The following is a 56,011-nucleotide window of genomic DNA, read 5'->3' as shown; positions in this document are numbered from 1 at the left end:
CGCGGGTCGCCGAGGTCGGGGTTGACCATGAAGTGGAGGTTGGCGTCCTTGGCGTGGCCGAACGTCACGGCGTCGTCGTAGCCGTACCGGGCGAGCAGACCCTCCAGGGCACGCACCGTGTCGGTGAGGGCGGGCCCGGGGACGACGACGTCCTCGAGCATGGCCGTCGTGCCGGTCGGGCGGGCGCCGGCGACGGCCGCGTACAGGCCCTTGCGCACCTGCCACATCGCCGCCCGCGCGCGGGGGTCGGTGGTGAGCGGCGTCGCCGCGGCCGGGGACAGGCCGGCGAGCAGCGGCTCGGCGCCGGCGGCGAGCTCGGCGAGGCCGTCCGCCGTCGCGTGCTGGAGCTCGACGAGCAGGGCGGTGTGCCGGTCGACGGCGAGCTCACGCAGGACGGGGTCGGCGCGAGGGTCGCGCTGGGCCACCCGCAGCGCCGCGGCGTCCATGAGCTCGACGGAGACGGCGGAGGTCGCGATGACCGTCGGCAGCGCGGCGGTCGCGGCGCCGATGGAGTCGAGCACGAGCAGCGCCGTCGCCGCGTGCGGCAGGACGGGCACGGTGCGCAGGGTGACCTCGGCGAGGTAGGCGAGGGTGCCCTCCGAGCCGACGAGCAGGTGGGCGAGGATGTCGACGGCGGAGTCGTGGTCGAGCAGCGCGTTGATCCCGTAGCCCATGGTGTTCTTCATCGAGAACTGGTGCTCGACGGCGCGGCGCAGGTCGGGCCGCGAGCGCACGTGGTCGCGCAGGCGGAGCAGGCCGGCGTGCAGCTCGGGCTCGCGCGCGGCGAGCAGCGCGTCGGCGGCCGGGGCGGCGGTGTCCACGACCGTGCCGCTGGGCAGCGCGAGGACCACCGAGTCCAGCGTGCGGTAGGCCGTCGCGGCGGTGCCCGAGGTCATCCCCGAGGAGTTGTTGGCGACCACCCCGCCGACGGTGCAGGCGATCTCGCTCGCCGGGTCGGGGCCCAGGCGCCGGCCGTGGCGGGCGAGGGCGGCGTTGACCCGCCGCAGGACCGCGCCCGGGCGGCAGCGCACGCGGGCGCCGTCGTCGAGCACCTCGACGTCCTGCTGGTGGCGGCGGACGTCGACGAGGACGCCGTCCGTGACGGCCTGGCCGGACAGGCTCGTGCCGCCCGCGCGGAAGGTGAGCGGCACGGGCGGGGTCGCCCGGCCGGCGGCGGCCATGACGGCCGCGACCTGCTCGACCGACGTCGCGGTGACGACGGCCTGCGGGCGCAGGAGGTAGTGGGAGGCGTCGTGGGCGAGGCGCGCGCGGTCGACCTCCCGGGTGCTCAGCCCGCCCGCGCCGGCGGCCGCGGCGAGCGGGGCGAGGTGCGGCGTCTTCGTCACGGCGTCAGTCTCTCGTAGCGGCCCGCGCAGAACCCCGCTCTCGCGCGGAAGTCGGCTGTCGCGCGGAAGTCGGCTGTCGCGGGAGGGGGCCAGGGGGCGGTCCGCTGGGGTCGGGGGCGGGCAGGGTGTGGGTGTGGTGTGTGGGGCGGGCAGGGTGTGGGTGTGTGGGGCGGGCCCGGGCCGGGTCGGCCCGGGCCCGCCTCTGCTCACAGGCGGTCGCGCAGGCGGTCGACCCGCTGAAGCAGGTCGGCGCCTGCCTCCTCGGTCACCGTGTCGCGGCGGCTCGGGCTCTGGAGGTGGCGGACGAACCGGTCGAGGGCCTGCTCGGCCTGCCGGGTCTTGCCGGACGCGAGGTGCCGCTCGGCCTGGTCCAGGGCCTGGGTGAGCTGGCCGACGACCGGCCCGGCCACCGCGCCGGCGGCGACGTGCCGGTCGAGCGCGGAGCGGATGCCGTCGACGGACACCTCGTAGAGGCGGTAGTCGTCGGCGAGCGCGTCGAAGGCCGCGAGCTCCTCGGCCCAGCCGGCGATGATCTCGTCGGGGTCGACGCCCGCCTCGAGCTGGAGACGCACGTCCTTGTCACCGGTGAGCCGGTCGATCCAGCACGTGTCGGCCTCGGTCTCGCAGCGCTGGTTGGGGTAGATCGTCCCCTCGCGCCAGTCGACCTCGGGGGTGTCGTAGAACGCCTGGAGGACGTGCAGGCCGGTGCGCACCGGGACGTAGGAGGCCGGGTCCGTGATGTGGACCTCGACGCCGCCGGAGAGACGCCCGCCCTGTTTCTGCCCGGCGGCCGGGTTGGCGAACATCGGCCGGAAGTGGACGCCCTCGAGGCCGCGGGAGTTGAGGTCCTCGGCGAGCGCGTACGCCTCGACCTCGTCCAGGTCCCCGTGCCCGATCCACAGGAACGGCTTGGTCGTGCCGCGACCCTCCGAGGCGTCGAGCGACTCGATGAGGCCGGTGCCGGCGTAGGCCCACGCCGTCTCGAGCGTGGGGATGTTCGGGGAGGGCAGCACCCACTCCAGGCCGTAGCCGTCGACGAAGTCGTCGGGGTCGTAGCCCTCCATCTGCACGACGTGGAAGTTCTCCACCGGCTCCTCGAGGAACTCGCCGTTGAACAGGGCGGCGAGCTCACCGACGGTGAGGCCGTGCTGCATGGGGATCTCGCGCAGCCCGACGAAGGAGGAGACCGACGGGTCGAGGACCGGCCCGTCCATCCGGTCGCCGAGGGGGTTCGGCCGGTCGAGGACGACGAAGTCCTTGCCGAACTCCGCCGCGGCGTCCATCGCGTAGTACATCGTCCAGATGTAGGTGTAGAAGCGGGCGCCGATGTCCTGGATGTCGAAGAGCAGGACGTCGACGTCCGCGAGCATCTCGGCGGTGGGCCGCTGGGTGGCGCCGTAGAGGGACCACACGGTGAGGCCGGTGCGCGGGTCCTCGTAGTTGGGGACCTGGGCGCCGGCGGGTGCGCCGCCGAGGATGCCGTGCTCCGGCGCGTAGAGGGCGGTGAGCTCGTAGCCGCCCTCCTCCTGGTGCTCGACGAGGAGGTCCATCGTGTGGGTGAGCTCGCTGTCCACGCCGGTGGGGTTGGTGATGAGACCGACGCGCTTGCCCTCGAGCAGGTCGAGCTGGTCCTCGAGGAGGACCTCGACGCCGAGCTCGACGGTCGGTCCGTCGGGTTCCGGGGAGTCACCGTGGCCGGGTCCGCCCGGTCCGCGGTCGGCTCCGGTGGTGCTGCCGACGCCGAGCGTCAGCGCCCCGGACAGGGCGATCGCGAGGGCGACGCCGGCCCGGGAGGGCTTTCGTAGGGTCATGACCTTCACTCCTTCGTTGGGGTGGGTAGGACAGGCGCCGAGGCGGCGGCGGGCGTGAGTCCCGCGAGCAGGAGCCCGGCGGCGGCTGTCGTGGCCAGTCGGCGGCGTGTGCGCATACGGATGATCCCCTCCATCACTCCGGCGTGGCGTGGGTCACGCTAGGGCTGCCGCGCAGGTGGTGTCAATCCTTACCCCGTAGCGCCAGCTGTACAGAACTCCTTTACACACACCCTTCATGGGCCGGCGAGGACTTCCCCTGGTCCGTCCCGCGAAAAGGTCAGCGGAGAGTCAGGATCAGCCGGTACGCTTTACCGGATCCGATCCCAGGAGGATGCATGTCCCGCCGGGCGCACGCCTGCGCCGTCGCGGCCGCCGCGCTGGCGTTCGCCATGGCGGGATGCGGCGAGCCGCCGGGGGAGGACTCCGCCCACCTCGCCTCCGCGGGCCTGTCGACCGTGACGTTCCGGCTGTGGGACGAGGCCGCCGCGGACGCCTACCGCGAGTCCTTCGACGCGTTCAACGCCATCCACCCCGGCGTCCACGTCGACGTCGAGGTCGTCCCCCACGACGCCTACGCCGAGGCCGCCGCCTCCGACCTCGCGGCGGGCACGATGGCCGACATCTTCTGGACGACGAGCGAGGACGTCGCCGCCGAGGCCGGCTCCGGTCACCTCCTGCCCCTCGGCGAGGTGATCGGCGAGGACCAGGAGACGTGGGCCCCGGAGCTGGCCGAGCCCTACGCGGCGGACGGGGAGCTGTGGGCGGTGCCCCAGCTGTGGGACGCGACCGTCCTGTTCTACAACACCGAGCTCGTCGAGCGGTCGGGCGTGGACCCGGCGGCGCTCACCTGGGACCCGGCCGCCGTCGAGGAGGACGTCCTCGTCGCGACCTCCGCCCCCGCGTCCAGCTCCGAGCCCGCGCCGGAGACGGCGCAGGAGACCGCCCCCACGGACGACACGCTGCGCGCGGCGGTGCGCGCACTGACCCGCGACTCCTCCGGCCGGAGCGCGACGGAGGAGGGCTTCGACCCCGCCGCCGTCGCCGAGTACGGCTACAACACCGACCTCACCTCCCCGGCCGTCTGGCTGCCGTTCCTCGCCCAGCTCGGGGCCCGTTCGGAGGGGCCGCAGGACCTCGTGCTCGACGGCCCCGCGGGCCGGGCGACGTTCTCCTACCTCGCCGCACTGCCCGACGAGGGCGCCCGGGCGGCGGACGTCACCGCCCGCCAGCTCTTCACCGGCGGGCGACTCGCGCTGTACCAGTCGACCTCCGCAGACCTGCCCCACCTGCAGAGCCACGCCCAGGCCGAGTGGGGCCTCGCCCCGGTCCCTGCCGGACCCGAGGGCGCGGCCACCGTCGTCGACGGCGTCGGGGCCGCGGCCAACGCGGCGAGCGAGCAGCCGGAGGCCACCGCCCAGGTGCTGCAGTGGCTCGCCTCGAGCAACGGGCAGTCCGCCCTCGCCGGCCACGGCGTGGGCATCCCGGCCGCCGCAGGGGCGCAGGACCTGTACCGGGAGGCTTGGGCGCTGCGGGGCGTGGACGTCTCCGCCGCGCTCGACGTCCCCGCCGTCAGCGCGCCCACCGGCCCACGGGTGGCCGACGCCCTCGAGGCCGTCCGTCCACTCCTCGCCCGCCTGTTCCGCGGCGAGATCCCCACGCAGGAGGCCCTCACGGCCGCCCAGACCACCGCCCTGGCGATCCTCAGCCCCTGAGGAGAAAACCCGGTGACACCCCCGCCGCCCGGGCGTACCGTCGTCGGTACACGTGGAAGGAGGTGGTCCAGAAGATGAGCAACGCATGGACACGTGAGGTGGCTGTCCGCTAGCCGTCCGACGGACGGACCTGTCGGTCCCACCGCCGAACGGCGGCGAGATCCCGGCAGTCACCGGCACCCGCGGGAGCCGTGGCATCGTCCACCACGGCACCCTGGCCAAGACCAGGAGCCCGCGGGTGCTCCCACGCCCTGGCAGGCTAGGGGCATGGACCTTCGCATCTTCGTCGAGCCCCAGCAGGGGGCCACCTACGGTGACCAGCTCGCCCTCGCGCAGCGCGCCGAGCAGCTCGGCTTCTCCGGCTTCTTCCGCTCCGACCACTACCTGCGCATGGGCGCCGGTGACCCGCTGCCCGGCCCCACCGACGCGTGGACCACGCTCGCCGGCCTCGCCCGCGAGACCTCGACGATCCGCCTCGGCACCCTCGTCTCCTCCGCGACCTTCCGCCTGCCTGGCGTGCTCGCCATCCAGGTGGCCCAGGTCGACGAGATGTCCGGCGGGCGGGTCGAGCTCGGCCTGGGCGCCGGGTGGTTCGCCGAGGAGCACGCCGCCTACGGCATCCCCTTCCCCGACAAGCGCTTCGGCCTGCTCACCGAGCAGCTCGAGATCGTCACCGGGCTGTGGGCCACCCCGGTCGGGGAGACCTTCAGCCACTCCGGTGAGCACTACCAGCTCACCGACTCCCCCGCCCTGCCCAAGCCGGTGCAGAGCCCGCTGCCCGTCGTCGTCGGCGGCAACGGACCCCGCCGGACGCCGCGCCTGGCCGCCCGGTTCGCGGCCGAGTACAACCAGTCCTTCCCGGAGAAGGCCGCCGTCGCCGCCCAGCGCGACCGGGTCCGCGCCGCCTGCGAGGAGGTCGGCCGCGACCCCGACGAGCTCGTCTACTCCGCCGCGTTCGTCGCGTGCGTGGGCCGTGACGACGCCGAGGTCGCCCGCCGGGCCGCCGTCATCGGCCGCGACCCCGAGGAGCTGCGCCGCAACGGCCTGGCCGGCACGCCCCAGGAGGTCCTCGACGGTCTCGCCGCGCTCCGCGAGCAGGGCATCACCCGCGTCTACCTCCAGTGCCTGGACCTCGGCGACCTCGAGCACCTCGACCTCGTCGCGAGCGAGGTCATGGCCCACCTCCCCGCCTCGGCATGACGGACGACGACGGCGCGCGCCGACCCCTGCGCACCGGCCTGCACCTGGGCTACTGGTCCGCCGGGCCGCCGGAGGGGGCGGCGCGCGCCGTCGAGCTCGCCGACGCGGCGGGCGTGGACTCGGTGTGGACCGCCGAGGCCTACGGGTCCGACGCGCTCACGCCGCTCGCGTGGTGGGGCGCCCGGACCTCCCGGGTACGCCTCGGCACCGGCATCGCCCAGATCTCGGCACGCACGCCCACGGCGACGGCGATGGCCGCCCTCACCCTCGACCACCTCTCCGGCGGGCGCTTCGTGCTCGGGCTCGGCGCCTCCGGCCCGCAGGTCGTCGAGGGCTGGTACGGCCGGCCCTACCCGCGGCCGCTGGAGCGCACCCGCGAGTACGTCGACGTCGTGCGCCAGGTGCTCCGGCGCGAGGCGCCCGTGCACCTCGAGGGCCGTCAGGTGCGCCTCCCGCTCACCGGGGAGGGGACGACCGGGGAGGGCAAGGCGCTGCGCCCCACGGTCCACCCGCTGCGCGCGGACCTGCCCATCCACCTCGCGGCCCAAGGGCCGAGGAACGTCGCGCTGGCCGCGGAGATCGCCGACGGCTGGCTGCCCGCGTTCCTCTCCCCCCGGCTCGACGGCTGGGCGCGCGAGCAGCTCGCCGCGGGCTTCGCCCGACGCGACCCCCGGCTCGCGCCGGCCGACCGGTTCGAGGTCAACGTCAGCCTGCCGCTGGCGGTGGGCGCCGACGTCGAGGCGGCGGCGGACCTGCTGCGCCCGCACCTCGCGCTGTACGTCGGCGGGATGGGCTCGGAGCGCTCGAACTTCCACCGCGAGGCGGTCGAGCGGCTCGGTCACGACGCCGCGTGCGCGCAGATCGCCCGGCTGTGGGCCGCCGGGGACCGGGAGGGAGCGGCACGCGCGGTGCCGACCGAGCTCGTCCTCGACGTCGCCCTGGCGGGGCGGCCCGACCAGGTCCGCGCCCAGCTGCGCGCCTGGGAGGGGACGGTGGCCACCGGTGTCCTCCTCCAGCTGCCGCCCGCGGCCGTCCCCGCGGCCCTGGAGGCGCTGCGGCCCTGAGTCCCGCGTCCTCGCGTCACGGACCGCTTATGCTCAGCGCGAGCGTAAGGGTGTAGGGTGACGCGGTCCGCCTCCCACGGCGAAAGAGAGCACCTCGATGGCCGAGCACACCCAGACCGCCTCGCTCACCCGGGCCCAGCGCCTGGACCGGCTTCCCTTCACCCGCCCGCACCGCCGGCTCCTCGGCGGCTCCGGCATCGGCTGGGCGCTGGACGCCATGGACGTCGGTCTCATCTCCTTCGTCATCGCGGCGCTGGGCGTGGAGTGGGGCCTCAGCGACGGTCAGCGGTCGTGGATCGTCTCGGCGGGCTTCGTCGGCATGGCGATCGGTGCGAGCGTCGGCGGGCTGCTCGCCGACCGCATCGGCCGCCGGCAGGTCTTCGCCCTCACCCTCCTCGTCTACGGCCTGGCCACCGGCGCGTCGGCCCTCGCCACCGGGCTGGTCGCGCTCATCGTCCTGCGCTTCGTCGTCGGCCTGGGGCTGGGCGCCGAGCTGCCCGTCGCCTCGACGCTCGTCAGCGAGTACGCCCCGAAGAGCATCCGCGGCCGGGTCGTCGTCATCCTCGAGGCCTTCTGGGCGGTCGGGTGGATCGCCGCGGCCCTCATCGGCTACTTCGTCGTGCCCGGTGAGAACGGGTGGCGCTGGGCGTTCGTCATCGGCATGGTCCCGGCGTTCTACGCGCTCTACGTGCGGCTGCACCTGCCGGAGTCCGTGCGCTTCCTCGAGCGCAAGGGCCGTGTCGAGGAGGCCGAGGCCGCGGTCCGGACCTACGAGGAGGCCGCCGGGATCGAGCCCGTGCCCTCCCCCGGCGTCGTCGAGGAGTCCGCCCCGCCGCGCTGGCGCACGCTGTGGGCACCGCGCTTCCGCCGGCGCACCGCGGCCCTGTGGGTCGTGTGGTTCGGGGTGAACTTCGCCTACTACGGCGCGTTCATCTGGCTGCCGTCCCTGCTCGTCGCCCAGGGCTTCTCCCTGGTCAAGTCCTTCGAGTACACACTGATCATCACCCTCGCCCAGCTCCCCGGCTACGCCCTCGCGGCGTTCCTCATCGAGAAGTGGGGCCGCCGGGCGACCCTCGCCGCCTTCCTCGCCGGCTCGGCGGTGGCGGCGCTGCTCTTCGGCCAGGCGACCACCGTCCCGGCGATCATCGCCGCCGGCATGGCACTGTCCGCGTTCAACCTCGGGGCGTGGGGGGCGCTGTACGCGGTGAGCCCGGAGGTCTACCCGACGGCGCTGCGGGGAACCGGCTCCGGCTCCGCCGCCGCCTTCGGCCGGCTCGCCTCGATCATCGCGCCGCTCGCCGTGCCGTGGCTCGTCGGCCGCGGCGGCAGCTCGGTCGCCTTCCTCGCCTTCGGGATCGCGTTCGTCGTCGCCATGGTCGGTGCCCTCTTCCTGCCCGAGCTCAAGGGCGCCGCCCTCGAGGAGGAGTAGGGGTCGCCCGCTACTCTCCCGCCAGCTGCGCCTGCGCGGCGGCCCGGTGCTCCTCACGGCCCGTCGTCAACGCGAACAGGCCGTAGCCCACCGGACCGGCCGCCATGAGCGCAGCGCACCGCTCCTCCAGCCGCGGCCAGTCCCGGCCGCCCGCCTCCGCGTAGGCGGCGACGGTCGCGGCGAACGCCTCGGGCGGCGCGAAGGCGTGCTGGTACATGAAGTCCCGCGCCGGGTCGTCCACCCGGGCCGTCGTCCAGTCCAGGACGCCCGAGACGGCGTCGTCGTCCTCGATGAGAACGTGTGCCGGGTAGAGCTCGCCATGGGTGAAGACGGTCTCCTCGGGCCACAGCCCGTCGTCCTCGAGCCAGGCATCCAGCCGACGACGCAGCTCGAGGTGGACCTCGAACTCAGCCGCGACCCTGTCGATGTCCTCGGCCCAGCGTTCGCGGACCTCCGCCGGGCTGCGGACCTCCACACCCACCCCCTCCGCCTCGTCCACCGGGGCGGCGTGCAGCGCGGCGAGCAGGCGGCCGAGCTCGGCGGCGTACTGCTCGGATCCCGGGTCGAGGTGCCACACGACGTCCTCACCCTGGATCGTCAGGCCGGGCCGGCCGGGCAGCAGCGGGTAGGCGACGAGGTCGGGGGCCACGACGTGCCAGTCGGGCACGGCCACGGGCAGGTGGCGCGAGGCGAAGGCGAGGATCGCCTGCTCCTGCTCGACGGCCGCCTGGACGTCCGGGCGACGCGGAACCCGCAGCACCCACTCCCGCCCGTGGACGTCGTGGGCGTAGGCCACGTGGAAGTCGAGGCCGGCGTCGTTGTGCCGCAGGGTGCGCGGCCGCAGCTGCAGGCCGTGGGCCGCGGCCCGGGCGAGTAGGTCGGCGTCACCCGTCATGGAGAAGACTCTCCCAGGGGGCAGGTCGTACCGCACCCGTTGCCGGTCGTGCCACTTCCTCTCACCGGCGCGTCCGTGCCCGGAGCGCGGCGCTCACCCCGCGCCGGCGGACTCCGCGAGAGGGCCGCTGAGCCACGCGGTGACCTCGCGGGGCGACCTGAGGCGGACGACGGGCAGGTGCGGGAGCTGCTGGGCGGCCGCCGTGACCCGTGCCCGGTTCCCTGCCCTGTGCGTGACTGCCCATCGCACGACGTGCTCCCGGTCGGTGAGAACGGTGTGCAGCGGCGGCTCGACGTTCCCGTTCCACAGCACCTCGCGCCTCACCCGCCGGCGCACCGTGCGGCGCACGAGCCGCGGCAGCGTCACCGTGGCGAACGGCAGGTCGAGCCAGACGAGGAGGTCGGCACGCTCGAGGAGCAGCGGGCGGGCGGCCGCGTACTGCCACTCGGTGGTCCACGTCTCGCGCGCCGCCAGCGCGCGGACCTCGTCGCAGAACTCCGCCCGCGGCACCCAGCCGGGACCGTGGAACAGGGAGTCCAGCTCGGTGTGGGGCGCGTCGAGCACCGCGGCCACGTCGCGGGCGACGGTCGTCTTGCCCGAGCCGGAGACGCCCGCGACGAGCACCCGCTGCGGCCGCCCGGGCAGCCGTGCGTCGAAGGGGAGCACGGCGGCATGCTACGCGCCGGCACCCGGCCACGACGCAGCCCGCGTCGCCCCCGGGCGGGTCCGGCGCGGTGGAGGCAGCCGCGCCGGACCGGCCGGTCAGTGGGCCGTGTCCCCCGCCATGAGCTCGGCGAAGTACTTCCCGACCCGCTCGTCGGCCCAGCTCCAGGCGTCCTCACCGCGCATGACGACGTCGGAACCGCCGTCGCAGTAGATCGTCTGGCCCGCGCAGTGGGAGTTCTCCACCGAGGTGAGCCAGATGCACAGGTTGGCGATGGACTCCGGCGGCTGGTGGTAGTTCAGCGGCATCGGGACGACGGCGTCGAGGAAGGCGACGGACTCCGGGGTCGCGCGCAGCTCCTCGGTCATCGGGGTCTTGACGATGCCCGGCGCCACGGCGTTGAGCGCGATGCCCGCGCCCGCCCACTCCGCAGTCACGGACTGGGCGCGGACCCAGCGGGAGATCGCCCGCTTGGACGACGCGTAGATGAGGCCGCCGGCCCGCGGGTCGGCAGCGAGCTGCTCGGCCATCGCCCGGGCAGTCGCCTCGTCACCCTCGAGCATCGCCTGGACGAGCGGCGGGTAGTTGGGCTGCAGCGAGGACATCGAGCTGACGACGGCGACGCGCGGCGCGGCGGACCGGGCCAGCGTCGGGCGGATCCCCTCGAGGAACTCGGTGACGCCGTAGTAGTTCACCGAGACGGTGAGCGGGCTGACGGCCGAGACACCGGCCGAGGCGATGACGGCGTCGACCGTCCCGCCGGCCGCCTCGACGGCGTCGGCCACGCCCTGGCGACGGCCCTCGGGGGTCGACAGGTCGGCCGTGACCTCGGTCCCCCGGAGGTCCACGCCGACGACGGTCGCGCCTGCCTCACGCAGCAGCCGTGCCGCGGCGGCGCCGATCCCCGATCCTGCTCCGGTGATGACGTAAATACGGGACATGGGACCCTCCTTCGTTGGTGACCCAACTCTTCTCCTGCCGCACCCCGGGAGGTGGGCCCAAGGTCCCGTTCGGAGTCAGGCGCCGACGACAGGGCTGCGCCGCTCGAGCAGCACGATGTCGCGCCAGCTCCCGGCGAACGGCCCGCGCTCCATCCGGGCGATCCGCCGGCGGATGCCGACCTCACGGAAGCCGGCGCCCAGGTGCAGCGCGAGGCTCGGCAGGTTCTCCGGGAACACGGAGGACTGGAGCGTCCAGATCCCCGCCTCCTCCGTCGAGCGGACGAGGGCGTCGAGGAGGAGGCGGCCCACGCCCCGCCCGCGCGCGGCGCCGGCGACGTACACCGAGTCCTCCACCACGCCCGCGTAGGCGGCACGTGTGGAGACCGCGCTCACCGTGGCCCACCCGAGGACGGCGTCGTCGTCGAGGCACACGAACCGGTGGGCGCGCAGCCGGCCCTGGTCGAAGGCCTCCCAGCTCGGGGTGGCCGCCTCGAAGGTGGCCTGGCCGCCGGCGATGCCCTCGGCGTAGATCGCCTCGACCGCCGGCCAGTGCCGGGCGTCCATGGACACCACCCGCAGCGGGGCGGTGTGCATGGTCGGCTCCGGCACCGGGCCGTCGGTCGGGTCGCTCAGAAGTCCCAGTCCTCGTCCTCGGTGTCCACGGCCTTGCCGATGACGTAGCTCGAGCCGGAGCCGGAGAAGAAGTCGTGGTTCTCGTCGGCGTTGGGGCTCAGCGCGGACAGGATCGCCGGGTTGACGTCGGTCTGGTCCTTGGGGAACAGCCCCTCGTAACCGAGGTTCATCAGCGCCTTGTTGGCGTTGTAGCGCAGGAAGGCGTTGACGTCCTGGGTGAGCCCGAGGGGACCGTAGAGGTCCTCGGTGTACTGCTCCTCGTTCTCGTAGAGCTCCAGGAGCAGGTCGAAGGTGTAGTCCTTGAGCTCCTGGCGCCGCTGCGGGGACGCCTTCTCCACGGCCCGCTGGAACTTGTAGCCGATGTAGTACCCGTGGACGGCCTCGTCGCGGATGATGAGGCGGATGAGGTCCGCGGTGTTGGTGAGCTTGGCCCGCGAGGACCAGTACATCGGGGCGTAGAAGCCGGAGTAGAAGAGGAACGACTCGAGCATCGTCGAGGCGACCTTGCGCTTCTCCGGGTCATCACCGCGGTAGTACTCCATGACGATCGCGGCCTTGCGCTGGAGGTTCTCGTTCTCCTCCGACCACGCGAACGCGGCGTCGATCTCCCGGGTGGAGATGAGGGTGGAGAAGATCGAGGAGTAGCTCTTCGCGTGGACCGACTCCATGAAGGCGATGTTCGTGTACACCGCCTCCTCGTGGGGCGTCACGGCGTCGGGGATGAGGCTCACGGCCCCGACGGTGCCCTGGATCGTGTCGAGCAGGGTGAGGCCGGTGAACACCCGGGTCGTCATGGTCTGCTCGGCGGGGCTGAGCGTGTTCCACGACTGGATGTCGTTGGACAGCGGCACCTTCTCCGGCAGCCAGAAGTTGCCGGTGAGGCGGTCCCAGACCTCGACGTCCTTCTCGTCCTCGACCCGGTTCCAGTTGATCGCCTGGACCCGGTCGACGAGCTTGAGCTTCTCCACGGTGTTTCTCGTTCTCTCTTCTGGTGCGACGGGGGTCAGCGGACGCTCAGAGCGTGCAGCTGACGCAGCCCTCGACCTCGGTGCCGGTGAGCGCCATCTGGCGCAGGCGGATGTAGTAGAGCGTCTTGATGCCCTTGCGCCACGCGTAGATCTGCGCCTTGTTGAGGTCGCGGGTGGTCACGGTGTCCTTGAAGAACAGCGTGAGCGACAGGCCCTGGTCCACGTGCTGGGTGGCCGCCGCGTAGGTGTCGATGATCTTCTCGTAGCCGATCTCGTACGCGTCCTCGTAGTACTCGAGGTTGTCGTTCGACATGTAGGGCGCCGGGTAGTAGACGCGCCCGAGCTTGCCCTCCTTGCGGATCTCGATCTTCGACACGATCGGGTGGATCGAGGACGTCGAGTGGTTGATGTAGGAGATCGAGCCGGTGGGCGGCACGGCCTGGAGGTTCTGGTTGTACAGGCCGTGCTCCATGACGGAGGCGGCCAGCGCGCGCCAGTCGTCCTGGGTGGGGATGCGGGTGCCGGAGCTCTCGAAGAGCTCACGCACGCGCTCCGTGCGGGGCTTCCACTCCTGCTCGACGTACTTGGTGAAGAACTCCCCCGTGGCGTACGTCGAGCTCTCGAAGCCGGCGAAGCTGCGGCCGCGCTCGATGGCGATCTTGTTCGACTCGGTGATCGCGTGGAACGCCACCGTGTAGAAGTAGATGTTGGTGAAGTCCACGCCCTCCTCGGACCCGTAGTAGATCCGCTCGCGGGCGAGGAAGCCGTGGAGGTTCATCTGGCCCAGACCGATGGCGTGGGACTCGTTGTTGCCCTTCTCCACCGAGGGGACCGACCGGATGTGGGTCTGGTCGGAGACCGCGGTCAGCGCGCGGACGGCGGTGCCGACCGTGCGGCCGAGGTCCGGGGAGTCCATCGCCCGGGCGATGTTCAGCGAGCCGAGGTTGCAGGAGATGTCCTTGCCGACCTCCTCGTAGGAGAGGTCGTCGTTGAACGTCGACGGCGTGGAGACCTGGAGGATCTCCGAGCACAGGTTGGACATGCTGATCCGGCCGTCGATCGGGTTCGCGGCGTTCACCGTGTCCTCGAACATGACGTACGGGTAGCCGGACTCGAACTGGATCTCGGCGATCGTCTGGAAGAAGTCGCGCGCCTTGATCGACGTCTTCTTGATGCGGTCGTCGGCGACCATCTCGTCGTACTTCTCCGTCACGCTGATCTCGGAGAAGGGCACCCCGTAGACGCGCTCGACGTCGTAGGGGGAGAACAGGTACATGTCCTCGTTGCGCTTGGCGAGCTCGAAGGTGATGTCGGGGACGACGACGCCGAGGGAGAGTGTCTTGATGCGGATCTTCTCGTCCGCGTTCTCCCGCTTGGTGTCGAGGAACCGCATGATGTCGGGGTGGTGGGCGTTGAGGTAGACGGCCCCCGCACCCTGGCGGGCCCCGAGCTGGTTGGCGTAGGAGAAGGAGTCCTCGAGGAGCTTCATCACGGGGATGACGCCGGAGGACTGGTTCTGGATGCGCTTGATCGGCGCACCGGCCTCACGCAGGTTGGTGAGCGAGAGGGCGACGCCGCCGCCGCGCTTGGACAGCTGCAGGGCGGAGTTGATGCCGCGGGCGATGGACTCCATGTTGTCCTCCACGCGCAGGAGGAAGCAGGAGACGAGCTCGCCACGGGAGGCCTTGCCCGCGTTGAGGAAGGTCGGGGTGGCCGGCTGGAAGCGGCCGGTCGCGATCTCCTCGACCATGGCGACGGCGAAGTCCTCGTCGCCGGCCGCGAGGGTGAGGGCGACCATGACGACGCGGTCCTCGAAGCGCTCGAGGTACTTCGTGCCGTCGAACGTCTTCAGCGTGTAGGACGTGTAGTACTTGAAGGCGCCGAGGAAGGAGTCGAAGCGGAAGCCGAGGGAGTCGACGACCTGCCAGATCCGCTCGAGGAACTCGGGGGTGTAGGCGTCGAGGACGGCCTTCTCGTAGTAGCCCTCGTCCACGAGGTAGCGCAGCCGCTCCGCGACGCTGGGGAACGTCACGGTGTTGGGCACCACGTGCTGGCGGAAGTAGGCGTCGATGGCGTGCTTGTCCGCCTCGAACTGGATCCTGCCGTCCGCGTCGTAGAGGTTGAGCATCGCGTTGAGGGCGTGGTAGTCGAGCTCTGGCGACGTGCCCCGCTGCGTCATGCCGATATCAGTGACCGTTGCTGCCAAAACTGTCCCAATCCCTCACGGACGCGGGTGACGTCCTCTGCTGTTCCGAGTAGTTCGAATCTGTACAAGAACGGCACCTCGAGCTTCGCGGCGATGATGTCGCCGGCGATGCAGTAGGCGGAGCCGAAGTTCGTGTTGCCGGCCGCGATCACCGCACGGCACAAGGAGCGGTTGTGCGGGTCGTTGAGGAACTTGATCACCTGCTTGGGCACCGCTCCGCGCCCGTTGCCACCACCGTAGGTGGGGACGACGAGGACGTACTCCTCGTCGACGGTGAGGAAGGGCTCGGTGGGTCGCAGCGGGATGCGCCGCGCATCGAGCCCCAGCCGTTCGATGAACCGGTGCGTGTTCTCGGAGGCCGAGGAGAAGTAGACGAGGATTCCCATGTCACCCCTCGCGTGTCGTTCGTGCGTGCTCCGGGGAGCCCGTGGACTCGGCCGGGTCGCCGGTCGAGGGCGACCCGGCCGAAGCTCAGACGGCGACAGAGGCGGCCTGCGCCGCCAGCGCCTTGATCTTGTCGGGGCGGAAGCCCGACCAGTGGTCGCCGTCCGCGAAGACGACGGGAGCCTGCTGGTAGCCGAGGGCCTTGACCGTCTCGAGCGCCTCGAGGTCGGTGGAGATGTCGACGACGTCGTACTCCAGGCCGTGCTTGGCGAGCGTGCGGTACGTGGCGTCGCACTGGACGCAGGACGGCTTGCTGAAGACGGTGATGCTCATCGGAGCGGCTCTCCCCTCGTTGCGCCTCGCCCGGGTCGGGCGGCTGAACGACAGACATGTAGTTCGGACCTCGGCTGGAAGACCGACACTACACCTAGTGGTCCGGCTTGGGCACTACCCCTAGGTGTTGTGTCGGAGTGTCGTGTTCTCGGCGTGTCATCCACAGCCTCGCGGCCTATCTGTGCACGGTTGTCCGCAGCCTGGGGACAGCCTGTGGAGAGCGCTGTGGCGCGGCGGGACGGCACTGTTCCAGCGTCCCACCGAGCACTGACATCGCCCCCGTGGGCGGCCGGCGGCGGGGGTGTGGACAGGGCGCGCGGCGTGTCGTCCACAGACGGTGGACGACGGCCCTGGGAGGCCTGGAAATCTCCCCGCTGTGCGGCGCCTCACCCCAGGTGTCGTAACGCACAGGAATCCCCGGAGACAGCCTGGGAGCCATCACTCATGATGGAACTGTGAAGATGAACGTCGAGAGCTTCAACCTCGACCACCGAACCGTCAGTGCACCGTACGTCCGGGTCGCGGACACGAAGACCCTGCCCGGGGGCGACGTCCTCACCAAGTTCGACGTCCGCTTCGCCCAGCCGAACGTCGCCCACCTCGAGATGCCGGTCGTGCACTCGCTCGAGCACCTCATGGCCGAGCACATGCGCAACCACACCGACGCCGTCATCGACGTCTCGCCGATGGGCTGCCAGACCGGGTTCTACGCGCTGCTCCTCGGCGTGGACACCGCGGCGTTCCTCCCGATCCTCGAGGCCACCCTGCGTGACGTCCTCGCGGCACTGGAGGTCCCCGCAGCCAACGAGGTCCAGTGCGGCTGGGGGACGAGCCACGACCTCGCCGGCGCCCAGGGCGCCGCGCGCGCGTTCCTCGACCGTCGTGACGAGTGGGAGCAGGTGCAGGCATGAGCGAGATCTTCGGTGTCCGCGTCGCCCCCGGGTCGCCGCTGACCGCCCCGATCACCACCGTCGACGCCGTCGTCATCGCCGCGATGGAGGAGGAGATCGCGCCGTTCGAGCAGCGCGCCGACCACATCGCCACCCAGCGCCACGTCGGGGCCTCCCGCTCGGTCATCGCGCGGATCGGCGGGCGCAGCGTCCTGCTCATCCGCTCGGGCATCGGCGGGGTCAACGCCGCGACGGCCGCCGTGCTGGCGATCCACGCCGTGCGCACCCCCGTCGTCATCTCGGCGGGGTCGGCCGGCGGGCTCGGCAACGGCGTGCGGGTGGGTGACGTCGTCGTCGGTGACGAGTACGCCTTCGCCGGCGCGGACGCCTCGGCCTTCGGCTACGTGCCCGGCCAGATCCCCGGCATGCCGCCGACCTACCCGGCCTCGCCCGCGCTCGTCGAGCGCGCCCGTCACCGCCCCGGCGTGCTCGTCGGCGCGATGGTCTCGGGCGACTCCTTCGTCGACGCACGCACCGTGGACGTCTTCCGCGAGCGCTTCCCGCGGGCCCTCACCGCCGACATGGAGACGGCGGCGATCGCGCAGGTCTGCTACTCCTTCGGGATCCCCTACGTCGCCGTCCGCGGCGTCTCGGACCTGTGCGGACCCACCGCCGGGGAGGACTTCCACCTCGCGGTCGACGACGTCGCCGTCCTGTCGGCCGACGTCACCCTCGACCTCATCGACGTCCCGGCGGCCGTCCTCCAGGGCTGAGGCTCACACCTCGGCGAGCGCGTTGACCGTCGCGGTCAGCGTCTCCTTCGCGTCCCCGAAGACGAGCTGGGTGCGCTCGGCGAAGAGGAGCTCGTTCTCGATCCCGGCGAAGCCAGGACGCATCGAGCGCTTGAGGAAGAAGACCTGGCCGGCGCGGTCGGCGTCGATGATCGGCATCCCGTAGATCGGGGCGCTCGGGTCGGTGCGCGCGGCGGGGTTGACGACGTCGTTGGCCCCGACGACGAGGACGACGTCCGTCGAGGGCATCGCCGCGTTGACGGCGTCGGCCTCGACGAGCTGCTCGTAGGGCACGTTCGCCTCGGCGAGCAGGACGTTCATGTGGCCCGGCATCCGCCCGGCGACCGGGTGGATGCCGTAGACGGCGTCGACCCCGCGCTCGCGCAGCGCCCCGACGAGCTCGGCGACGGCGTTCTGCGCCTGCGCGACCGCCAGCCCGTAGCCCGGCACGACGACGACCCGGTGGGCGTAGGCGAGGGCGATGGCGACGTCGTCGGGCTGCGCGCGGCGCACCGGCCGGTCGGACTGCTCGGTCGACCCGGCCGTCGACCCGCCCTTGAGCGCACCGAAGAGGATGCCGGTGACCGACCGGCCCATCGCCCGCGCCATCGCGAGGGTGAGGATCGTGCCCGACGCGCCGACGAGCGTGCCGGCGACGAGCATGAGCGTGTTCGGCATCGCCAGGCCGGAGCCGGCGACCGCCAGACCGGTGAACGCGTTGAGCAGCGAGATGACGATCGGCACGTCCGCCCCACCGACGGGCAGCACGAGGAGCAGCCCGAGCACCAGCCCGACGGCGAGCAGCGGACCGCCGAAGGCGGTGTGCCCGGTGGTCGCGGTGAGCACCGCGAGCACGACGGCCGCGAGCGCCGTGACGGCCATGACGATCGGGGCCGCCGGCAGGACGACCGGCCGGGAGGTCATGAGCCCCTGAAGCTTGAGGAAGGTGACGACCGAGCCGGACAGCGCGATGGCGCCGACGAGGACGGCGAAGGCGGAGGCGCCGTTGCCGAGCGCGGTGCCCTCCCCCGCCCACTCGGCGAGCTCGATGATCCCGACGACGGCCGCCGCACCGCCACCCGCGCCGTTGAACACGGCGACGAGCTGGGGCATGTCGGTCATCCGCACGCGGCGCGCGAGCGGCACGGCGACGACCGTGCCGAGGAGGATCGCGACGAGCGCGAGCACGAGGTTGAGCGTGGGGAAGTCGACCGACAGGAGGACGACGAGGACGGCGAGCGCCGCACCGAGGGCGCCGAGCCGGTTGCCCCGGACGGCGGTGCGCGGGGAGCTCAGGCCCTTGAGCGCGAGGATGAAGCAGACCGCGGCGGCGAGGTAGCCGAGGGCGGTGAGCCAGGTGGGCAGCAGGGTCACTTCGTGCTCCCCTTCCGGGCGAACATCTCGAGCATCCGGTCGGTGACGACGAACCCGCCGACGAGGTTGACCGTCGACAGGACCACGGCGAGCAGACCCAGGACGAGGAGGAAGGTGTTCGCGGCGTGCGCGGTGACGACGAGCGCCCCGACGAGGATGATCCCGTGGATGGCATTCGCGCCGGACATCAGCGGCGTGTGCAGCGTCGAGGAGACCTTCGAGACGACCTCGACGCCGACGAACGCGGCGAGCACGAGGACCGTGAGGATGGTCATCGGGTCACTCATCGGTGCTCTCGTCTCCCTGGGGCACGCCCAGCTCGGTGGGTCGGGGCGGCTGCGCGCGGTGCGCCACGCGGTCGACGCCGTCGTGGGTCACGACGACGCCGTCGAGGATGTCGTCGTCGAGGTCCACGGCGATCTCGCCGTCGCGGACGAGCAGGCCGAGCAGCGCCTTGACGTTCTGGGCGTACATGCTCGAGGCGTCGGCGGCGAGGGCGCCGGCCGGTGAGTCGAGCCCGACGACGGTGACCGCGCCGAAGCCGTCGGCGCACGGGACGAGGACGTCCTCGCCGGGCCGGGAGCCCTCGACGTTGCCACCGGTGGCCGCCGCCATGTCGACGACGACGGAGCCGGGCCGCATCGCCGCGACCATGTCGGTCGTGACGAGGCGCGGCGCGGGACGGCCGGGGACGCCCGCCGTCGTGATGAGGACGTCGGCGGCGGCGATGTGCGGGGCGAGCGCGGCCCGCTGGCGGGCGGCGTCGTCCTCGCGCAGGTCGCGGGCGTAGCCGCCGGAGGCCTCGCGCCGGTCGACGCCGACGTCGATGAACGTGGCTCCGACGGACCGCACCTCCTCGGCGGAGTCGGGCCGGATGTCGTTGGCCTGGACGACCGCCCCGAGCCGGCGGGCGGTGGCGATGGCCTGGAGCCCGGCCACGCCCACGCCGAGGACGACCACGCGGGCCGGCGGGACGGTGCCCGCGGCGGTCATCGCGAGCGGGAAGAAGCGGGGCAGGCGCACCGCCGCCTCCAGGACGCAGCGGTACCCGGCGACGAACGCCTGGGAGGACAGCGCGTCCATCGCCTGGGCGCGGGAGGTGCGCGGCAGCCGCTCGAAGCCCAGGGCGGTGATCCGCCGGCCGAGCGCCGCGGCCACCCGGTCCGGCTCGGGCGGCCCGATCATCCCGATGGTGAGGGCGCCCTCGCGCAGCCGGCCGAGCGCGGCGGCGGGCAGCGGGGAGACGTGGGCGACGACGTCGACGGCGTCGAGGTCGACGGCGTCGACGAGCTCGGCGCCGGCCTCGGCGTACTGGGCGTCGGAGAACGTCGCGCGCGCCCCGGCCCCGCGTTCGACGAGGACACGGGTGCCGCCGCGGGTCAGCGCCCGGACGACCTCCGGCACCAGCGCCACACGGGTCTCGGGCACGGGCTCGCGTGGAACCGCCAGGGTGATCACGCTCTCACCCTAGTGAGGGGCCCGGGGACGATGGTCCTGACCGCCGCTCAGGCGGCGTCGCGGCGACGGAAGACGACGGCGCCGACGACCGGGACGGCGAGCGCGAGGATGCCCAGGTAGGCGGCGCTCTGCCCGAAGGACAGGACGTGCTCGGTGTACTCGCACATCGTCCCGGTCGCGTCGGTCGTGCACGTCTCGACGGCGTAGGTCGTGCCGCGCGCGAGCCACCCCTGGACGTTGGTGCCGAGCACCCACGGCGCGGAGCCGGGCACCAGCCCGCGCACCATCCCCTCGCCGATGAGGTAGACGACGGCCACCCCGAGCACCGCCGCGGTGTGCCGCAGGAGGAAGCCCAGCGCCGCGCCGACGAGCGCAGCGACCACGGCGAGCGCGACCACCCGGGCGGCGGTGCCGGCCACGGCGGCCCACTCGTCCCCGCCCATCCCCGAGGCGACCTCGAAGTGGACGGCGATCAGCGACACCCCGGCGACGACGAGCGCGGTCCCGGCGACGGCGAAGGGCACCGCGCCGAGCGCGGCGGCGAGCACCTTCGATCCGTAGACCCGCAGCCGGCGCGGCTCGAAGGTGAGCCAGGTGCCCATCGCCGCGGTCGTGAGCTCGGCGGCGGTGGACGTGGCGCCGACGAGCAGCGCGGCGAGGAGGAGGACCTGGGCGTAGCCCGCGACGTAGCCCGGCAGGCTCTGCTCCAGGAGCGGCGCCGTGCGCACGTACCACTCGCGCTCCGGCGGGCCGTAGTCCGCACAGCCCCAGTCGACCTGCTGACCGGTCGCCTCGGACTCGGCCGCCTCGTCCTCCAGGCACTGGGCGACCATCTCCTCCCCGTTCTCCTCCCAGTACTCCAGCTCGTCCTGGTAGGCCTTCTCGGCGACGGCGAGCTCCTGCTCCGACATCGGCTGCGCGGACTGCCAGGCGCTGAGGAGGACGAGCAGGGTGGCGAGGAGGGCGCCGACCATGGTGAGGACGACGAGCCGGCGGGCGAACAGACGCCGCAGCTCGACCGTGAGCAGACGCCTCATGCCCGCTCACCGCCCGCGAGGACGGCATCTCGCCCGGCGTGCCGTCCGGGGGTGTCCTGCTCCAGGCCCTGGCCGGCGGTGAGGTCGAGGAAGACCCGCTCGAGGTCGCGCCGCTCCGGGGTGAGCTCGTTGACGTACAGCCCTGCGTGGGCGAGGAGCTCGGTGATCCGGGCCGGGTCCGCCGCCCCGCGAACCCGCAGCCGTCCGGCCTCGAGCCGGACGCGCAGGCCGGCGGCGGTGAGGACCTGCGCGGCGGTGTCGGGGTCGGCGACGCCGACCTTGACCGTCGTCCCGCCGTCGGCCGCGCCGATGACCTCGGCGACGGTCCCCTCGGCGAGCAGGCGGCCGCGGCCGATGATGGAGACCGTGTCGGCGACCTGCTCGACCTCGGCGAGGATGTGGCTGGAGACGAGGACGGTGCGGCCCTCGTCCCCCAGGCGCCGCATCGTCTCGCGGATCTCCCGGATCCCTCCCGGGTCCAGGCCGTTGGTCGGCTCGTCGAAGATCAGCAGGTCCGGGGACTTGAGCAGGGTCGCGGCGATCGCCAGGCGCTGCTTCATGCCCAGGGAGTAGGTCGCGTAGCGGTCCCCGGCCCGGTCGCTGAGCGCGGTCGCGGCGAGGACCTCCTCGACCTTGCCGCGCGGCGCGCCGATGGCGCCGGCGAGCAGGTCGAGGTTGCGCCGCGCGGAGAACGTCGGGAAGAACTTCGGCGACTCGACGATGGCCCCGACCCGTCCGATGACCTCGGGGAGCCGCTGGGGGACCTCGTGGCCGAAGACCCGCATGGTGCCGCTCTCGGGGCGGATGAGGCCGAGGAGCATCCGGATCGTCGTCGTCTTGCCCGAGCCGTTGGGTCCGAGGAAGCCGTGGACCCCGCCCACGGGCACGTGCAGGTCGAGGCTCTCGACGCCGACCCGGCCACCCCCACGGCGCGGGTAGGTGCGGCGCAGCGCGGCTGTGTCGATCGCGAGGTCACCCATCGAGGCTCCAGGGGAAGGGGGTGGAGGTGGGCGACGTCGCCCGCAGGACGGAGGTTATCGGTACGGGACCCCCTGCGTGGGTCGGACCGGACCTCGGGATGCCGCCGGGAGCGACACTCTGAAGGTGCGACCGGCCACGAGCGGGCGGACCATGGTCGCCATGGCATCGGAGGACCCGGCAACCGCGAGCACATCTCCCCTCGCCCCGCGCGACGGCGGGCGCACACCCGCGAGCGGCAAGACGTTCCTCGGGCAGCCGCGCGGTCTGGCGAACCTCTTCAGCGTCGAGCTGTGGGAGCGGTTCTCCTTCTACGGCATGCAGGGCATCGTCCTGCTCTACATGTACTTCTCCGTCACCGACGGCGGGCTCGGCATCGACCGGGCCGCCGCTGCGGGGATCGTCGGCGCCTACGGCGGGTCGGTCTACCTCTTCTCCATCCTCGGCGGGTGGGTGGCCGACCGGTTGCTGGGCTCGGAGCGGACGATGCTCGGCAGCGCCGTCCTCATCATGCTCGGCCACATCGCCCTCGCGCTGATCCCCGGCGTCCCCGGGCTCGCCGTCGGCCTCATCCTCATCGCCGTCGGCTCCGGCGGGCTGAAGGCGACGATCACCAACCTCGTCGGGACGCTCTACTCCGCCGACGACCCACGCCGTGACGCCGGCTTCTCGATCTTCTACATGGGGATCAACATCGGCGGGCTCATCGGTCCGCTGCTCACCGGCCTCGCCCAGCAGCGGGCCGGCTTCCACCTCGGCTTCGGGCTCGCGGCGATCGGCATGGCCATCGGCCTGACCCAGTACCTCCTCGCCCGCCGGAACTTCCCCGACTCGGTGCACGAGGTCCCCAACCCGCTGCCGCGGAACCTCTACGGGCGGTACATCGCGATCGGCGCGGGCGCCGTCGTCGTCGTCGTCCTCGCTGTCGTCACCGGGCTGCTCACCGCCGAGAACCTCGCCGACGTCGTCGTCGGCGCGACGATCGTGGCCGCGATCGTCCTGTTCGTCTTCCTCCTGTCGAGCAAGCGGATCAGCGCGGACGAGCACTCCCGCGTCGTGTCGTTCATCCCGATGTTCATCGGCTCGGCGGCGTTCTGGGCGCTGTTCCAGCAGCAGTTCACGGTGATCACGATCTACTCCGACACCCGGGTGGAGCGCGACTTCACCGACCTGCCGCTCCTCGGGGACTGGACGATGCCGATCTCCTGGGTGCAGTCCTTCAACCCGTTCTTCATCATCCTGCTCGCGCCGCTGTTCGCCGCGCTGTGGACCAGGCTCGGCCGCCGCCAGCCGACGACCCCGGTGAAGTTCAGCCTCGGCATCATGACGATGGGGGCGGCCTTCCTCATCTTCCTGCCGATGGTGGGGACCACTGCCGTGCCGGTGCTGTGGATCGCGCTCATCATGCTGGTCGCCACGATGGGCGAGCTCATGCTCTCCCCCGTGGGTCTCTCGCTGTCGACGAAGCTCGCGCCGAAGGCCTACCCGGTCATGATGGTCGCGCTGTTCTACCTCTCGCTGGCCCTGGGCACGGCGCTGTCCGGCTCGCTCGCCTCCTTCTACAGCGAGGACAACGAGGGACCGTACTTCGGCACCCTCGGCGCGGTGACGATCGGGGTGGGCCTCGTGCTGCTCGCGCTCTCGCCGCGCATCACGCGCGCCATGCGCGGGGTGCGCTGAGGCGTCGTCGCCGTCCGCGCGCCGCGAACCTGCCACCACGTAGCGCGCCAGGACCCTGGCGGGCCGGCGGGACCGGCGTGTCGTCCGCGTGTCGCGCACTTTGTGGCAGGAACGGCCGATGACGTGACCGACGCCACGGGCTGAAGGGGAACAGCAATCATTGGTTGACGGTTCAACCGTGCATCCAGGGACGAGCACCGTCCCGCCGCCCCCATCCCGAGGAGCAGTCATGACGCGGATCGCCATCGTCACCGGAAGCGTCCGTCCCGGACGACAGAGCCTCGACGTCGCCCGCTGGGTGAGGTCGCTCGCCGAGCGGCGCACCGACGCCACCTTCGAGATCGTCGACATCGCCGACTTCACCCTGCCGGTGTGGGACGACGTGGCGCCACCCGCGATGGCGCCCAGCAGCACGCCCCACGGCCAGGCCTGGTCCCGCGCGATGGACCAGTACGACGGGTATGTCTTCGTCGTCTCGGAGTACAACCACTCGATCACCGGTGCGCTGAAGAACGCGCTCGACTACCTCTACCTCGAGCTGAGCGACAAGGCCGCCGGCTTCGTCAGCTACGGCTCGGCGGGCGGGGTGCGCGCGGTCGAGCACCTGCGCGGCATCCTGTCCGAGATGCGGGTTGCGCACGTGCGCAACGCGGTGACGCTGCCACTGTCCACCGACTTCGAGAACTACACGACCTTCACCCCCACGGAGTCGTCCACCGCCTCCGTGGAGCCGATGCTCGACCAGCTCGTCGCCTGGGCCACGGCCCTGGAGTCGGTCCGGCAGCCCGCCGTGGTCACCGTCTGACACGTCCGCCCCGGGCGCCAGCGCATCCCGCGGTGCCCGGGGCGCGGGAATGCCCCGGCAGGGGACGGCGTTCCCCCGTCCTCGAGACCCGCTCCGTGGCACCAGTCCCCCAGGGGAGGAAGCATGAGCGTCACGCACGGCGACCACGACGACCACCGCGGGGAGGTCCTCGGCGCCCCGACCGCGCACGCGGCGGTGGGGACCGCGCCCCACGACCACGGAGCGCACGAGGGCGACGGCGGGCACGAGGGCCCGAGCGGGCACGAGGGCCACAGCGGCCACGGCGACCACGTCGCCCAGTTCCGCCGGCTCTTCTGGATCATGCTCGTCCTGGCCGTCCCGACCACGCTGCTCAGCGGGTCCTTCGCCATGGTCCTGGGCTACCGGCTGCCCGACGTGCCGGGGCTGACGTGGGTCTCCCCCGTGCTCGGCACGGTCGTCTACCTGTGGGGCGGGCGGCCCTTCCTCACCGGTGCCGTCGCCGACGTCCGCCGCCGGCAGCCGGGGATGATGCTGCTCATCGGGCTCGCGATCACCGTCGCGTTCCTCTCCTCGTGGGCGGCCACGCTCGGGGTGGTCGACCCCTCCCTGGAGTTCTGGTGGGAGCTCGCCCTCCTCGTCGTCATCATGCTGCTCGGGCACTGGGTCGAGATGCGGTCCCTGGCCCGCACGTCCTCGGCGCTCGACTCCCTCGCCGCGCTCCTGCCCGACGAGGCGGAGCGGGTGAACGGCGAGGGCACCGTCGTCGTCGCCCCCGCGGACCTCGCGGTGGGCGACGTCGTGCTCGTGCGGCCCGGGGGACGGGTCCCCGCGGACGGCACGGTCCTCGACGGCGCCGCGGACGTCGACGAGTCGATGATCACCGGGGAGTCCGTCCCGGTCCGCCGCGGGCAGGGAGACCGAGTGGTCGCCGGGACGGTGGCCACCGACTCGGGCCTGCGGGTGCGGGTCGACGCCGTCGGGGAGGGCACGACGCTCGCCGGGATCCAGCGGCTGGTGAGGGCGGCGCAGAGCTCGGCCAGCCGGGCGCAGCGTCTGGCCGACCGCGCCGCGGGCTGGCTCTTCTGGTACGCGGTGGGGGTGGCGGCGCTCACCGCCGTCGCCTGGCTCGCCTGGGGCACGCCGCAGACCGCGCTCACGCGCGTCATCACCGTCCTCGTCATCGCCTGCCCCCACGCGCTCGGGCTGGCGATCCCGCTCGTCGTCTCCATCGCCACCGAGCGTGCCGCCCGCGGCGGGGTGCTCGTCACCGACCGGCTCGCGCTCGAGCGGATGCGGACGGTCGACACCGTCCTGCTCGACAAGACCGGCACCCTCACGACCGGCGAGCCGGCCCTCGCCGCCGTCCGGGCCACCCCCGGCGTCGGGGAGGAGGAGGTGCTCGCGCTGGCGGCGGCGGTCGAGGCGCCGAGCGAGCACCCGCTCGCCCGGGCGGTCGTCCGGGCCGCTGCCGGCCGCGGGCTCACCGTGCCGGACGCCGGGGCATTCCGGTCGACGCCCGGGGTCGGGGTGAGCGCCGTCGTCGGCGGCGCGCGGGTCGCGGTCGGTGGTCCGGCGCTCCTCGCCGAGCACGACGCCCGGCCGCTGCCCGCCGACCGGTCCGACGAGGGGCGGACCGTGCTCCACGTCCTGCGCGACGGTGAGCCGATCGGTGTCCTCACCCTCGCCGACGCCGTGCGCCCCGAGTCTCGGCAGGCGGTCGCCGGGCTGCGCGCGCTGGGGATCGAGGTCGCGATGATCACCGGTGACGCCGAGCCGGTGGCGCGCACGGTCGCCGCCGAGCTGGGCATCGACCGGGTGCTCGCCGGCGTGCGGCCCGAGCGCAAGAACGAGGAGGTCGCCGCGCTGCAGCGGGAGGGACGCACCGTCGCGATGGTCGGCGACGGCGTCAACGACGCGCCCGCGCTCGCCCAGGCGGACGTCGGCATCGCCATCGGGGCGGGGACCGACGTCGCGATCGGCTCGGCGGGCGTCGTCCTCGCGAGTGACGACCCCCGCTCGGTCCTGTCCGTCATCCACCTGTCCCGCGCGGCCTACCGCAAGATGACGCAGAACCTGTGGTGGGCGGCGGGCTACAACCTCGCCGCGGTCCCGCTCGCGGCGGGTGTGCTCGCGCCGGTCGGGTTCGTCATGCCGATGGCCGCCGGCGCGGTGCTCATGTCGTTGTCGACCGTCGTCGTCGCGGCCAACGCCCAGCTGCTGCGCCGCCTCGACCTGTCCCCGGAGGCGAGCATGCGGGCGCTCGGCGTGGCCGGGGACCGCTGAGCGTCAGGAGGGCACGCGGTCGGGCGGGAAGCCTCCGGTCGCGACCGGTCCCCAGCCGGTGATCGTGATCCGGATGAGCGACTTGCCCTGGCGTCGCATCGCGGCGCGGTAGTCCTCCCAGTCCGGGTGCTCGCCGGCGATGCACCGGTAGTAGTCGACGAGCGCATCCTCGGCCTCGGGCATGTCGAGCACCTCGGCGGTGCCGTCGACCTGCACCCACGCGTCGTCCCAGTCCTCGCCCAGCACGAGCACCGACGCCGCCGGGTCGCGCCGCAGGTTCACCGCCTTCGCGCGGTCGGGGTAGGTGGAGATGACGATCCGCCCGGACTCGTCGACGCCGCCGCTGACCGGCGAGAGCTGCGGGCGCCCGTCGGCGCGCCTGGTGAGCAGCACGTGGTGGTGGCGGGTGCGGAGGAACTCGAGGAGCTCCTCGCGGCTGACGCGGTCGGCGGTGGCGATGCGTGGCATGGGTGCATCGTAGGAGCGCCGGGCCGCGCGCGCCGGGGTGACGGCGCCGGCTCAGCGGGCGTCGCGGCCCACGCCGAGGACGAGCCCGAGCCCTCCGAGGAAGAACGCACCGAGGATCACGAGGAGCTCGAGGTCCTGCGGCTCCCGCGGGATCGACGCCTCGGGCGGCGGCGCGGGCGCCGCGGGCGCCGCCGCCGCGGACGCGGGCCCGGTCGCGGGCGCCGTGACGGCCGGGGCGCTCATCGGTTCTGACGGCGCCGCGGCGTCCAGGGTGAGCAGGGCCGGGGGCGCGGAGGGCTCGCCGGCAGGAGGCAGGGCGGACGGGGGCGTGCTCGGCTCGGGCTGCGGCTCGGGCTCGGGCTCCTCGACCGGGGGCGTGACCGCGTCGGTGAGGGCGAGCGTCACCACGTGCGTCCCGCCCGCACCTGGAAGCGGCTCGACCGGCAGCCCCTCGACCTCGAGCCGGTGACCGGCGGCAGCCGTCACGGTGAGCTCGAGGACCGCCGTGCCGTCGAGGTACGCGAGCGCCGGGAGGTGCACCCCCGGCGCGAGCACCTCCCCCGCCGCGTCGCGCACGACCTGCCCGGGCGCCTCCGGGACGTGGACGGCGTCCGCCTCGGTCCCGTCGGCGTCGAACGCCTCCGGGAGGACGAGCTCGGCCGCCGCCCGCGGGTCGATGACGTAGCGGACCGGCGCCGTGCCGCCGTCGTCGTCGGTGGCGAGGACGTGACCCTCGGCGGCGAGCGCGCCGAGGACGACGCCGGCTAGCTCCCGGCCCAGGCCCTCCGCGGTGATCTCGACGTGCCCCATCGGGTCGCCGGGGACGTGGCGCGCCGCACCCGCCGCGACGAGGTCGGCGACGGGCGTGCCGTCGACGAGCCACGTGACCCCGGGGTGGTCGGGCAGGAGGTAGCCCGCGCCGTCGTCGAGGTGGACGGGCGGCGGGAGGTGGACGACGACGGGAGCCACGGGTTCACCGGGCACCGGGCCGGGCTGCTCGACGGGTGGCGGCACCTCGCCGGACGGCTGTGCGGCCGCCGGTGCCGCCGGTGCCGCGACGCTCCCGAGGGCGAGCAGGACGCCCGCCGTCAGCGCCCGCAGGCGGCTCGTGGGGATGCGCATGGCGGCGTGGAGGTCCCGGGAGTCGGAGGCAGGGCGCGCGGACACGGCCCGTACCGACGATCGGCAGCGCGCCGTCGGAATCGAGGAGTTCGCGGAGGTTCAGCGTAGCCAGCCGGCCGCCGCCCGGAGCGCGACGCGCGCGGGCACGGAGGCGGGTGAGGTCAGGTCGGCTCGCCCACCCCTCCGCTGTGGACCACGCTGTCCGAGCCCGGGAAGAAGAGGGACTCGGCGCCGGTGTCCGACCACCGCACGAGGTAGGGCGGGGTCCCGCCCTGACCGTGGACGGCGAGGACCTCACCGTCGCGGGTGTGGCCGCCCACGTGCGTGGCGTTGACGACGATCCTGTCCCCCGGTTCGACGGGTGCCATGCCCCTCACCTCCGTCAGTGCCGGCCGCTGTACCGGCTCACCACCATGGTGGCCCCATCCCGCCCCCGGCGAAAGAGGAAGGCACCTGTTCCTCTGGGACGCCCCTTTGCGGGGTCTCAGGCGCGCTGCACGGGGTGTCCCCGGGGGTCCAGAGGGTGTCCCAGAGAGAAGGGCCGGGCGAGGTCGGCGGCGGCGCGGCGCGTTCTCTGGGACGCCCCTTTGCGGGTCCCGGGCGCGCTGCACGGGGTGTCTCCGGGGATCCAGGGGGTGTCCCAGAGGTGGTGGTGGGGGTCTCCGTCAGCCCGCGGGGACCCGCGGCCGGGCGTGCGGCTACGGGTCCTCCACCGGGCCGACCGGCGGACTCAGCGGCTGGCACAGCTCGTCTGGGACACCCTTCTGCGGCCGTGCGGCGCCGCGCAGGGGGCGTCCGCGGGCTGCGAGGGGCGTCCCAGAGGGATCACGGCGCGGGGGCGGCTCAGAGAACGACGAAGCGGCGGGCCCCTGGGGACCCGCCGCTCCTGCTGTGCGCGAGGGGGGAGTTGAACCCCCACGCCCTTTCGGGCACACGGACCTGAACCGTGCGCGTCTGCCTATTCCGCCACTCGCGCGTGTACAGCGAGGACGAGATTAGCACGGGGCTCGGGCCGGGGACGACGCCGCGGGGGGCAACGAGAGCGGGCTCACAGCCAGGGCCCTCGCGCGCCCCACCTGGCCGCCACGGGGCCGCCCCACCGGGTCTGCCGCGCCCCTACCTCCACGCCGATGCCTCGGGAACGATGCATGATCGTTACGATCAGGGTGGCTCAAGGGAGGAGGTGTCACGATGGGAGCTCTCGATCGCTTCGAGAAGAAGGTCGAGAACGCGGTCAACAGCGTCTTCGCGAAGGCGTTCCGCAGCGAGGTCAAGCCGGTGGAGATCGCCAGCGCGATCCGCCGCGCGATGGACGACCGCGCCGCCGCGGTCTCCCGCGGACGCACCGTCGTGCCCAACGAGTTCACCGTGCGGCTGAGCCCCGAGGACCGCGAGCGCGTCGACGCGTGGGGCGCCGACGCCCTCGCCGAGGAGATGGTCTCGGCGGCCACCGAGCACGCCGACAGCCAGCAGTACGCCTTCGTCGGCCCGGTCCGCGTCGTCTTCGAGACCGACGAGTCCGTGTCCACCGGCCGCCTCGACGTCGAGACCGCGACCGTCCGCGGCGCCGCCGCGCCCGCGACGTCCACCGCGGCCTCCACGCGCCACCCGATCATCGACATCGACGGTCAGCGCTACCTGCTCACCGGACCGGTCACCGTGCTCGGCCGCGGCACCGAGGCGGACATCGTCGTCGACGACTCCGGTGTCTCGCGCCGTCACCTCGAGCTGCGGGTCACCCCGCAGGGGACCGTCGCCACCGACCTCGGCTCGACCAACGGCACGTTCGTCGAGGGCCACCGCGTCCAGGCGGCAACCCTCCTGGACGGCAACACGATCACCATCGGCCGCACCCGGATCATGTTCTGGAACGGCGCGAGCGCCGAGGCAGGCCGATGACCGAGCTCGCCGTCACGCTCCTGCGCCTGAGCTACCTCGTGCTCCTGTGGGTCTTCGTCCTCAGCGCCCTCGCCGTGCTCCGCCAGGACATCTTCGGCACCCGCATCGTGCGCCGGGTCCGTGGCGCCGCCCGGTCACGCAAGCAGGCACGCCCCGCGGCCCCGCGCCCGGCGCGCAGCGCCCCCACCCGCCTCGTCGTCACCCAGGGCCCGCTCTCGGGCACGACCGTGCCGCTGGGCCCCTCGGCGATCATCATCGGCCGCTCCCCCGCCTCCACCCTCGTCCTCGACGACGACTACGCCTCCGGGCGGCACGCCCGCTTCTTCCCCCAGGACGGCTCGTGGTGGGTCGAGGACCTCGGCTCGACGAACGGCACGTTCGTCGGGGACCGTCGCCTCGCCCAGCCCGTCCAGCTCGCCACCGGCACGCCGGTGCGGGTGGGTCAGACCGTCATCGAGCTGCAGCGCTGAGCCCATGCCGCTGACCGTCAACTTCGCCGCCCGCTCCGACGTCGGGCTCGTGCGCTCGAGCAACCAGGACTCCGGCTACGCCGGGCCCCACCTCCTCGTGCTCGCCGACGGCATGGGCGGCCCCGCCGGCGGCGACATCGCCTCCTCCGTGGCCCTGGCCCACCTCGTCCACCTCGACGAGGAGCAGCCGGCGGCCGACGACCTCCTGCCGAGCCTGCGCGAGTCGGTCGCCGCCGCGCACGCCGACCTCGAGGAACGCGCCGAGGCCGACCCCGAGCTCGCCGGCCTGGGCACGACGTGCATCGCGGTCCTCCGCTCGGAGAACAAGATCGCCATGGTCCACATCGGCGACTCGCGTGCCTACCTCCTGCGCGACGGCGAGCTCACCCGGATCACCACCGACCACACCTTCGTCCAGCACCTCGTCGACATCGGCCGCCTCACCCCCGAGCAGGCCGAGCGCCACCCGCAGCGCTCGGTGCTCCTGCGGGTGCTCGGCGACACCGACGGCGACGTCATCCTCGACGAGTCGGTCCGCGAGGCGAAGGTCGGGGACCGCTGGCTGCTGTGCTCCGACGGCCTGTCCGGCGTGGTGAGCGCGGAGACCATCGCCGAGACCCTCACCCGCGTCGCCGACCCCGGCCGCTGCGCCGAGGAGCTCATCGACCTCGCCCTGCGCGGCGGCGGTCCGGACAACGTCACCTGCGTCATCGCCGACTTCCTCGACGCCGACGACCTCCCCGACGGCCTCGTCCCGGCGACCACCCCGCAGGTCGTCGGCGCCGCCGCCACCGACCGGCTGCGCGCCACGAGAGGCACCCCGGGCGCCGCCGGCCGCGCCGCAGCCCTGACCGCGCCCGCACCGCGGCCGGCCGAGGAGGACGAGGAGGACCAGCCCCGTCCGCGCCGCCGCTGGATCGGGGCCACCCTGCTCACGCTCCTCGTCCTCGCCGGCCTCGGTGCCGCGGCCTGGTTCGGCTACCGCTGGACCCAGGACCAGTACTACCTCGCGCCCGACGGCGAGGTCGTCGCCATCTACCGCGGCATCCCCCAGGAGCTCGGGCCGCTCACCCTCTCCGAGGTCCATGAGCGCACCGACCTGCGCCTGGACGACCTGCCCAGCTACGTCCAGGACCGCCTCGAGGCGACGATGACCGTCGACTCCCTCGAGGACGCCGAGACCCGCGTGCGCGAGCTGCGGGCAGACGTGCGCCGCCCCGCCGACGGCGCCACCCCCGCCCCCACCCCGACGAGCGTGCCCGGGGCCACGCAGGACGGGGCCTAGATGGCCATCGTCAGCCAGCAGGCAGGGCGCCCGGGCCGGTGGGTCGAGCTGGGGCTCCTCGCCCTCGCGATCGGCATCGGCCTGTACGCCTACGTGCAGGTGGGGCTGGCGACGACGGGCGAGGTCCCCAGCGGGGTCTTCACCCAGCTCGGGGTGCTCGTCGTCCTCGCCGTGCTCACGCACGTCGTCCTGCGGTGGCGAGCGCCCTACGCCGACCCTGTCATCCTGCCTACCGCCGTCGCCCTCAACGGCCTCGGGCTCGCGATGATCTACCGCATCGACCAGGCCGAGGGCACGTCCTTCGCCTCCCGCCAGGTCATGTGGACGATGCTCGGGGTGGCGGCCGCCGTCGCCGTCGTCGTGCTCCTGCGCGACCACCGGCAGCTGCGCCGCTACACCTACCTGTCGATGATCCTCGGCCTCGTCATGCTCCTCCTGCCGCTCGTGCCGGGGCTGGGCGCGACGATCAACGGCGCCCGGATCTGGATCTCGCTCGGGGGGCTGTCCTTCCAGCCCGCCGAGCTGGCCAAGGTGCTCCTCGCCATCTTCTTCGCCGGCTACCTCGTGACGAACCGCGACACCCTCGCCCTCGCCGGCCCGAAGGTGCTCGGCCTCCAGCTGCCCCGGGCCCGCGACCTCGGCCCGATCCTCCTCGCCTGGGGCGTCGCGCTCGTCGTCCTCGTCTTCCAGCGGGACCTCGGCACGGCGCTGCTCTTCTTCGCCCTGTTCGTCGCCATGCTCTACGTCGCCACCGAACGGCTGAGCTGGGTGCTCATCGGCCTGCTCCTCTTCGGCGGCGGGGCGGCGCTGGCCGCCGCCACCCTCGACCACGTCGGCGCCCGCTTCGACGTCTGGCTCAACGCCCTGGACCCCGACATCTACAACCGCGCGTTCGGCGGCTCCTACCAGGTGGTCCAGGGGCTGTTCGGGATGGCGTCGGGCGGCCTCATGGGCACCGGCTGGGGTCAGGGCCGGCCCGAGATCGTGCCCTACGCCCACTCCGACTTCATCATCGCCTCGCTCGCCGAGGAGCTCGGCCTCACCGGCCTGCTGGCGATCCTCCTCATGTACCTCGTCCTCGTCGAGCGCGGCATGCGGGCCGCCATCGGGGTGCGCGACGGCTTCGGCACGCTGCTCGCCTCGGGCCTGTCCTTCGTCGTCGCCTTCCAGTGCTTCGTCGTCGTCGGCGGGGTCACCCGGCTCATCCCGCTCACCGGCCTGACGATGCCGTTCCTCGCCCAGGGCGGCTCCTCCCTCGTCGTCAACTGGATGATCGTCGCGCTGCTCCTGCGCATCTCCGACGCCGCCCGCCGGCCCGCGGCGATGAGCGGCGAGCTGCCGATCCCGCCGCTCGACACCTCCGGGGAGGTCGCCGAGGTGACGTTCCGCCCGACCGGTGACGACGCCAACCCCACCGAGGTGGTGAGGCTCTCGTGAACACGCCAGTCCGCCGGCTCACGGTGGTGGCCGCGCTCATGTTCCTCGCGCTCATGGTCGCCGCCACGTCCGTCCAGTACGTCCAGGCGCCGTCGCTCAACGCCGACGGTCGCAACGTGCGCACCATCTACCGCGAGTTCGGGCAGGACCGGGGCCCGATCATCGTCGCCGGGGAGGCGATCGCCTCCTCGACGCCGGTCGACACCGACTACCGCTACCAGCGCTCCTACTCCCAGCCGTTCCTCTACGCGCACTCCACCGGCTACTTCGCCGCCGCGCTGAGCTCGATGACCGGCATGGAGCTCGCCGCCAACGACGTCCTCGGCGGCACCGCCGACTCCCTCGTCGTCCAGCGGCTCCAGGACCTCGTCACCGGGCGCCAGCCGCAGGGCGGGTCGGTCGAGCTCACCCTGGACCCGCGCGCCCAGCAGGCCGCCTGGGACGCGCTCGGGGACCAGCGCGGCGCCGTCGTCGCCCTCGACACCCGGACCGGGGCGATCCTCGCCATGGTCTCCAAGCCGAGCTACGACCCCAACGCCCTCGCCGTGCACTCCGGCTCGGCGGCGCAGGAGGCCTACGACGCCCTGGTCGCCGACCCCACCGAGCCCCTCGTCAACCGGGCGATCGGCGGGGACCTGTACGCGCCGGGCTCCTCCTTCAAGATCGTCGTCGCCGCGGCGGCCATCGAGGCCGACAACCTCGACGCCGACAGCCCGGTGCCCTCCCCCGCCCAGCTCCAGCTCCCGCAGTCGACGCGGGTCATCAACAACCCCGGCGGCATCCAGTGCACGCCCAACGACACAGCGCCGCTGCGCTACACGGTCGAGCAGTCGTGCAACACGACGTTCGCCCAGCTCGGCATGGACCTGGGCGCGGACGCCCTGCGGGAGCAGGCCGAGGCGTTCGGGTTCGGCCAGCCGCTGCGCATCCCGCTGCAGGTGACCCCCTCGAGCTTCCCCCAGGACATGGACGCCGCGCAGACCGCCCTGGCCTCCATCGGGCAGTTCGACGTGCGCGCCACGCCGCTGCAGATGGCGATGGTCTCCCAGGCCATCGCCAACGACGGGCGCCAGATGCAGCCCTACCTCGTGGCCACCGAGCGCAACGCCGACCTCGAGGTCGTCTCCACGACCGAGCCGACCGAGCTGCGCCAGTCGGTCACCCCGCGCACCGCCGGCGTGCTCACCGAGCTCATGACGAGCGTCGTCGCCAACGGCACCGGGCGGGCCGCCCAGCTGCCGGGCATCGCCGTCGCCGGCAAGACCGGCACCGCGCAGAGCGGGACGGACGCCCCGCCGCACGCGTGGTTCACGTCCTTCGCCCCCGCGGACGACCCGCGGGTGGCCGTCGCCGTGGTCGTGGAGAACGGTGGGTTCGAGGGGGACGTCGCCTCCGGCGGGACCACCGCCGCCCCGATCGCGCGGCAGGTGCTCGCCGCGCTGCTCCTGGAGTAGGCGTGCCGATCCGCACAGGACACCTCCTCAAGGGACGCTACGAGCTCACCGAGCGCATCGCCGTCGGCGGCATGGGCGAGGTGTGGCGCGGCCGTGACCGGCTGCTCGGGCGCACGGTCGCGGCCAAGGTGCTGCGCGAGGACCTCCTGGGGGACGAGGCCTCGCTCGACCGGCTGCGCGCCGAGGCGCGCAACGCCAGCGGCGTCGTGCACCCGAACGTCGCCGTCGTCCTCGACTACGGCGAGCAGGACGGCGGCGGGTTCCTCGTCATGGAGCACGTGCCCGGCGAGCCCCTGTCCCGCATCCTCGCCCGCGAGCGCACCCTGCCCCTGGACCGGCTGCTGCCGATCCTCCTCCAGTGCTGCCGCGGCCTGCAGGCGGTGCACGACGCCGGGGTGGTGCACCGCGACGTCAAGCCCTCCAACGTCCTGCTCACCCCGGACGGCACGGTCAAGCTCACCGACTTCGGCATCTCCGTCGCGACCGACCAGCCGGCGCTCACGGCGACCGGGATGGTCATGGGCACCGCCCAGTACCTGCCGCCCGAGCTCGCGATGGGCAGGCCGGCGCGGCCCGCCGGGGACCTCTACGCCCTCGGCGTCATCGCCTACGAGGCCATCGTCGGCCGCCGGCCCTACACCGGCACCACCCAGGTGGACATCGCGATGGCACACGTCACCTCCCCGCTGCCCCCGCTCCCCGACGACGTGCCGGCCCCGGTCCGCGAGCTCGTCACCGCGATGCTCGCCAAGGACCCCGCGGACCGGCCGCCGTCCGCCGCGGTGGTCGCCCGCCGCCTCGATGAGCTCGGGGAGGCCCCGCTCTCCCCTCCGACGCCCGCGCCCGCCGGCACGAGGAGGACGACGACGGCGCGCCCGCAGCGGGCTGCCTCGGCCACGCCCCCCGGGCGTCGTCGTGGACCCGCAGACCGCTGGCAACGACCCACGTGGGAGGACCTGGCCGCCGACCGCCGCTGGGTCGCCGCTCTCGCGGCAGGTGTCGTGCTCGCCCTCCTGCTCGCCCTGACCCTCGGTACCCTTGCCCTGGGCGGGGACGGTCGGGTGGGCAGTGCCCCCGACATGCGCCCAGCCGACCGACCGACAGTGAGGATCCCCTAGTGGTGGACGAAGTACCCAAGGTGCTCGCAGGACGTTACGAGGTCCGTGAGCTCATCGGCCGCGGGGGCATGGCCGAGGTCTACATCGGTTACGACAGCCGGCTCTCCCGGACGGTGGCGATCAAGGTGCTGCGGTCCGACCTCGCGCGCGACCCCACCTTCCAGGCGCGCTTCCGCCGCGAGGCGCAGGCCGCGGCGGCCCTCAACCACCCGGCGATCGTCTCGGTCTACGACACCGGCGAGGACGACGTCGTCACCGCGAGCGGTGAGCGCGCCCACGTCCCGTACATCGTCATGGAGTACGTCGAGGGCCACACGGTGCGCTCCCTGCTCAACGACGGCGCCGCGGTGCCGATCGACGAGGCCTGCGAGATCGTCATCGGGGTGCTCTCCGCGCTGGCCTACTCCCACCGGGAGGGCATCGTCCACCGGGACATCAAGCCCGGCAACGTCATGCTCACGCCCACCGGGCAGGTCAAGGTCATGGACTTCGGCATCGCCCGCGCGATGGCCGACTCCGCCGCGACGATGACCCAGACCCACGCCGTCGTCGGCACCGCCCAGTACCTCTCCCCGGAGCAGGCCCGCGGCGAGGTCGTCGACGCCCGCTCCGACATCTACTCCACCGGCTGCCTGCTCTTCGAGCTGCTCACCGGCCAGCCGCCCTTCAGCGGCGACTCCGCGGTGGCGGTGGCCTACCAGCACGTGCGCGAGATGCCCAAGACGCCGAGCCAGGTGGCCTCCGACATCCCCGAGGCGCTCGACCGGATCGTGCTCAAGTCGCTCGCCAAGGACCGCGAGGACCGCTACCCCGACGCCGACGCGATGCGGGCGGACCTCGAGGCCGCGGTGCGCGGCGGTGAGGTCAGCGCCCCGGCGGCGAGCACGTGGATCGCCGCCGCGGCCGCGGCAGACGCGACCTCCGTCATCGGCGCCGCCCCGTCCGCGACGCGGGCGATGCCGGCGCAGACCGGCTCCCGCGCGGCCGTGGCCGCCGAGGAGGACGAGGAGCCGAAGAAGCGCTCGCCCTGGTGGGTGTGGGTGCTCGTGCTCGTGGGCCTGCTGGCCGCCGCCGGCGTCACCTACCTCCTGCTCACCAACGACAACGACACCGAGCCCGACCCGCCCGCCGTCGTCACCGTCCCCGACCTCACCGGGATGGACCAGACGGCGGCCCGGCTCGCCGTCGAGGGCGAGGGACTCGTCTTCGCGATCGGGGACCCGGAGTTCTCCGCGGACATCGAGCCCGGGATCTTCGTCAGCTCCGACCCGGCGGTCGGCGCCGAGGTCGAGGAGGGGCAGACCGTCACGGTGCGCTTCTCCGCCGGTCCCGAGGCCGTCGAGATGCCCGACGTCGTGGGCCTGAGCCAGCGTCAGGCGCAGGACCAGCTCTCCGAGGACGAGCTGGGCATCAGCGTCCGGATCACCTACCGGCCGATCAACAGCCCGGACTACGAGGCCGACCGCGTCGCGCAGACCGAGCCGCCGGCCGGTGAGCCGGTCGAGCCGGGGGCGGAGGTCGTCCTCCACATCGCCACCGGCAACGTCGACGTCCCCGACGTCCGCGGCCAGACGATCGAGGCGGCGACCGAGGCGCTGCGCGCCCTCAACCTCACGGTGAGCGCCGTCGACCAGCCCTCGGGCGACTTCGACCCGGGTACGGTGCTCGACCAGGACCGCACCGGCCCGGTGCCGCGGTTCAGCACGATCGAGCTCACGGTGGCCGTCGAGGCCCCGACGCCGGTCCAGCCCACGCCGACCCCGACGCCGGCTCCCACCGAGGAGCCCGCGCCGAGCGAGAGCCCGACCACGGAGGAGCCGCCGCCGAGCGGCTCGGCCGAGCCCGGCCACCGGGCGGGCGAGGAGCTGTAGCCACAGACGCCGGAGCCCGGCACCGCGGAGGCGGTGCCGGGCTCCTGTCGTACCAGGCTCGGGCGAGCCGTGTCAGCGGCGGACGAGCGGGGCGAGGCCCTCGCTGCGGGCGGTCGCCTCGCGGTCGCCCGCGATCGTGAGCCAGTTCGCCAGCAGCCGGTGCCCGTGGTCGGTGAGCACGGACTCGGGGTGGAACTGCACGCCGTGGAGCGGCAGGTCGCGGTGCTCCAGGCCCATGACGATGCCGTTCGCGGTGCGCGCGGTGACCCGCAGCGTGTCCGGCACGGTGGCCGGGTCGACGGTGAGCGAGTGGTACCGGGTGGCGGTGAACGGCGTGGGGAGCCCGGCGAAGACACCGGTGCCGTCGTGCTCGACGAGGGACGTCTTGCCGTGCATGAGCTCGGGCGCGTGGGTGACGGTGGCCCCGAAGAGCTCACCGAGGGCCTGGTGGCCCAGGCACACGCCGAGCATCGGCACCCGGTGCTCGGCGCACGCCGCGATGACGTCGAGCGTGACGCCCGCACCCTTCGGGGTGCCCGGGCCCGGGGAGACGAGGACGGCGTCGACGTCGCGCGGGTCGGTGGTGACGTCGTCGTTGCGCTGGACGACGGCAGTTGCTCCGAGCTGCTCGAGATAGCCGACGATCGTCCAGACGAAGCTGTCGTAGTTGTCGACGACGAGGACGCGGGTCACGGGGCTCCCTCGATGGTGGTCTCGTTGAAGGGCATGTAGGGGGCGATCTGCGGGAACAGCCAGGTGAAGCAGGCGTAGACGACCGCCGCCGCCAGGAGGAGGAGCAGGACGACCCGGAACCACGCGGGCCCGGGGAGCACCCGCCACAACGCGCCGTACATCAGCGTCCCTCCTCGAGCTCGAGCAGCTCGGCCGGCATGCCGTCGTTCTTGTCGACCCAGTGCTGGAACTGGCCGTAGGTGATCCACCGCTCGGCGGCGGAGAACAGGGGGTGGCACGTCGTCAGGGTGATCATCCGCTCCGTGGGCGGGACACCGGGCTCGTTCGGCACCGGCGCGATGACCTCGACCTGCGAGGGGTGGACCACCTCGGACCCGACGACCTCGTAGACGAGGTAGGCGTCGGCGGTCTCGACGACGAGCGAGTCGCCGACGACGATCTGCTCGATCTCCCGGTAGGGCGCGCCGTAGGACTGCCGGTGTGCGGCCGTCGCGAAGTTGCCGACCTCGCCAGGCAGCTGGGTGTCGGGGTAGTGCCCGATGTAGCCCCGGTTGAGGACCGCGCCCAGGCTCACGCCCTCGGCGATCGAGTACTCGTAGTCCGGTCCGAGCCGCGGGACGTGCAGCGTTCCCATGACGTCGCCCTCGCCGCCCACCGTGGGCAGCGGCGGCGGGTCGGTGCGCGGCTCGCCGGGCTGCGGCGGCGCGTCGATGACGTCGCCCTGGCCGCGCCAGTCCTCCAGCACCTGGGCCTGGTGGTTGTTCGCCTCGACGTCCGTCCACCACAGCTGCCACACGACGAAGAGCCCGAGGAGGACGCCGGCGGTGATCATGAGCTCGCCGACGACGCCGACGAGACCGGCGAGGAAGCCACCCCTGCGCTTGCGCGGCCGGGTGCGCCGCGGCGTGCCGTCGTCCGGCTGGCCGGGCAGCCACTCGAGCTGGTCGACGTCCGTGCTGGCCATCGAGGTCCTCTGGTCGCGTCTCACTGGGTCCGGATCAGCGTAGTTCACCCTGCTCGCGCGTGGTCCAGACGAAGGGAGCCCGTGTAGGCGGGCATGTCGATGGCGGGCGTCTCCTCGAGGGACCAGCCCAGACCGACGGCGTCGACGTACTGGAGGTAGACCTGCACCCCGGGGGCGGCCTCGACGGCGGCGGCGAGCTCCTGCGGGTCCCCGATGGCCGAGACGCGGTAGGGCGGGGAGTAGTGGCGGCCGTGGAGCAGGAGGACGTTGCCCACGCAGCGCACGGAGGAGGTCGAGGTGATCCGCTGGTCCTGGATCATCATCGCCTCGGCTCCGCCCGTCCACAGGGCGTTGATGACCGCCTCGAGGTCCTGCTGGTGGACGACGAGGTCGTCGGGGTGCAGGCCGCTGGCGGCGAGGTCCGGCGGGGCGGGGGCGTCCCACAGCTCGACGACGACGCCCGGCCCGGTCACCGGCGTCTGCCCGGCGGCGAGGGCGGTGAGCGCGCCCGCCTCCGGGTCCGGCGCGGCCGGCGGCTGCTCCCGGGCCACGAGATCGGCGCGCTCCTGGCGCAGCCGGGCGACCTCCTCCTCGTTCTCCTCCAGCCGGGCAGTCTCGACGCGGGCGAGGTCGACGAGGTTGGTGGCGGACCGGTCCGCCTCGTCCTCGAAGAGCGTGGCGCTGGTGGCGAAGAGGAGGCCGGCGAGCGCGGCGACGAGACCGACGGCCACCGAACCGTTCCAGTGCGAGCCCTTCAGCGAGCGAGCCATCGTCCACATCCTCCTTTCCCGAGCAGGGGCGTGCCCTTCTTCGGCGTTCCGCCCACTACGCTAGGGGAGGCGTCGCGTGCCAGGAAGGGCAGGCGACACCGCGACCGTACCGAGGTACCGCCGGCCGGGCGGGACACCGAAGGAGAGCTGACAGTGCCGGAGTCCAAGCGCCGCAAGAACAAGGCGACGTACACGCCCCCGCCCACGCCTGCCCAGCCCAAGGAGAGCCCGCGCTGGTGGGTGCCCACCGCCGTCGTCCTCATGGTCGTCGGCATGCTGTGGGTGGTCATCACCTACATCATCCAGGCTGCCGGCCCCATCCCGGGCATCGGGAACCTCAACCTGGCGATCGGGTTCGTCGTCCTGCTCGTCGGGTTCCTCATGACCCTGCGCTGGCGGTAGTCCGCCAGTCCACGGAGCGCCGGTCCAGTGCTGGACCGGCGCTTCGTCGTCTCCGGGTGTCTCGTCCCCGGCTGTGCCCACAGGTGTGGAGCAACCTGTGGAGAACTACAGCGGTGTAACTTCCCCAGGTGTGCACAAACCTGTGGAGAACTACATGGTTGTCATTTCCCCAGGTGCACAGGTGTGCACAACCCTGTGGAGAACTACATCTGTGTAACTCAGGAGATCGCGTACTTCGCGGCAGCGAGGACGACGAGGAGCACGGTGACCCCCACGGTGGCCACGACACTCACCGCGGTCCGGCGGTCGCGCGGCGCGTAGACGTAGGCGGCGGACAGCAGGAGGCCGGTGAGCAGGCCACCGACGTGCGCCTGCCAGGCGACGTTGGGGATGACGAACCCGAGCACGGCGTTGATCGCGATGAGCACGACGATCTGGGTCGTGTCCCGCCCGAGGCGGCGCAGAGCGAGCCCGATCGCGCCGAAGAGGCCGAACACCGCGCCGGAGGCACCGACGACGGGGGTGACCCAGTCGTGCTCGAAGGGGGAGGCGAACAGCAGGACGCCAACCGAGCCGCCGAGGGCGCTCACGAGAAACAGGGCGGCGAACCGCCAGCGCCCCAGGGCCGGCTCGAGCACCGAGCCGACGATCCACAGGGCGTACATGTTCACCGCGAGATGGAGGAACCCGCCGTGGAGGAACGCGGCGGTGAGGAACCGGTGCGGCTCGAGCTCACCGAGGGCCGGCATGAAGTACGCCGGCGTGCTCAGGCCCGGGAACACCCGCTGGGCGGCGTAGGCGAGCACGCACAGGGCGACGAACGTCATCGTGACCACTGGCCGCCCGCTGTGGACCTTGGCCCCGAAGACCGTGCGGCGGGCGGGCATCGCCGCCTGCGCCCTGGCGACGCAGTCGACGCACTGGACGCCCACCGCTGCCGGTCGCTGGCACTCGGGGCACACGGGCCGGTCGCAGCGTTGGCACCGCACGTACGAGACGCGGTCGGGGTGCCGCGGGCAGACCGGCGGCTGGGCGCCGCCGGCCTGCCCGTAGGGACTGGCGGTCATCTGCTCAGTCGGTGACGGTGATCGAGGAGATGACGACGTCCTCGACCGGACGGTCGCCCGGGCCGGTGGGGACGGCGCTGATCTTGTCGACGACGGCGCGGCTCTCGGCGTCCGCGACGCGACCGAAGATCGTGTGCTTGCCCTGCAGCCAGGTCGTGGGCGCGGTCGTGATGAAGAACTGCGAGCCGTTGGTGCCGCGGCCGCCGATCTTCCCGGCGTTGGCCATCGCCAGCATGTAGGGCTGGGTGAAGTCGAGCTCCGGGTGGATCTCGTCGTCGAAGGTGTAGCCGGGGCCGCCGCGCCCAGAGCCCAGCGGGTCGCCGCCCTGGATCATGAAGTTCGGGATGATCCGGTGGAAGATCACGCCGTCGTACAGGGGGTCGTTCGACTCCTGGCCCGTCGCCGGGTTGGTCCAGGTCCGCTCGCCCTTGGCGAGGGAGACGAAGTTCTCCACGGTCTTGGGGGCGTGGTGGGGGAACAGCTCGATGACGATGTCCCCGAGGTTCGTGTGCACAGTTGCTTCCATACCGCCGATCCTTTCACGCCGCAGCGAGCGGGCGCAGCGCGAGAATCCGCCGTAGGAATGGTGCGCCGGTCCACCCTTGATGGGACTATGGCCGCACGTACCTGAAAGCCACGAGGGAGAGCACATGTCGCGCAAGCCGAAGATCAGCGAGATCGACGCCGAGAAGGTGCGCCAGCAGGCAGCGGACCTCGGCCACACCCTCACCGAGCAGGCCTCGCGGGCCACCGAGGCCGCGGCCGCCCTGGCAGGGCAGGGGAAGGTGTGGGCGACCGACGTCGCCGCCCCGAAGATCGACAAGGCGTGGCGCGAGGGCGTCTCCGTCGCCGCCCCGAAGATCGAGGCTGCGGCCGGCAAGGCCCGCCCTGCCGTCGACCACGCTCGCGACAAGATCGTCGACGACTACCTGCCGCGCGTCCAGAAGGCGATGCACGACGCCGCCGAGGCCGCCGCGAAGGAGAACGGCGCCAAGGGCAAGGCCGTCAAGGCCGGCAAGGCCGCCCAGAAGGCGCTCACCACGAAGCCGAAGAAGCGCGGCGGCAAGGGCAAGGCCCTGGGCTGGGTGCTCGTCGGCACCGCGGCCGCCGGCACCGGCTACCTCCTGTGGCGCCGCACGCAGCCCGTCGACGACCCGTGGGCCGAGGAGTACTGGGAGGACACGACGGTGACCACCGTCGCCGAGGTCTCCACGGCCCCCGCCGGTGTCGAGGACGGTGAGCCCGCCGCCGACGCCGAGATCGTCGCCGCCGAGGCCGGCGCCGCTGCCGGTGCCACCGACGAGCTCACCGACCCCATCGACAAGGGCCGCGGCGAGACCGACGTCGACGACACCCGCAACGCCTGACCAGAACCACACACGATGCCCGGGGCCCTGGTGGTCCCGGGCATCGTCGTCCCCCTGAGGAGGAACACCCGATGAGCGACGACGTCCACGCGCTGGCCGCGCACGTCTTCGACCTCGCCCGCGGCGGTGAGGCCGACGCGCTGGCCGCGTACCTGGACGCAGGTGCCCCCGTCGACCTCACGAACGACAAGGGCGACTCCCTGCTCATCCTGGCGAGCTACCACGAGCACGAGGACACGGTCGCGCTGCTCCTCGAGCGTGGCGCCGACGTCTCGCGGCTCAACGACCGTGGCCAGAGCGCCCTCGTCTGTGCCGTGTTCAAGCAGGCGCCGGGGATCGTGCGCCGCCTCGTGGCCGCCGGTGCGGACCCGGACGCCGGGACCCCGAGCGCCCGCGCGACCGCGCAGTACTTCGGAGCCACCGAGATCGCCGCGCTGCTCGAGGGCTGACCCGGTTGTCCCACACCGCCTCGTACAGCCGCCGTGCGTAGAGCAGCGTGCCTGCCTCCCTGATGAGAGCGGTCGATGCCGCGAACACCTCGTCGTCGTGCGGGTAGAGGGCGAAGTACCGACCCCTCCCTCGCCGCAGGCCCAGGGCTCTTTGCCGACTCCGCCTACGCCTGGCAGGCGGCGGACAAGCTCGTGTGGTCCACGACCCTCACCGAGCCGGCGCCGCGGCACACCCGCATCGAGCGCCGCTTCGACGCCTCGGCGGTGCGCGCGCCCAAGGAGACAGCCACACGTGACCTCACCGTGGGCGGCGCGAAGCTGGCCGGCAACGGCTGCTGTGGTTCACCCCGGCGCTCGGCACGGACAGTGCGGACGCGCTGGAGATGCTCGCGGTCGTCGGGACGCAGGATCTCGAGCCGCGGTGAGGTCGGCCAGATGCCGTGGTGGAGCCAACGGGACTCGAACCCGTAACCCCCTGCTTGCAAAGCAGGTGCGCTACCAATTGCGCCATGGCCCCGATGCCGGCGACGTGGCCGGCGGGGGAATGCTACCCGCGCTCAGTGGGCGGTGGAGGCCTCGGGCGCCTCGGGGAAGGTGTTCCCGCCGAAGCTGTCGGTGACCTCCTGCCACAGGGCCCGCTCCTCGCGGTCGGCCCGGACCTTCGCCCAGACGGCGTAGCCTGCTGCCGCCAGGGCGGCGACTCCGAGAAGCTTCTTCATGGGTTGCCTCCGTGGTGGTCGTGTGGGCCTAGCTGGACTCGAACCAGCGACCTCTTCCTTATCAGGGAAGCGCTCTAACCGTCTGAGCTATAGGCCCGTCGCACCCGGTGACGCCTCATGGGTGCCGGATGAGACTACCCCAGGGCCGCGGCCCTGCCCAAACCTGGACCGGGCCCCGGGGACGTCGTGTTCGCCACACTCAGTCGTCGGTGAGCGTGAGGTGCACGCCGCCGACGAGCGCCGCGACGATGTTGTAGAGGAACGCGCCCAGCGTCGCGAGGGCGGTGAGGAGCAGGATGTCGACGACGGCGATGATCGCCGCCATCGAGACCACGCGGTCGAACTGGACGTAGTCCATGAGCCGGAGGAAGTTCTCCGAGTCGAGGGTGACGAGCAGCTCCTCGATGTCGGCGAAGACGTGCATCGAGTCGAGCACGAGCCACATGGCGGCCGCGGCGACGACGATGCCGATGCCGATGGCGATCGACAGGAGGAAGGACAGCTTCATCACCGACCACGGGTCCACCCGCGCGACCGACAGGCGCACGCGCCGCGGGCCGGAGGAGGGACGGGCGGCAGCGCGCGGCTCACTCTTGCCGGCGGCCGGCCCCTGGGCGGTCTGCGTCGCCCCCGCAGCAGCCGCGGGACGCTCCGTCGTCGAGGACTGGGCGCCGTAGCGCGGCGCCGTCGCCGACCCGCCGGAGACCTGACCGGTGCGCACGGCGCTGGCGCCGCCGACCGGGGCGGTCTGGTCGGGGTGGGGGACCACCGGGTGCTCGGAGACGCCCTTGGCGGCCGCGAAGCGCTCAGCGAGGCTGGTGCGGATCGCCGTGCGGTCCTGGGACGTCGTGGCCCCTGTGCCGGGCTCGGTGGCGGCCGGACGCGTCACGTCCTCCGGCCCGGGAGTGCTGGTGCTCATGACTGTCCTCCATCGTCACCCTCGGCGGGCTCCTCGGCTTCCTCGGGTGACGCTACGCCATCGGCGTCGCGCTCGGCGTTCCGTGCGACGGCGATGATGCGGTCCCCGTTGTCGGGCTTGGCGAAGATGACACCCTGGGTGTTGCGACCGGTGAGGTTGACCTCCTCCACCGCCGACCGGACGATCTTGCCGCCCTCCATGATGACCATGACCTCGTCGTCAGGCTTGGTGAGCAGCGCGCCGACGAGGTCCCCGCGGGCCTCGACGAGGTTGGCGACCTTGATGCCGAGACCGCCGCGACCCTGCACCCGGTACTCCTCGATGGCGGTGCGCTTGGCGAACCCGCCCTCGGTGACGACGAAGAGCGCCGAGCTCTCGTGACCCGGGTGGACGACGTCCATCGCGAGCAGCTCGTCGTCGCCGCGGAACTTCATGCCGGTGACGCCGGAGGTCGAGCGGCCCATCGGGCGCAGCGCCTCGTCGGTCGCGGTGAAGCGGATCGACTGCCCCTTGCGCGAGACGAGCAGGAGGTCGTCATCGCTGTTGGCGAGGCCGGCGGACACGACGCGGTCGCGCCGGCCCTCCTCGTCCTCGCGGAGGTTGATCGCGATGATGCCGCCGGTGCGGTTGGTGTCGTACTCGCCGAGGCGGGTCTTCTTCACCAGGCCGCGCTGGGTGGCCAGGACGAGGTAGTCCGCGTCGTCGTAGCTGCGCAGGGCGAGCACCTGGGCGATGCGCTCGTCCGGCTGGAAGGCCAGCAGGTTCGCCACGTGCTGGCCCTTGGAGTCACGCCCGCCCTCGGGCAGCTCGTACCCCTTGGCCCGGTAGACCCGGCCCATGTTCGTGAAGAACAGCAGCCACTGGTGGGTCGTGGTGACGAAGAAGTGCTCGACGATGTCGTCCTCGCGCAGCTGCGTGCCGCGCACGCCCTTGCCGCCACGACGCTGGGAGCGGTAGTTGTCGGTGCGGGTGCGCTTGACGTAGCCGCCACGGGTGATCGTGACGACGACGTCCTCCTCGGGGATGAGGTCCTCGATCGACATGTCGCCCTCGTAGGGGACGACCGTCGTGCGCCGCTCGTCGCCGTACTTCGCGACGATCGTGCCGAGCTCCTCCGACACGATCCGGCGCTGGCGCTCCGGAGAGGCGAGGATGTCCTTGTACTCGCGGATCTCCCCCTCGATCTTGTCGTGCTCGTCGACGATCTTCTGGCGCTCGAGGGCGGCCAGGCGGCGCAGCTGCATCGCGAGGATGGCGTCGGCCTGGATCTCGTCGATGTCGAGCAGGTCCATGAGGCCCCCGCGCGCGGCGTCCCCACTCTCCGAGCGCCGGATGAGGGCGATGACCTCGTCGAGCATCTCTAGCGCCTTGAGCTGGCCGCGCAGGATGTGGATGCGCTCCTCGGCCCGCTTGAGCAGGAACCGCGTACGACGCACGATGACGTCGATCTGGTGGTTCACCCAGTGCCGGACGAACGCGTCGAGGCTCAGCGTGCGGGGCACGCCGTCGACGAGCGCGAGCATGTTCGCCGGGAAGTTGTCCTGCAGCTGGGTGTGCTTGTAGAGGTTGTTGAGCACGACCTTGGCGACGGCGTCACGCTTGAGGATGATGACGAGCCGCTGGCCGGCGCGGCCGGAGGACTCGTCGCGCATGTCGGCGATGCCCTGCAGCCGTCCGTCGTGGACGAGCGAGGCGATCTTGGTGACGAGGTTGTCCGGGTTGACCTGGTAGGGCAGCTCGGTGACGACCAGGCACTGCCGGCCCTGGATCTCCTCGACGTTGACCACGGCGCGCTGGGTGATCGAGCCGCGGCCGGTGCGGTAGGCGTCCTCGATGCCGCGGCGGCCGAGGATCGTCGCGCCGGTGGGGAAGTCGGGGCCCTTGATGCGCTCCATGAGCGCCTCGAGCAGCTCCTCCTTGGAGGCCTCGGGGTTCTCGAGGAACCACTGCACACCCTCGGCCACCTCGCGCAGGTTGTGCGGCGGGATGCGCGTGGCCATGCCGACCGCGATGCCCTCCGACCCGTTGACGAGGAGGTTGGGGAAGCGGGCCGGCAGGACGTCCGGCTCCTGGTTCTTCCCGTCGTAGTTGTCGTGGAAGTCGACCGTGTCCTGGTCGATGTCGCGGACCATCTCCATGGCCAGCGGCGCCATCTTGCACTCGGTGTACCGCGGGGCGGCGGCGCCGAGGTTGCCCGCGGAGCCGAAGTTGCCCTGCCCGGCGACGAGTGGGTAGCGCAGCGACCACGGCTGGACCAGGCGCACGAGGGCGTCGTAGATCGAGGTGTCGCCGTGGGGGTGGTACTGCCCCATGACCTCACCGACGACGCGCGAGCACTTGTTGAACGACGCGTCGGGCCGGTACCCGCCGTCGTACATCGCGTAGAGCACGCGGCGGTGCACCGGCTTGAGGCCGTCACGCACGTCCGGCAGCGCACGCCCGACGATGACGCTCATCGCGTAGTCGAGGTACGAGCGCTGCATCTCGAGGGTCAGGTCGACCTGCTCGATGTGGTCGGCTGGGGGCTGGGTCACTGTCGTCCTTCTGTCCGTCTGCGGGAGCGGGTGGGGCGGGGCGCGGGCTAGATGTCCAGGAAGCGCACGTCGCGTGCGTTCCGCTGGATGAACTCACGCCGGGACTCGACGTCCTCGCCCATGAGGACCGAGAACACCTCGTCCGCGGCAGCCGCCTCCCCGACCGTCACCTGTCGCAGGGTGCGCGTCTCGGGGTCCATCGTCGTGTCCCACAGCTCCTGCTCGTTCATCTCGCCGAGACCCTTGTAGCGCTGGATGCCGCTCTCCTTGGGCATCCGCTTGCCGGCGGCCGCGCCCTCGGCGAGCAGCGCGTCCTTCTCCCGGTCGGAGTACACGTACTCGTGCGGCGAGTTGGTCCACTTGAGCCGGTACAGCGGGGGCTGGGCCAGGTACACGTGGCCGTTCTCGATGAGCGGGCGCATGTAGCGGAAGAGCAGCGTGAGCAGCAGCGTGGTGATGTGCTGGCCGTCGACGTCGGCGTCGGCCATGAGCACGATCTTGTGGTACCGGAGCTTGGCGATGTCGAACTCCTCGCCGATGCCGGTGCCGAAGGCCGTGATGAGCGCCTGGATCTCCTGGTTGCCCAGCGCCTTGTCCAGGCGCGCCTTCTCGACGTTGAGGATCTTCCCGCGCAGCGGGAGGATCGCCTGCGTCTCGGGGTCACGGCCCTGGACGGCCGAGCCGCCGGCGGAGTCTCCCTCGACGATGAAGATCTCCGAGCGGCTCGCGTCGCGGCTCGAGCAGTCCTTGAGCTTGCCGGGCATGGAGGCGGACTCCAGCGCGCCCTTCCGGCGGGTGGCCTCGCGCGCCTTGCGGGCCGCCAGCCGGGCCGCGGCCGCCTGCTGGGCCTTGCGGATGACGTCCTTGGCCTCGTTCGGGTGGGAGTCGAGCCAGTCGCCGAGGTGGCTGTAGACGACCTGCTGCACGTAGGTGCGAGCCTCGGTGTTGCCGAGCTTCGTCTTCGTCTGGCCCTCGAACTGCGGCTCGCCGAGCTTGACGGAGATGACGGCGGTGAGGCCCTCGCGGATGTCGTCACCCGTGAGGTTGTCGTCCTTGTCCTTGAGGATGTTCTTGTCCTTGGCGTACCGGTTGATCAGCGAGGTGAGCGCCGCGCGGAAGCCCTCCTCGTGGGTGCCGCCTTCGGAGGTGTTGATCGTGTTCGCGTAGGTGTGGACGGACTCGGAGTACGCGCTCGTCCACTGCATCGCGATCTCGACGGAGATCTTCCGGTCCTGGTCCTCGGCCTCGATGTCGATGATCTCGGGGTTGATGAGATCGACCTTCTTGGCGGAGTTGAGGTGCTGGACGTAGTCCTGCAGGCCGTTGGCGTACTGGTAGACGACCTCGCGGTGGCCCTCGTGGGCGTCGTCCGACGAGCCCTTCTCGTCGCCGGTGACCTCGTCGCCGGCGTCGGTGACGCCGGCCCGCTCGTCGGTGAGCGCGATGCGCAGGCCCTTGTTGAGGAAGGCCATCTGCTGGAAGCGGGCGCGGAGGGTCTCGAAGTCGAAGTCGGTGGTCTCGAAGATGTCCGCGTTGGGCCAGAACGTCACCGTCGTGCCGGTCTTGTCGGTGGTGCCGACCTCTGCGAGGGGCGCGGTGGGCACGCCGTCCTGGTAGCTCTGCCGCCAGATCGCGCCGTCCCGGTGGACCTCGACGATGAGGCGGGTGGACAGGGCGTTGACGACGGAGACGCCGACGCCGTGCAGACCGCCGGAGACGGCGTAGCCGCCGCCGCCGAACTTGCCGCCGGCGTGGAGGACGGTGAGGACGACCTCGACGGCCGGCTTGCCCTCGGACTCGACGATGTCGACGGGGATGCCGCGGCCGTCGTCGATGACGCGCACGCCGCCGTCCTCGAGGATGGTGATGTCGATGGTGGTCGCGTGCCCGGCCAGTGCCTCGTCGACCGAGTTGTCGACCACCTCGTAGACCAGGTGGTGCAGGCCGCGCTCACCGGTGGACCCGATGTACATGCCGGGGCGCTTACGGACCGCCTCGAGGCCTTCGAGAACCGTGATGTTCGTTGCGTCGTACCCGGCTTCCTGCGGGCTCGTGCCGGTGCTCGGGGGCGTCTCGTCAGCCACTGTCTGGCGCTCTCCTCATCAGTTGTCGCGGCGCAGCACCGCACCGTCACCTGGTTCGGGACGGTGGGCCGGCACCACAGCTGCCCCCGGTGTGCGACTCCTGCCGACTCCCGCGGGCGGGGTCACCCGATTCTACTGCGTCGGTGCCTGAATCACCGCATATCCACAGCTTCATCCACAGTGTGACGCGCGTCGTGGCGCGGCTTCCGGGCTGCTCAGCCGTACGTGTCGCGTGGTCCGCGCCCGCGCACCGACCGCGGCCCTCGGGTCCACGTGGGGCCGCCCGGTCCCCGGATGACGATCTCGGTGACGGTGTCCTCCCCGACCTCCTCGGCGAGCCGTCGCTCGAGCTGGGGCTGGAGCAGTCGCAGCTGGGTCGCCCACGCCGTGGAGTCGGCCCGCAGCACGAGGACGGAGTCGTCGAAGGTCTCGACGACGCAGTGCTCGGCGAGGTGGTCACCGACGATCTCGCGCCACCGTCCGACGACGCCGCCCATGCTCACCGGCGCGCTCCAGCCGCGCTCGGCGAACATCTTGTCGACGATCGGCCCGAGCGGCTGCGGGTCACGGCGGGAAGGGCCTGCGCCGCTGCCGACGTCCCCGAGCCCGGGGCCCGGACGAAAACGTCGTGAGCCCGGCGCCGGGCGCCCGGGCGCGGTGCGCCGCAGCCCCTTGGCCGCGGCGGCGGCGCGGGCACGGGCCAGCGCCTGGCGCGCCGCGTCGGGGCTCTCCTCCGCGGCGGGGGTGTCGGCGCCGTCCGCGGCCGCCTGGTCCTTCTCCGGCCGGTCAGTCACGGGTCACCTGCCCTCCCGCGACGGTGAAGCGCGCCCCGGCGAGGGCCTCGGGCACGTCCTCGGGCACCGCGGCGGTGAGCAGCACCTGCTCGGCGCCGGCGACCATCGCGGCGAGCCGTTCCCGGCGCCGCACGTCGAGCTCGGCGAAGACGTCGTCGAGGATGAGGATCGGGCCGCCGTCGTCGTCCTCCTTGAGCACCTCGAAGGAGGCCAGTCGCAGCGCCAGCGCGTAGGACCACGACTCCCCGTGGCTCGCATAGCCCTTGGCGGGCAGGCCACCGAGGGTGAGGACGAGGTCGTCGCGGTGCGGGCCGACGAGGCTGACGCCGCGGTCGATCTCCTTGCTCCGCAGCGCGCCCATCGCCGCGACGAGCCGTTCGGTGAGGGCGGGGACGTCGGTGAGCGCGTCCTCCTCCTCCGCCGTCGCCTCACCCTCGCCGTCGACGGCGAGCAGTGCGGAGCGGTAACCCAGACGGGCCTCGCTCTGCCCGGCGCTGACCTCCTCGTAGGCCTGCGCGGTGAGGGGGCGCAGGCGCCGGAGCAGCTCGACGCGCGCCGCGACGATCTGGGCGCCGGCGGCGGCGAGGTGGCCGTCCCACACGTCGAGCGTGGACAGGTCGGGCCCGCTGCCCCCGCGCCGGCGCGCGGCGCCGGCCGACTTCAGCAGCGCGCCGCGCTGGCGCAGGATCTTGTCGTACTCGCTGCGCACGCCCGCCAGCCGCGGGGTGAGCAGGACGAGGAGGTCGTCGAGGAAGCGGCGGCGCGCCGACGGGTCGCCCTTGACGAGCTCGAGGTCCTCCGGCGCGAAGACGACGCTGCGGACGATGCCGAGGACGTCACGGGTGCGGCTGACCGGCGAGCGGTTGAGCCGGGCCCGGTTGGCGCGACCGGCGACGATCTCGAGCTCGACGAGCGTCTCGCGGCCCCCGCGCACGGCCTTGGCCCGGATCACCGCCCCGCCGGCGCCCTGCCGCACGAGCGCGGCGTCGGAGGCGACCCTGTGGCTGGAGAACGTGCCCAGGTAGGCGACCGCCTCGACGATGTTCGTCTTGCCCTGCCCGTTGTTGCCGACGAAGGCCGTGACTCCCGGGTCGAGCGCGAGGACGAGCTCCTCGTAGGACCGGAAGTCGTGCAGGGAGAGGTTGGAGACGTACATCCTCAGCGCTCGTCGGCACGCCGGATCGCGTGGCCTCCGAACTGCTCGCGGAGCGAGGCGACGGCCTTCATCGCAGGGGAGGCCTCCTGCCGGGAGGAGAAGCGGGCGAACAGGGCAGCGGCGATCGTCGGGGCCGGGACGGCGTTGTCGATCGCCTCCTCGAGGGTCCAGCGGCCCTCGCCGGAGTCCGCGGCGTAGTCGTCGATCCGGGCGAGACCCGGGTCCTGCTCGAGGGCGTCGACGAGCAGCTCCAGCAGCCAGGAGCGCACGACGGTCCCCCGCTGCCAGGAGCGCACCACCGCGGTGACGTCGGGGACGAGGTCGGAGCGCGAGGCGATGATCTCGTAGCCCTCGGCGTAGGCCTGCATGAGGCCGTACTCGATGCCGTTGTGGACCATCTTGGAGAAGTGCCCGGCGCCGACGGGCCCCGCGTGGACGAAGCCCTCCTCTCGGGGCCCCTCGGGACGCAGGGCCTCGAAGATGGGCATCGCGCGTTCGACGTCCTCGGCGCTGCCGCCGACCATCGTGCCGTAGCCGTACTCGCGGCCCCACACGCCGCCGGAGATCCCCGCGTCGACGTAGCCGATGCCACGCTCGGCCAGCATGGCGGCGTTCTCCTGGTCGTCGCGGTAGTAGGAGTTCCCGCCCTCGATGACCAGGTCGCCCGGGGACAGCAGGGCGGCCAGCGCCTCGAGGGTCGCGTGGGTCGGGGCGCCTGCAGGCACCATGACCCACGCGATGCGCTCGCCCTCGGGGAGGGCGGCGACGAGCTCGGCCAGCGACGGGACGTCGCTGATCGCCGGGTCGGTGTCGTACCCCGTGACGGTGTGGCCCGCGGCCCGGATGCGTTCGCGCATGTTGCCGCCCATGCGGCCCAGTCCAACCATGCCGATGTGCACGTCGGCTCCTCTCGTCGGGGTGCGGGGTCCTTCCCGCGGTGGGTTACCCGGCGAACCGGATGGGCATGAGCAGGTAGCGGAACTCGTCCTCGCTCTCCCCCTCGGCGCTGCCCTGGCCGGTGAGGACCGCGGGCTTGCTCGGGTGGGTGAACGACAGGCGGACGAAGTCGGTGCTCAGGGCGCCGAGGCCGTCGAGCAGGTAGTGCGGGTTGAACGCGGTGACGATGTCCTCACCGACGAGCGTGGCCTCGAGCACCTCGGACGCCTGTGCGTCCTCGCCCTGGCCGGCCTCGAGGACGACCTGGCCCTCGGAGAAGCTCAGCCGGATCGGGGTGTTGCGCTCGGCGACGAGGGAGACGCGGCGAGCGGCCTCGACGAGCGGCCCGGTGGCGATGACGGCGTGCGTCGTCGTCTCGTCCGGGAACAGCCGGCGCACGGGCGGGTAGTCGCCGTCGACGAGCAGCGACGTCGTCTGGCGGCCGCCGGCCGCGAAGCCGATGAGCGAGGCGGAGTCCTGGGCGAGCGCGACGTCGACGGTGCCTGCGCTGGTGAGGGACTTCGCGACGTCGGACAGGGTGCGGGCGCGCACGAGGGCGACAGCGTTGAACGCCGGGTTGCTCGGGTGCCAGGTGAGCTCGCGCAGGGCCAGCCGGTAGCGGTCGGTGGCCATGAGCGTGAGCTTCTCGCCGTCGATCTCCACGCGCACACCGGTGAGCAGCGGCAGCGTCTCGTCGCGGCTGGCCGCGATGCTCACCTGGGCGACAGCCTGGGTGAGGACGTCGGCGTCGATGGTGCCGGAGAGCTCGGGCATCTCGGGCAGCGCGGGGTAGTCCTCGACGGGCATGGTCAGCAGGGTGAAGCGGCTGGCGCCGCAGCGCAGGACGACCTTGGTGCCGTCGAGCGTGAGGTCCACCGGCTTGGCCGGCAGCGCCTTGGCGATGTCGGCCAGCAGGCGCCCGGAGACGAGGACGACTCCCGGCTCCTCGACGGCGGCCGGGACCGTGGAGCGGGCCGAGACGTCGTAGTCGAAGGTCGAGAGGGTCAGTGACCCCTCACTGCTGGCCTCGAGACGGACGCCGGCGAGCACCGGGACCGGTGGACGCACCGGCAGGGAGCGTGCTGTCCAGGCAACGGCCTCGGCGAGGACGTCCCGTTCGACCCTGAGCTTCACGATGTTGACCTCTCTCGCTGCACCACGGCGCAGCGAGTAAGGGCTGCGCACGGGAAACCTTACGCGAGTCGGCCGGTCCTCCGGTCCGGTCTGGGCAGTCGGGGCCCGGACCGTTGTTGTTGTTCACAGGCTGTCTTGAAGAGAGGTCTCGTCATCGTCATCGCTGGTGTGGACACTGTGGAGAAGCGACGTCTGCGCAGGTCAGCCGGGCAGAGACGATGTGGGTACGGGGGCGCACCCTGGTGGGGACAAGTTGGCAGGTCGGTGGATTCGTGTCGTTCGTGTCGGCTGGATCCACGGATCGGGGACAACCTGTCCACTGACAAGTTTCCCTTGTCCACCGCAATCCACAGATTTGTCCACAACTGTGCATTGGCTCCGGAACGCCGAAACGTCCTCCTGGCGCCCTCGAGCGTCACGCCCCGCCGGTGCGGGCCTTCTGCTTGATCCGGTTCGTCAGCTCGGTGACCTGGTTGAAGGTCGAGCGCTTCTCGGCCATCTGCTCGCGGATCTTGCGGTTGGCGTGCATGACGGTCGTGTGGTCGCGCCCGCCGAAGAGCTGACCGATCTTCGGCAGCGACAGCTCGGTGAGCTCGCGGCACAGGTACATGGCGATCTGCCGGGCGTTGACGAGGACCCTCGACCGGTCGGCGCTGCACAGGGCGTCCATCGAGACGGAGAAGTAGTCCGCCGTCTGGCCCATGATCAGCGTCGGGGTGATCTCCTCGCCCTCGGTGTCGGTGATGAAGTCCTTGAGGACCATGACCGCGAGGGACTCGTCGACCGGCTGGCGGTTGAGGTTGGCGAACGCGGTGACCCGGATGAGGGCGCCCTCGAGCTCACGGATGTTCGAGGTGATCCGCGAGGCGATGTAGGACAGGACGGCGTCGTCGATCTCGAGGTTCTCGTTGTTCGCCTTCTTGCGGAGGATGGCGATGCGCGTCTCGAGGTCCGGCGGCTGGACGTCGGTGAGCAGGCCCCACTCGAAGCGCGAGCGCATCCGGTCCTCGAACCCGTTGAGCCGCTTGGGCGCGAGGTCGGAGGTGATGACGACCTGCTTGTTGGCGTTGTGCAGGGTGTTGAAGGTGTGGAAGAACTCCTCCATCGTCTGTTCCTTGCCCTGGAGGAACTGGATGTCGTCGATGAGGAGGACGTCCACCTCGCGGTAGCGGCGCTGGAAGGCCTCGGCCTTGTCGTCACGGATGGAGTTGATGAAGTCGTTGGTGAACTCCTCGGAGTTCACGTACCGCACCCGGACGCTCGGATCCAGGCTGCGGGAGTAGTGGCCGATGGCGTGCAGGAGGTGCGTCTTGCCCAGACCGGAGCCGCCGTAGATGAACAGCGGGTTGTAGGCGCGGGCCGGCGACTCGGCGACGGCGGTGGCGGCCGCGTGGGCGAAGCGGTTGCTCGAGCCGATGACGAAGGTCTCGAAGGTGTACTTCGGGTTGAGCCGGGCGGCGTCGGCCTCGGCGTCGGCGGCGTTGCGGCGGGCATCGGCCGCAGAGCGCTGGCGCACCGCGGCGGACGGCGAGACCGGCGGCTCGGCGTCCTCGGGTGTCTCGGTCTCGGGCACCCGCGGGCTCGTCTCCTCGAGCGTCGGGTCGACGGTGACGGCGAAGCGGACCGGCGAGCCGGCCGACTCGGTGAGCGCCTCGGTGAGGCTCGTGCGTGCCCGGGTCTCGAGGAAATCCTTGGCGAACTCGCTCGGCACGGCGAGGAGGAGGGTGCCGTCGACCGCGCCGAGCGGTCGGGTGAGACGGATGAAGGCCCGCTGGGCGCCGCCGATGTCCCCGTTCTCGGTGAGGATGTCCACAGCCCGTGCCCACAGGCCGGTGATCTCGTCGTTCTCGGGCACAGTGGTCCTCTCGTACAGGGTCGGCAGACGTTTCGAGTGTCGCATCCCCACCCTCGGTCCACATAGTTATCCACAGATGTGCAGAAGCATCGTGAGGGATGGCATAGTCGGACGATGGGCCGCGTGATTGACCGGCGATCGCCGTCTCGCGTATCGTGACTGAGCCGTCCTGACGGCTCT

The 56,011-nt window shown here is 72.4% G+C and carries 52 protein-coding genes, 3 tRNA genes and 1 pseudogene (1 of these 56 cut by a window edge); 20 read left to right on the top strand and 36 right to left on the bottom strand.

Going from position 1 to position 56,011, the window contains the following annotated elements; translation table 11 throughout:
- Together FE251_RS00275 and FE251_RS00270 are read right to left on the bottom strand one after the other, a co-directional pair.
- On the bottom strand, nt 1–1,346 hold the start of the coding sequence (locus tag FE251_RS00275) for an FAD-binding and (Fe-S)-binding domain-containing protein (protein WP_139949205.1). It extends 1,525 nt beyond the left edge of the window; the window shows 1,346 of its 2,871 coding nt (coding positions 1–1,346); the start codon lies at nt 1,344–1,346; the stop codon falls past the left edge of the window.
- Nucleotides 1,347–1,552: 206 nt separating this feature from the next.
- Nucleotides 1,553–3,157 carry an exo-beta-N-acetylmuramidase NamZ family protein gene (locus FE251_RS00270; protein ID WP_139072590.1) on the bottom strand — a complete coding sequence of 535 codons (1,605 nt, stop codon included), beginning with the start codon at nt 3,155–3,157 and terminating at the stop codon, nt 1,553–1,555.
- 335 nt (nt 3,158–3,492) lie between these two features.
- On the opposite strand from FE251_RS00270, the gene FE251_RS00265 reads away from it, so the two are divergent.
- The 4 genes from FE251_RS00265 to FE251_RS00250 all read left to right on the top strand — a co-directional run bounded on the left by FE251_RS00265 (nt 3,493) and on the right by FE251_RS00250 (nt 8,562).
- Nucleotides 3,493–4,869 (top strand): ABC transporter substrate-binding protein, encoded by a 1,377-nt coding sequence (locus tag FE251_RS00265; protein ID WP_139072589.1) that lies wholly within the window; start codon nt 3,493–3,495, stop codon nt 4,867–4,869.
- 267 nt (nt 4,870–5,136) lie between these two features.
- Nucleotides 5,137–6,069, top strand: a complete 933-nt coding sequence (locus FE251_RS00260) for an LLM class F420-dependent oxidoreductase (RefSeq protein WP_139072588.1) — start codon at nt 5,137–5,139, stop codon at nt 6,067–6,069.
- Nucleotides 6,070–6,095: 26 nt separating this feature from the next.
- The gene (locus tag FE251_RS00255; protein ID WP_139949204.1) at nt 6,096–7,133 is read left to right on the top strand and encodes an LLM class F420-dependent oxidoreductase; all 1,038 of its coding nucleotides are present in this window, start codon (nt 6,096–6,098) and stop codon (nt 7,131–7,133) included.
- Nucleotides 7,134–7,230: 97 nt separating this feature from the next.
- A complete protein-coding gene (locus FE251_RS00250) occupies nt 7,231–8,562 on the top strand; it encodes an MFS transporter (RefSeq protein WP_139947338.1) in 1,332 nt (443 codons plus the stop codon).
- Between the two features lie 10 nt (nt 8,563–8,572).
- Here FE251_RS00250 and FE251_RS00245 read toward each other — a convergent pair whose 3' ends face one another.
- The 8 genes from FE251_RS00245 to nrdH all read right to left on the bottom strand — a co-directional run bounded on the left by FE251_RS00245 (nt 8,573) and on the right by nrdH (nt 15,586).
- The gene (locus FE251_RS00245) at nt 8,573–9,457 is read right to left on the bottom strand and encodes a macrolide 2'-phosphotransferase (RefSeq protein WP_139072585.1); all 885 of its coding nucleotides are present in this window, start codon (nt 9,455–9,457) and stop codon (nt 8,573–8,575) included.
- Between the two features lie 93 nt (nt 9,458–9,550).
- Nucleotides 9,551–10,123 carry a P-loop NTPase family protein gene (locus FE251_RS00240; RefSeq protein WP_139072584.1) on the bottom strand — a complete coding sequence of 191 codons (573 nt, stop codon included), beginning with the start codon at nt 10,121–10,123 and terminating at the stop codon, nt 9,551–9,553.
- 96 nt (nt 10,124–10,219) lie between these two features.
- Nucleotides 10,220–11,062: an SDR family oxidoreductase gene (locus FE251_RS00235; protein ID WP_139072583.1), complete on the bottom strand. Its 843-nt coding sequence runs from the start codon at nt 11,060–11,062 to the stop codon at nt 10,220–10,222.
- 75 nt (nt 11,063–11,137) lie between these two features.
- On the bottom strand, nt 11,138–11,656 hold the full coding sequence (locus tag FE251_RS00230; protein WP_230976477.1) for a GNAT family N-acetyltransferase: 519 nt from the start codon (nt 11,654–11,656) through the stop codon (nt 11,138–11,140).
- 35 nt (nt 11,657–11,691) lie between these two features.
- Nucleotides 11,692–12,663 carry a class 1b ribonucleoside-diphosphate reductase subunit beta gene (nrdF, locus tag FE251_RS00225; protein ID WP_139072582.1) on the bottom strand — a complete coding sequence of 324 codons (972 nt, stop codon included), beginning with the start codon at nt 12,661–12,663 and terminating at the stop codon, nt 11,692–11,694.
- Between the two features lie 46 nt (nt 12,664–12,709).
- Nucleotides 12,710–14,842 (bottom strand): class 1b ribonucleoside-diphosphate reductase subunit alpha, encoded by a 2,133-nt coding sequence (gene nrdE / locus FE251_RS00220; RefSeq protein ID WP_139947337.1) that lies wholly within the window; start codon nt 14,840–14,842, stop codon nt 12,710–12,712.
- Nucleotides 14,839–15,255: a class Ib ribonucleoside-diphosphate reductase assembly flavoprotein NrdI gene (nrdI, locus tag FE251_RS00215; protein WP_139072580.1), complete on the bottom strand. Its 417-nt coding sequence runs from the start codon at nt 15,253–15,255 to the stop codon at nt 14,839–14,841. The genes nrdE and nrdI overlap by 4 nt, the downstream gene beginning before the upstream one ends.
- Before the next feature lie 85 nt (nt 15,256–15,340).
- Nucleotides 15,341–15,586, bottom strand: coding sequence for a glutaredoxin-like protein NrdH (gene nrdH, locus FE251_RS00210; protein ID WP_139072579.1), 246 nt, complete (start codon nt 15,584–15,586; stop codon nt 15,341–15,343).
- A gap of 461 nt (nt 15,587–16,047) precedes the next feature.
- On the opposite strand from nrdH, the gene FE251_RS00205 reads away from it, so the two are divergent.
- The gene (locus tag FE251_RS00205; RefSeq protein ID WP_139072649.1) at nt 16,048–16,497 is read left to right on the top strand and encodes an S-ribosylhomocysteine lyase; all 450 of its coding nucleotides are present in this window, start codon (nt 16,048–16,050) and stop codon (nt 16,495–16,497) included.
- Nucleotides 16,494–17,249, top strand: a complete 756-nt coding sequence (mtnN, locus tag FE251_RS00200; protein ID WP_230976476.1) for a 5'-methylthioadenosine/S-adenosylhomocysteine nucleosidase — start codon at nt 16,494–16,496, stop codon at nt 17,247–17,249. The genes FE251_RS00205 and mtnN overlap by 4 nt, the downstream gene beginning before the upstream one ends.
- 3 nt (nt 17,250–17,252) lie before the next feature.
- Here mtnN and FE251_RS00195 read toward each other — a convergent pair whose 3' ends face one another.
- From FE251_RS00195 to FE251_RS00175, 5 genes are read right to left on the bottom strand one after another with little or no spacing between them, the layout of a single operon-like run.
- Nucleotides 17,253–18,641 carry an NAD(P)(+) transhydrogenase (Re/Si-specific) subunit beta gene (locus FE251_RS00195; protein ID WP_139072578.1) on the bottom strand — a complete coding sequence of 463 codons (1,389 nt, stop codon included), beginning with the start codon at nt 18,639–18,641 and terminating at the stop codon, nt 17,253–17,255.
- Entirely contained in the window at nt 18,638–18,928 is a 291-nt protein-coding gene (locus tag FE251_RS00190) for an NAD(P) transhydrogenase subunit alpha (protein WP_139072577.1), read from the bottom strand. The genes FE251_RS00195 and FE251_RS00190 overlap by 4 nt, the downstream gene beginning before the upstream one ends.
- Nucleotides 18,921–20,099 carry an NAD(P) transhydrogenase subunit alpha gene (locus FE251_RS00185; protein WP_230976475.1) on the bottom strand — a complete coding sequence of 393 codons (1,179 nt, stop codon included), beginning with the start codon at nt 20,097–20,099 and terminating at the stop codon, nt 18,921–18,923. The genes FE251_RS00190 and FE251_RS00185 overlap by 8 nt, the downstream gene beginning before the upstream one ends.
- A 47-nt stretch (nt 20,100–20,146) precedes the next feature.
- The gene (locus FE251_RS15370) at nt 20,147–21,136 is read right to left on the bottom strand and encodes a hypothetical protein (RefSeq protein WP_168202599.1); all 990 of its coding nucleotides are present in this window, start codon (nt 21,134–21,136) and stop codon (nt 20,147–20,149) included.
- Entirely contained in the window at nt 21,133–22,116 is a 984-nt protein-coding gene (locus tag FE251_RS00175; protein ID WP_139947335.1) for an ABC transporter ATP-binding protein, read from the bottom strand. Before FE251_RS00175 ends, FE251_RS15370 begins: the two co-directional genes overlap by 4 nt.
- Before the next feature lie 160 nt (nt 22,117–22,276).
- Here FE251_RS00175 and FE251_RS00170 point away from each other — a divergent pair, with 160 nt between their 5' ends.
- The 3 genes from FE251_RS00170 (at nt 22,277) to FE251_RS00160 (ending at nt 26,864) form a co-directional block, all read left to right on the top strand.
- The gene (locus FE251_RS00170) at nt 22,277–23,794 is read left to right on the top strand and encodes a peptide MFS transporter (protein WP_168202598.1); all 1,518 of its coding nucleotides are present in this window, start codon (nt 22,277–22,279) and stop codon (nt 23,792–23,794) included.
- Between the two features lie 229 nt (nt 23,795–24,023).
- Nucleotides 24,024–24,599, top strand: coding sequence for an NADPH-dependent FMN reductase (locus FE251_RS00165; protein ID WP_139072574.1), 576 nt, complete (start codon nt 24,024–24,026; stop codon nt 24,597–24,599).
- 123 nt (nt 24,600–24,722) lie between these two features.
- Nucleotides 24,723–26,864, top strand: coding sequence for a heavy metal translocating P-type ATPase (locus FE251_RS00160; protein WP_139947334.1), 2,142 nt, complete (start codon nt 24,723–24,725; stop codon nt 26,862–26,864).
- Between the two features lie 3 nt (nt 26,865–26,867).
- Here the strand turns inward: FE251_RS00160 and FE251_RS00155 are convergent, their stop codons facing one another.
- From FE251_RS00155 to FE251_RS00140, 4 genes are all read right to left on the bottom strand, one after another.
- Complete coding sequence (locus FE251_RS00155; RefSeq protein ID WP_139072231.1) at nt 26,868–27,332, bottom strand: PPOX class F420-dependent oxidoreductase; 465 nt, start codon at nt 27,330–27,332, stop codon at nt 26,868–26,870.
- Between the two features lie 51 nt (nt 27,333–27,383).
- Nucleotides 27,384–28,499 (bottom strand): hypothetical protein, encoded by a 1,116-nt coding sequence (locus FE251_RS00150; RefSeq protein WP_139947333.1) that lies wholly within the window; start codon nt 28,497–28,499, stop codon nt 27,384–27,386.
- Nucleotides 28,500–28,615: 116 nt separating this feature from the next.
- Nucleotides 28,616–28,822: a DUF1918 domain-containing protein gene (locus tag FE251_RS00145; protein ID WP_139072233.1), complete on the bottom strand. Its 207-nt coding sequence runs from the start codon at nt 28,820–28,822 to the stop codon at nt 28,616–28,618.
- A 524-nt stretch (nt 28,823–29,346) separates the two neighbouring features.
- Nucleotides 29,347–29,430: transfer RNA gene (locus tag FE251_RS00140), tRNA-Leu, on the bottom strand.
- Between the two features lie 215 nt (nt 29,431–29,645).
- Between FE251_RS00140 and FE251_RS00135 the strand changes: the two genes are divergently transcribed.
- The 7 genes from FE251_RS00135 to pknB are packed head-to-tail and all read left to right on the top strand — an operon-like array spanning nt 29,646 to nt 37,988.
- A complete protein-coding gene (locus FE251_RS00135) occupies nt 29,646–30,353 on the top strand; it encodes an FhaA domain-containing protein (RefSeq protein ID WP_139072234.1) in 708 nt (235 codons plus the stop codon).
- Nucleotides 30,350–30,823: an FHA domain-containing protein FhaB/FipA gene (locus FE251_RS00130; RefSeq protein WP_139072235.1), complete on the top strand. Its 474-nt coding sequence runs from the start codon at nt 30,350–30,352 to the stop codon at nt 30,821–30,823. The genes FE251_RS00135 and FE251_RS00130 overlap by 4 nt, the downstream gene beginning before the upstream one ends.
- A gap of 4 nt (nt 30,824–30,827) precedes the next feature.
- Complete coding sequence (locus FE251_RS00125) at nt 30,828–32,108, top strand: PP2C family protein-serine/threonine phosphatase (RefSeq protein ID WP_139072236.1); 1,281 nt, start codon at nt 30,828–30,830, stop codon at nt 32,106–32,108.
- Nucleotides 32,109–33,545 carry an FtsW/RodA/SpoVE family cell cycle protein gene (locus FE251_RS00120; protein ID WP_139072237.1) on the top strand — a complete coding sequence of 479 codons (1,437 nt, stop codon included), beginning with the start codon at nt 32,109–32,111 and terminating at the stop codon, nt 33,543–33,545. It abuts the gene before it with no gap.
- Nucleotides 33,542–34,999 (top strand): peptidoglycan D,D-transpeptidase FtsI family protein, encoded by a 1,458-nt coding sequence (locus FE251_RS00115; RefSeq protein WP_139072238.1) that lies wholly within the window; start codon nt 33,542–33,544, stop codon nt 34,997–34,999. Before FE251_RS00120 ends, FE251_RS00115 begins: the two co-directional genes overlap by 4 nt.
- Before the next feature lie 2 nt (nt 35,000–35,001).
- A complete protein-coding gene (locus FE251_RS00110; RefSeq protein ID WP_230976474.1) occupies nt 35,002–36,117 on the top strand; it encodes a serine/threonine-protein kinase in 1,116 nt (371 codons plus the stop codon).
- A gap of 2 nt (nt 36,118–36,119) precedes the next feature.
- A complete protein-coding gene (gene pknB / locus FE251_RS00105) occupies nt 36,120–37,988 on the top strand; it encodes a Stk1 family PASTA domain-containing Ser/Thr kinase (protein ID WP_139072239.1) in 1,869 nt (622 codons plus the stop codon).
- Between the two features lie 72 nt (nt 37,989–38,060).
- On the opposite strand, the gene FE251_RS00100 is transcribed toward pknB, so the two are convergent.
- The 4 genes from FE251_RS00100 to FE251_RS00090 are packed head-to-tail and all read right to left on the bottom strand — an operon-like array spanning nt 38,061 to nt 40,415.
- Nucleotides 38,061–38,681, bottom strand: coding sequence for an aminodeoxychorismate/anthranilate synthase component II (locus FE251_RS00100; protein ID WP_139072240.1), 621 nt, complete (start codon nt 38,679–38,681; stop codon nt 38,061–38,063).
- Nucleotides 38,678–38,842 carry a hypothetical protein gene (locus tag FE251_RS15365; protein WP_168202597.1) on the bottom strand — a complete coding sequence of 55 codons (165 nt, stop codon included), beginning with the start codon at nt 38,840–38,842 and terminating at the stop codon, nt 38,678–38,680. Before FE251_RS15365 ends, FE251_RS00100 begins: the two co-directional genes overlap by 4 nt.
- Entirely contained in the window at nt 38,842–39,645 is an 804-nt protein-coding gene (locus FE251_RS00095) for a class E sortase (RefSeq protein ID WP_139072241.1), read from the bottom strand. The genes FE251_RS15365 and FE251_RS00095 overlap by 1 nt, the downstream gene beginning before the upstream one ends.
- A 44-nt stretch (nt 39,646–39,689) precedes the next feature.
- Nucleotides 39,690–40,415, bottom strand: coding sequence for a DUF881 domain-containing protein (locus FE251_RS00090; RefSeq protein WP_139947332.1), 726 nt, complete (start codon nt 40,413–40,415; stop codon nt 39,690–39,692).
- Between the two features lie 153 nt (nt 40,416–40,568).
- Between FE251_RS00090 and FE251_RS00085 the strand changes: the two genes are divergently transcribed.
- Nucleotides 40,569–40,817 (top strand): cell division protein CrgA, encoded by a 249-nt coding sequence (locus FE251_RS00085; RefSeq protein ID WP_139072243.1) that lies wholly within the window; start codon nt 40,569–40,571, stop codon nt 40,815–40,817.
- 218 nt (nt 40,818–41,035) lie between these two features.
- Here the strand turns inward: FE251_RS00085 and FE251_RS00080 are convergent, their stop codons facing one another.
- Nucleotides 41,036–41,749, bottom strand: a complete 714-nt coding sequence (locus FE251_RS00080; protein WP_230976472.1) for a rhomboid family intramembrane serine protease — start codon at nt 41,747–41,749, stop codon at nt 41,036–41,038.
- A gap of 139 nt (nt 41,750–41,888) precedes the next feature.
- Nucleotides 41,889–42,410, bottom strand: coding sequence for a peptidylprolyl isomerase (locus tag FE251_RS00075; protein ID WP_139072245.1), 522 nt, complete (start codon nt 42,408–42,410; stop codon nt 41,889–41,891).
- Nucleotides 42,411–42,534: 124 nt separating this feature from the next.
- Here FE251_RS00075 and FE251_RS00070 point away from each other — a divergent pair, with 124 nt between their 5' ends.
- The 3 genes and pseudogenes from FE251_RS00070 to FE251_RS16085 form a co-directional block, all read left to right on the top strand.
- Nucleotides 42,535–43,251: a hypothetical protein gene (locus FE251_RS00070; protein WP_139072246.1), complete on the top strand. Its 717-nt coding sequence runs from the start codon at nt 42,535–42,537 to the stop codon at nt 43,249–43,251.
- A gap of 71 nt (nt 43,252–43,322) precedes the next feature.
- Nucleotides 43,323–43,700 (top strand): ankyrin repeat domain-containing protein, encoded by a 378-nt coding sequence (locus FE251_RS00065; protein WP_139947330.1) that lies wholly within the window; start codon nt 43,323–43,325, stop codon nt 43,698–43,700.
- A gap of 314 nt (nt 43,701–44,014) precedes the next feature.
- A pseudogene (locus FE251_RS16085) lies at nt 44,015–44,125 on the top strand (transcriptional regulator); the annotation flags it as partial.
- 16 nt (nt 44,126–44,141) lie between these two features.
- On the opposite strand, the gene FE251_RS00050 reads toward FE251_RS16085, so the two are convergent.
- The 11 genes from FE251_RS00050 to dnaA form a co-directional block, all read right to left on the bottom strand.
- Nucleotides 44,142–44,217 (bottom strand) — tRNA-Ala (locus tag FE251_RS00050).
- A gap of 40 nt (nt 44,218–44,257) precedes the next feature.
- The gene (locus FE251_RS15360) at nt 44,258–44,419 is read right to left on the bottom strand and encodes a DLW-39 family protein (protein WP_168202596.1); all 162 of its coding nucleotides are present in this window, start codon (nt 44,417–44,419) and stop codon (nt 44,258–44,260) included.
- 23 nt (nt 44,420–44,442) lie between these two features.
- Nucleotides 44,443–44,516: transfer RNA gene (locus FE251_RS00045), tRNA-Ile, on the bottom strand.
- 102 nt (nt 44,517–44,618) lie between these two features.
- A complete protein-coding gene (locus tag FE251_RS00040) occupies nt 44,619–45,338 on the bottom strand; it encodes a DUF3566 domain-containing protein (protein ID WP_139947328.1) in 720 nt (239 codons plus the stop codon).
- Nucleotides 45,335–47,821 (bottom strand): DNA gyrase subunit A, encoded by a 2,487-nt coding sequence (gene gyrA / locus FE251_RS00035; protein WP_139949201.1) that lies wholly within the window; start codon nt 47,819–47,821, stop codon nt 45,335–45,337. Before gyrA ends, FE251_RS00040 begins: the two co-directional genes overlap by 4 nt.
- Before the next feature lie 98 nt (nt 47,822–47,919).
- A complete protein-coding gene (gene gyrB / locus FE251_RS00030; protein ID WP_139947326.1) occupies nt 47,920–49,956 on the bottom strand; it encodes a DNA topoisomerase (ATP-hydrolyzing) subunit B in 2,037 nt (678 codons plus the stop codon).
- 215 nt (nt 49,957–50,171) lie between these two features.
- A complete protein-coding gene (locus FE251_RS00025) occupies nt 50,172–50,750 on the bottom strand; it encodes a DUF721 domain-containing protein (RefSeq protein ID WP_139947325.1) in 579 nt (192 codons plus the stop codon).
- Complete coding sequence (recF, locus tag FE251_RS00020; RefSeq protein WP_139947323.1) at nt 50,743–51,906, bottom strand: DNA replication/repair protein RecF; 1,164 nt, start codon at nt 51,904–51,906, stop codon at nt 50,743–50,745. Before recF ends, FE251_RS00025 begins: the two co-directional genes overlap by 8 nt.
- 2 nt (nt 51,907–51,908) lie before the next feature.
- Nucleotides 51,909–52,805: a phosphogluconate dehydrogenase (NAD(+)-dependent, decarboxylating) gene (gnd, locus tag FE251_RS00015; RefSeq protein ID WP_223147552.1), complete on the bottom strand. Its 897-nt coding sequence runs from the start codon at nt 52,803–52,805 to the stop codon at nt 51,909–51,911.
- A gap of 43 nt (nt 52,806–52,848) precedes the next feature.
- A complete protein-coding gene (gene dnaN, locus FE251_RS00010) occupies nt 52,849–53,976 on the bottom strand; it encodes a DNA polymerase III subunit beta (protein ID WP_139072253.1) in 1,128 nt (375 codons plus the stop codon).
- Nucleotides 53,977–54,391: 415 nt separating this feature from the next.
- Nucleotides 54,392–55,876 (bottom strand): chromosomal replication initiator protein DnaA, encoded by a 1,485-nt coding sequence (dnaA, locus tag FE251_RS00005; protein ID WP_139072254.1) that lies wholly within the window; start codon nt 55,874–55,876, stop codon nt 54,392–54,394.
- Nucleotides 55,877–56,011: the final 135 nt, after the last annotated feature.

It is taken from the genome of Georgenia wutianyii (assembly GCF_006349365.1).
In the GTDB taxonomy this organism is placed as follows: Bacteria; Actinomycetota; Actinomycetes; order Actinomycetales; family Actinomycetaceae; genus Oceanitalea; species Oceanitalea wutianyii.
The sequence above is the reverse complement of the archived record's forward strand: the minus strand, read 5'-3'. Positions and strand labels throughout refer to the sequence as shown.

Excerpts from the sequence above, each read along its gene's own strand:
- FE251_RS00270 (WP_139072590.1), bottom strand. The coding sequence starts at position 3,157 with ATGACCCTACGAAAGCCCTCCCGGGCCGGCGTCGCCCTCGCGATCGCC.
- FE251_RS00265 (WP_139072589.1), top strand. The coding sequence starts at position 3,493 with ATGTCCCGCCGGGCGCACGCCTGCGCCGTCGCGGCCGCCGCGCTGGCG.
- FE251_RS00260 (WP_139072588.1), top strand. The coding sequence starts at position 5,137 with ATGGACCTTCGCATCTTCGTCGAGCCCCAGCAGGGGGCCACCTACGGT.
- FE251_RS00250 (WP_139947338.1), top strand. The coding sequence starts at position 7,231 with ATGGCCGAGCACACCCAGACCGCCTCGCTCACCCGGGCCCAGCGCCTG.
- FE251_RS00245 (WP_139072585.1), bottom strand. The coding sequence starts at position 9,457 with ATGACGGGTGACGCCGACCTACTCGCCCGGGCCGCGGCCCACGGCCTG.
- FE251_RS00235 (WP_139072583.1), bottom strand. The coding sequence starts at position 11,062 with ATGTCCCGTATTTACGTCATCACCGGAGCAGGATCGGGGATCGGCGCC.
- FE251_RS00230 (WP_230976477.1), bottom strand. The coding sequence starts at position 11,656 with ATGCACACCGCCCCGCTGCGGGTGGTGTCCATGGACGCCCGGCACTGG.
- nrdE (WP_139947337.1), bottom strand. The coding sequence starts at position 14,842 with ATGACGCAGCGGGGCACGTCGCCAGAGCTCGACTACCACGCCCTCAAC.
- nrdI (WP_139072580.1), bottom strand. The coding sequence starts at position 15,255 with ATGGGAATCCTCGTCTACTTCTCCTCGGCCTCCGAGAACACGCACCGG.
- nrdH (WP_139072579.1), bottom strand. The coding sequence starts at position 15,586 with ATGAGCATCACCGTCTTCAGCAAGCCGTCCTGCGTCCAGTGCGACGCC.
- FE251_RS00205 (WP_139072649.1), top strand. The coding sequence starts at position 16,048 with ATGAACGTCGAGAGCTTCAACCTCGACCACCGAACCGTCAGTGCACCG.
- mtnN (WP_230976476.1), top strand. The coding sequence starts at position 16,494 with ATGAGCGAGATCTTCGGTGTCCGCGTCGCCCCCGGGTCGCCGCTGACC.
- FE251_RS00190 (WP_139072577.1), bottom strand. The coding sequence starts at position 18,928 with ATGAGTGACCCGATGACCATCCTCACGGTCCTCGTGCTCGCCGCGTTC.
- FE251_RS15370 (WP_168202599.1), bottom strand. The coding sequence starts at position 21,136 with ATGAGGCGTCTGCTCACGGTCGAGCTGCGGCGTCTGTTCGCCCGCCGG.
- FE251_RS00175 (WP_139947335.1), bottom strand. The coding sequence starts at position 22,116 with ATGGGTGACCTCGCGATCGACACAGCCGCGCTGCGCCGCACCTACCCG.
- FE251_RS00170 (WP_168202598.1), top strand. The coding sequence starts at position 22,277 with ATGGCATCGGAGGACCCGGCAACCGCGAGCACATCTCCCCTCGCCCCG.
- FE251_RS00165 (WP_139072574.1), top strand. The coding sequence starts at position 24,024 with ATGACGCGGATCGCCATCGTCACCGGAAGCGTCCGTCCCGGACGACAG.
- FE251_RS00160 (WP_139947334.1), top strand. The coding sequence starts at position 24,723 with ATGAGCGTCACGCACGGCGACCACGACGACCACCGCGGGGAGGTCCTC.
- FE251_RS00155 (WP_139072231.1), bottom strand. The coding sequence starts at position 27,332 with ATGCCACGCATCGCCACCGCCGACCGCGTCAGCCGCGAGGAGCTCCTC.
- FE251_RS00145 (WP_139072233.1), bottom strand. The coding sequence starts at position 28,822 with ATGGCACCCGTCGAACCGGGGGACAGGATCGTCGTCAACGCCACGCAC.
- FE251_RS00135 (WP_139072234.1), top strand. The coding sequence starts at position 29,646 with ATGGGAGCTCTCGATCGCTTCGAGAAGAAGGTCGAGAACGCGGTCAAC.
- FE251_RS00130 (WP_139072235.1), top strand. The coding sequence starts at position 30,350 with ATGACCGAGCTCGCCGTCACGCTCCTGCGCCTGAGCTACCTCGTGCTC.
- FE251_RS00125 (WP_139072236.1), top strand. The coding sequence starts at position 30,828 with ATGCCGCTGACCGTCAACTTCGCCGCCCGCTCCGACGTCGGGCTCGTG.
- FE251_RS00120 (WP_139072237.1), top strand. The coding sequence starts at position 32,109 with ATGGCCATCGTCAGCCAGCAGGCAGGGCGCCCGGGCCGGTGGGTCGAG.
- FE251_RS15365 (WP_168202597.1), bottom strand. The coding sequence starts at position 38,842 with ATGTACGGCGCGTTGTGGCGGGTGCTCCCCGGGCCCGCGTGGTTCCGG.
- FE251_RS00095 (WP_139072241.1), bottom strand. The coding sequence starts at position 39,645 with ATGGCCAGCACGGACGTCGACCAGCTCGAGTGGCTGCCCGGCCAGCCG.
- FE251_RS00090 (WP_139947332.1), bottom strand. The coding sequence starts at position 40,415 with ATGGCTCGCTCGCTGAAGGGCTCGCACTGGAACGGTTCGGTGGCCGTC.
- FE251_RS00075 (WP_139072245.1), bottom strand. The coding sequence starts at position 42,410 with ATGGAAGCAACTGTGCACACGAACCTCGGGGACATCGTCATCGAGCTG.
- FE251_RS00070 (WP_139072246.1), top strand. The coding sequence starts at position 42,535 with ATGTCGCGCAAGCCGAAGATCAGCGAGATCGACGCCGAGAAGGTGCGC.
- FE251_RS00065 (WP_139947330.1), top strand. The coding sequence starts at position 43,323 with ATGAGCGACGACGTCCACGCGCTGGCCGCGCACGTCTTCGACCTCGCC.
- FE251_RS15360 (WP_168202596.1), bottom strand. The coding sequence starts at position 44,419 with ATGAAGAAGCTTCTCGGAGTCGCCGCCCTGGCGGCAGCAGGCTACGCC.
- FE251_RS00040 (WP_139947328.1), bottom strand. The coding sequence starts at position 45,338 with ATGAGCACCAGCACTCCCGGGCCGGAGGACGTGACGCGTCCGGCCGCC.
- gyrA (WP_139949201.1), bottom strand. The coding sequence starts at position 47,821 with ATGCAGCGCTCGTACCTCGACTACGCGATGAGCGTCATCGTCGGGCGT.
- recF (WP_139947323.1), bottom strand. The coding sequence starts at position 51,906 with ATGTACGTCTCCAACCTCTCCCTGCACGACTTCCGGTCCTACGAGGAG.
- dnaA (WP_139072254.1), bottom strand. The coding sequence starts at position 55,876 with ATGCGACACTCGAAACGTCTGCCGACCCTGTACGAGAGGACCACTGTG.